General features: G+C 66.2%; 41 protein-coding genes, 1 tRNA gene and 3 pseudogenes. 21 read left to right on the top strand and 24 right to left on the bottom strand.

Going from position 1 to position 49,668, the window contains the following annotated elements:
• Positions 1–91: 91 nt before the first annotated feature.
• Positions 92–700 (bottom strand): annotated as a pseudogene (locus EV691_RS17565) (zinc-dependent alcohol dehydrogenase family protein); the annotation flags it as partial.
• 404 nt (positions 701–1,104) lie between these two features.
• Here EV691_RS17565 and EV691_RS23415 point away from each other — a divergent pair.
• The 3 genes from EV691_RS23415 to EV691_RS17560 all read left to right on the top strand — a co-directional run bounded on the left by EV691_RS23415 (position 1,105) and on the right by EV691_RS17560 (position 3,003).
• Positions 1,105–1,257: a hypothetical protein gene (locus EV691_RS23415; RefSeq protein ID WP_165494348.1), complete on the top strand. Its 153-nt coding sequence runs from the start codon at positions 1,105–1,107 to the stop codon at positions 1,255–1,257.
• A 151-nt stretch (positions 1,258–1,408) separates the two neighbouring features.
• Entirely contained in the window at positions 1,409–1,546 is a 138-nt protein-coding gene (locus EV691_RS23410) for a hypothetical protein (protein WP_165496554.1), read from the top strand.
• Between the two features lie 533 nt (positions 1,547–2,079).
• Positions 2,080–3,003 carry a substrate-binding periplasmic protein gene (locus tag EV691_RS17560; RefSeq protein WP_131298665.1) on the top strand — a complete coding sequence of 308 codons (924 nt, stop codon included), beginning with the start codon at positions 2,080–2,082 and terminating at the stop codon, positions 3,001–3,003.
• Here EV691_RS17560 and EV691_RS17555 read toward each other — a convergent pair.
• The 3 genes from EV691_RS17555 to EV691_RS17540 form a co-directional block, all read right to left on the bottom strand.
• The gene (locus EV691_RS17555; RefSeq protein ID WP_131298694.1) at positions 2,920–3,942 is read right to left on the bottom strand and encodes a patatin-like phospholipase family protein; all 1,023 of its coding nucleotides are present in this window, start codon (positions 3,940–3,942) and stop codon (positions 2,920–2,922) included. The genes EV691_RS17560 and EV691_RS17555 overlap by 84 nt on opposite strands.
• A gap of 353 nt (positions 3,943–4,295) precedes the next feature.
• Positions 4,296–5,045, bottom strand: a complete 750-nt coding sequence (locus EV691_RS17545) for a Mut7-C RNAse domain-containing protein (protein ID WP_131298695.1) — start codon at positions 5,043–5,045, stop codon at positions 4,296–4,298.
• Between the two features lie 107 nt (positions 5,046–5,152).
• Complete coding sequence (locus EV691_RS17540; RefSeq protein ID WP_131298666.1) at positions 5,153–6,220, bottom strand: RNA-guided endonuclease InsQ/TnpB family protein; 1,068 nt, start codon at positions 6,218–6,220, stop codon at positions 5,153–5,155.
• Between the two features lie 195 nt (positions 6,221–6,415).
• Here EV691_RS17540 and EV691_RS17535 point away from each other — a divergent pair, with 195 nt between their 5' ends.
• Entirely contained in the window at positions 6,416–7,180 is a 765-nt protein-coding gene (locus EV691_RS17535; RefSeq protein ID WP_131298667.1) for an SDR family NAD(P)-dependent oxidoreductase, read from the top strand.
• A 19-nt stretch (positions 7,181–7,199) separates the two neighbouring features.
• On the opposite strand, the gene EV691_RS17530 is transcribed toward EV691_RS17535, so the two are convergent.
• Positions 7,200–7,910, bottom strand: coding sequence for an rRNA pseudouridine synthase (locus tag EV691_RS17530; RefSeq protein ID WP_131298668.1), 711 nt, complete (start codon positions 7,908–7,910; stop codon positions 7,200–7,202).
• 169 nt (positions 7,911–8,079) lie between these two features.
• On the opposite strand from EV691_RS17530, the gene EV691_RS17525 reads away from it, so the two are divergent.
• From EV691_RS17525 to EV691_RS17495, 7 genes and pseudogenes are all read left to right on the top strand, one after another.
• On the top strand, positions 8,080–9,216 hold the full coding sequence (locus EV691_RS17525; RefSeq protein WP_131298669.1) for a PQQ-dependent sugar dehydrogenase: 1,137 nt from the start codon (positions 8,080–8,082) through the stop codon (positions 9,214–9,216).
• Positions 9,217–9,247: 31 nt separating this feature from the next.
• Positions 9,248–10,084 carry a CvfB family protein gene (locus tag EV691_RS17520; RefSeq protein WP_131298670.1) on the top strand — a complete coding sequence of 279 codons (837 nt, stop codon included), beginning with the start codon at positions 9,248–9,250 and terminating at the stop codon, positions 10,082–10,084.
• 107 nt (positions 10,085–10,191) lie between these two features.
• Positions 10,192–10,267 (top strand) — tRNA-Thr (locus EV691_RS17515).
• Between the two features lie 254 nt (positions 10,268–10,521).
• Positions 10,522–12,498 carry a type I restriction-modification system subunit M gene (locus tag EV691_RS17510; RefSeq protein ID WP_131298671.1) on the top strand — a complete coding sequence of 659 codons (1,977 nt, stop codon included), beginning with the start codon at positions 10,522–10,524 and terminating at the stop codon, positions 12,496–12,498.
• A pseudogene (locus tag EV691_RS17505) lies at positions 12,495–13,016 on the top strand (DUF1016 N-terminal domain-containing protein); the annotation flags it as partial. The gene EV691_RS17510 and the pseudogene EV691_RS17505, both read left to right, overlap by 4 nt.
• Before the next feature lie 95 nt (positions 13,017–13,111).
• The gene (locus tag EV691_RS17500; RefSeq protein ID WP_131298673.1) at positions 13,112–14,482 is read left to right on the top strand and encodes a restriction endonuclease subunit S; all 1,371 of its coding nucleotides are present in this window, start codon (positions 13,112–13,114) and stop codon (positions 14,480–14,482) included.
• Positions 14,482–17,661, top strand: coding sequence for a type I restriction endonuclease subunit R (locus tag EV691_RS17495; RefSeq protein ID WP_131298674.1), 3,180 nt, complete (start codon positions 14,482–14,484; stop codon positions 17,659–17,661). Before EV691_RS17500 ends, EV691_RS17495 begins: the two co-directional genes overlap by 1 nt.
• A gap of 518 nt (positions 17,662–18,179) precedes the next feature.
• Here EV691_RS17495 and EV691_RS17490 read toward each other — a convergent pair.
• The 3 genes from EV691_RS17490 to EV691_RS17480 all read right to left on the bottom strand — a co-directional run bounded on the left by EV691_RS17490 (position 18,180) and on the right by EV691_RS17480 (position 22,923).
• On the bottom strand, positions 18,180–20,342 hold the full coding sequence (locus EV691_RS17490) for an amylo-alpha-1,6-glucosidase (RefSeq protein ID WP_242672545.1): 2,163 nt from the start codon (positions 20,340–20,342) through the stop codon (positions 18,180–18,182).
• A complete protein-coding gene (locus tag EV691_RS17485) occupies positions 20,339–21,421 on the bottom strand; it encodes a glycosyltransferase family 4 protein (protein WP_131298697.1) in 1,083 nt (360 codons plus the stop codon). Before EV691_RS17485 ends, EV691_RS17490 begins: the two co-directional genes overlap by 4 nt.
• Positions 21,422–21,660: 239 nt before the next feature.
• Positions 21,661–22,923, bottom strand: a complete 1,263-nt coding sequence (locus EV691_RS17480; RefSeq protein ID WP_131298675.1) for a NupC/NupG family nucleoside CNT transporter — start codon at positions 22,921–22,923, stop codon at positions 21,661–21,663.
• A 213-nt stretch (positions 22,924–23,136) separates the two neighbouring features.
• On the opposite strand from EV691_RS17480, the gene EV691_RS17475 reads away from it, so the two are divergent.
• Positions 23,137–23,559 carry a hypothetical protein gene (locus EV691_RS17475; protein WP_131298698.1) on the top strand — a complete coding sequence of 141 codons (423 nt, stop codon included), beginning with the start codon at positions 23,137–23,139 and terminating at the stop codon, positions 23,557–23,559.
• Positions 23,560–23,596: 37 nt separating this feature from the next.
• Positions 23,597–23,812, top strand: a complete 216-nt coding sequence (locus tag EV691_RS17470; RefSeq protein WP_131298676.1) for a hypothetical protein — start codon at positions 23,597–23,599, stop codon at positions 23,810–23,812.
• Between the two features lie 82 nt (positions 23,813–23,894).
• Here the strand turns inward: EV691_RS17470 and EV691_RS17465 are convergent, their stop codons facing one another.
• From EV691_RS17465 to EV691_RS17435, 7 genes are all read right to left on the bottom strand, one after another.
• Positions 23,895–24,761 (bottom strand): MBL fold metallo-hydrolase, encoded by an 867-nt coding sequence (locus EV691_RS17465; RefSeq protein ID WP_131298677.1) that lies wholly within the window; start codon positions 24,759–24,761, stop codon positions 23,895–23,897.
• A gap of 184 nt (positions 24,762–24,945) precedes the next feature.
• A complete protein-coding gene (locus tag EV691_RS17460; protein WP_131298678.1) occupies positions 24,946–25,575 on the bottom strand; it encodes a CoA transferase subunit B in 630 nt (209 codons plus the stop codon).
• A gap of 1 nt (position 25,576) precedes the next feature.
• A complete protein-coding gene (locus EV691_RS17455) occupies positions 25,577–26,275 on the bottom strand; it encodes a CoA transferase subunit A (RefSeq protein WP_131298679.1) in 699 nt (232 codons plus the stop codon).
• A gap of 37 nt (positions 26,276–26,312) precedes the next feature.
• Entirely contained in the window at positions 26,313–27,656 is a 1,344-nt protein-coding gene (locus tag EV691_RS17450; protein WP_131298699.1) for a short-chain fatty acid transporter, read from the bottom strand.
• Positions 27,657–27,752: 96 nt separating this feature from the next.
• Complete coding sequence (locus EV691_RS17445) at positions 27,753–28,526, bottom strand: 3-hydroxybutyrate dehydrogenase (protein ID WP_131298680.1); 774 nt, start codon at positions 28,524–28,526, stop codon at positions 27,753–27,755.
• 19 nt (positions 28,527–28,545) lie between these two features.
• Positions 28,546–29,937, bottom strand: a complete 1,392-nt coding sequence (locus EV691_RS17440) for a GntP family permease (protein ID WP_131298681.1) — start codon at positions 29,935–29,937, stop codon at positions 28,546–28,548.
• A gap of 276 nt (positions 29,938–30,213) precedes the next feature.
• A complete protein-coding gene (locus tag EV691_RS17435; protein ID WP_131298682.1) occupies positions 30,214–31,620 on the bottom strand; it encodes a sigma-54 interaction domain-containing protein in 1,407 nt (468 codons plus the stop codon).
• Between the two features lie 161 nt (positions 31,621–31,781).
• Between EV691_RS17435 and EV691_RS17430 the strand changes: the two genes are divergently transcribed.
• Entirely contained in the window at positions 31,782–32,540 is a 759-nt protein-coding gene (locus EV691_RS17430) for an enoyl-CoA hydratase/isomerase family protein (protein ID WP_131298683.1), read from the top strand.
• Positions 32,541–32,714: 174 nt separating this feature from the next.
• On the opposite strand, the gene EV691_RS17425 is transcribed toward EV691_RS17430, so the two are convergent.
• Positions 32,715–33,536 carry a shikimate 5-dehydrogenase gene (locus EV691_RS17425; protein ID WP_131298684.1) on the bottom strand — a complete coding sequence of 274 codons (822 nt, stop codon included), beginning with the start codon at positions 33,534–33,536 and terminating at the stop codon, positions 32,715–32,717.
• A gap of 157 nt (positions 33,537–33,693) precedes the next feature.
• Between EV691_RS17425 and zwf the strand changes: the two genes are divergently transcribed.
• The 6 genes from zwf to EV691_RS17395 all read left to right on the top strand — a co-directional run bounded on the left by zwf (position 33,694) and on the right by EV691_RS17395 (position 41,422).
• Complete coding sequence (gene zwf, locus EV691_RS17420; protein ID WP_131298685.1) at positions 33,694–35,160, top strand: glucose-6-phosphate dehydrogenase; 1,467 nt, start codon at positions 33,694–33,696, stop codon at positions 35,158–35,160.
• Complete coding sequence (pgl, locus tag EV691_RS17415; protein WP_131298686.1) at positions 35,147–35,860, top strand: 6-phosphogluconolactonase; 714 nt, start codon at positions 35,147–35,149, stop codon at positions 35,858–35,860. Before zwf ends, pgl begins: the two co-directional genes overlap by 14 nt.
• Positions 35,861–35,983: 123 nt before the next feature.
• Positions 35,984–37,651, top strand: a complete 1,668-nt coding sequence (gene pgi / locus EV691_RS17410) for a glucose-6-phosphate isomerase (protein ID WP_131298687.1) — start codon at positions 35,984–35,986, stop codon at positions 37,649–37,651.
• A gap of 88 nt (positions 37,652–37,739) precedes the next feature.
• On the top strand, positions 37,740–39,029 hold the full coding sequence (locus EV691_RS17405; protein ID WP_131298688.1) for a sugar MFS transporter: 1,290 nt from the start codon (positions 37,740–37,742) through the stop codon (positions 39,027–39,029).
• 64 nt (positions 39,030–39,093) lie between these two features.
• Positions 39,094–40,065: a carbohydrate kinase family protein gene (locus EV691_RS17400; protein WP_131298689.1), complete on the top strand. Its 972-nt coding sequence runs from the start codon at positions 39,094–39,096 to the stop codon at positions 40,063–40,065.
• Between the two features lie 142 nt (positions 40,066–40,207).
• Positions 40,208–41,422 carry an aldose 1-epimerase family protein gene (locus tag EV691_RS17395; protein WP_039807929.1) on the top strand — a complete coding sequence of 405 codons (1,215 nt, stop codon included), beginning with the start codon at positions 40,208–40,210 and terminating at the stop codon, positions 41,420–41,422.
• A gap of 320 nt (positions 41,423–41,742) precedes the next feature.
• Here the strand turns inward: EV691_RS17395 and EV691_RS17390 are convergent, their stop codons facing one another.
• On the bottom strand, positions 41,743–42,486 hold the full coding sequence (locus EV691_RS17390) for a hypothetical protein (protein ID WP_131298690.1): 744 nt from the start codon (positions 42,484–42,486) through the stop codon (positions 41,743–41,745).
• A gap of 347 nt (positions 42,487–42,833) precedes the next feature.
• On the opposite strand from EV691_RS17390, the pseudogene EV691_RS17385 reads away from it, so the two are divergent.
• Positions 42,834–42,962: pseudogene (locus EV691_RS17385) on the top strand (transposase); the annotation flags it as partial.
• Between the two features lie 17 nt (positions 42,963–42,979).
• On the opposite strand, the gene EV691_RS23935 reads toward EV691_RS17385, so the two are convergent.
• The 7 genes from EV691_RS23935 to rloA3 form a co-directional block, all read right to left on the bottom strand.
• Positions 42,980–43,435, bottom strand: a complete 456-nt coding sequence (locus tag EV691_RS23935) for a DUF2790 domain-containing protein (RefSeq protein WP_242672546.1) — start codon at positions 43,433–43,435, stop codon at positions 42,980–42,982.
• 556 nt (positions 43,436–43,991) lie between these two features.
• A complete protein-coding gene (locus tag EV691_RS17375; protein ID WP_131298691.1) occupies positions 43,992–44,702 on the bottom strand; it encodes a lipopolysaccharide kinase InaA family protein in 711 nt (236 codons plus the stop codon).
• The gene (locus EV691_RS17370; RefSeq protein WP_089167690.1) at positions 44,699–45,394 is read right to left on the bottom strand and encodes a class I SAM-dependent methyltransferase; all 696 of its coding nucleotides are present in this window, start codon (positions 45,392–45,394) and stop codon (positions 44,699–44,701) included. The genes EV691_RS17375 and EV691_RS17370 overlap by 4 nt, the downstream gene beginning before the upstream one ends.
• A gap of 138 nt (positions 45,395–45,532) precedes the next feature.
• Complete coding sequence (locus EV691_RS17365) at positions 45,533–46,795, bottom strand: sensor histidine kinase (RefSeq protein WP_089167691.1); 1,263 nt, start codon at positions 46,793–46,795, stop codon at positions 45,533–45,535.
• Positions 46,785–47,468 (bottom strand): response regulator transcription factor, encoded by a 684-nt coding sequence (locus tag EV691_RS17360; RefSeq protein WP_131298692.1) that lies wholly within the window; start codon positions 47,466–47,468, stop codon positions 46,785–46,787. The genes EV691_RS17365 and EV691_RS17360 overlap by 11 nt, the downstream gene beginning before the upstream one ends.
• Positions 47,469–47,592: 124 nt before the next feature.
• The gene (locus EV691_RS17355) at positions 47,593–48,546 is read right to left on the bottom strand and encodes an SdiA-regulated domain-containing protein (RefSeq protein WP_131298693.1); all 954 of its coding nucleotides are present in this window, start codon (positions 48,544–48,546) and stop codon (positions 47,593–47,595) included.
• Between the two features lie 172 nt (positions 48,547–48,718).
• Complete coding sequence (rloA3, locus tag EV691_RS17350) at positions 48,719–49,243, bottom strand: retropepsin-like aspartic peptidase RloA3 (RefSeq protein WP_089167694.1); 525 nt, start codon at positions 49,241–49,243, stop codon at positions 48,719–48,721.
• Between the last annotated feature and the right edge of the window lie 425 nt (positions 49,244–49,668).

The following is a 49,668-nucleotide window of genomic DNA, read 5'->3' as shown; positions in this document are numbered from 1 at the left end:
GCAACCGCGCTCTTTCTTGAGGACTGAGGATGATTCTGTAATGTTCCATGCCGACATTATGCATGACGCAGATTTAGCTGTGTCATAACACTAGGGCCTCGAGGCGGGCGAGCTTGTCGTCGCTGGAGGAGGTGGCGATGACCGTCGCCCCGGCCAGCTTGGCGAACTGCAGGGCGAACACCGAAACCCCGCCGCTGCCCTGCACCAGCACGGTTTCGCCGGGCTTGAGGTTGCCGTCGGCCATCAGCGCGCGCCAGGCGGTCAGCCCGGCGGTGGTCAGGGTCGCCGCCTCGGCGTGGCTCCAGCCGCGCGGCGCATGGGTGAAGGCGCTCGCCGGCATGGTCACCTGCTCGCGGGCGAAGCCGTCGATGCCGTCGCCCGGCACCGTGGCGAAGCCCTCGACCTCGGGCTCGCCGTCCAGCCAGGTAGGGAAGAAGGTGCTGACCACCCGGTCGCCCGGCTTGAATTCGTCGACACCGCTGCCCACGGCGAGGACTTCACCGGCGCCGTCCGAGAGGGGGATGCGCGGCTCGACCGGACCCCAGGCGCCGCTGACCACCAGGTAGTCGTGATAGTTGAGCGAACTGGCGCGGACGCGCACGACGATCTCGCCGGCCTGCGGCTCGAGCGGCTCGCTGGTTTCCAGGACGACGCGCTCGAAGCCGCCGCCGGGCTGTACACGGAGGGTGCGGATGCTCATGTCTTTCCTCTCAGGCTGGGGGGGGGACGCTATAGCGCTCACGATGGGGCCGTGTTGTCGGAGAGCAGTCTAGGGCCTGTTGACGTTTTGGCGTGAGCCACGTTGCCGCGTCAAAGCCGCCAGGCAAGGCGCGGGCCTCCGTCGCGGCCTGCGCCAATAACGCCAACAAACCCTTGTGCAGGACCCATCCAGTCGGGTAGGTGGGCGCGAACCCGCGGCGCGGGTTGTTTTTGCGTGCCGACCTTGACCGTTGCGCGATGCCTCACCTTACTTGTCTGTGGGGTAGGGCAGGCCGATGGTCGTTCCTCTTTTGTCCAGTGCTTCGCAAGAAGGGCTGGAGAGGCCTTTGCAGCTCGGCAGGCCGCTGGCTGGGAAGCTGAAAGAAGAACGAGGGCCTTTTGCGCATGCAGCATGTCAACGAGGGCGATTCCTGCCTTGAGACCAGGGAAGAGAAAGAGACGGATAAACGCAGCCGTTGGGAGGCGGTTTTCACCCGCTGTCTCGAGGTGGGGATGGTTCTGGCGTACGGCGCGGCTTTTCTGGGACTGCTCTTCTGAGGTCCCGTCCCGGTCACCTGTTCGACCATGGCCGGATGGCCTGACTGCGCCGCGGGACGCTATATGAAAGCCCGGCTCCACCCGGGCTGGCCTGCAGCCTTGCGGCTGTTCGCCAGAGCTGTTCCATCACATCGCCACGGAGGGCGATCCTATGTCGATCGACAACATCTTTCTTCTCGCGCTGGCAGGTTGTGCGCTGTTCGCGGCCGGTCTCTATGTGGAGCGTCTGACGCGACCGCACACGGTCGAGGTCAAGGCAAAGCCCGAGTCGCGCCGGATGTCGGGTTGACGATACCCTGCTTCATGCCCTGTAGCGACCGACGCGCAACTTTCCGACCAGTGGTCTTTTTCATGCAGGACCAGCGGGATGCCCGTTTGCCGGACGGCTCCGCTTCAGGTGTCCATCGCCCATTCCCCTGCTGAAAAACGCTTCGATTGCGTTGCGCTGTGTAAGCCATTGCCTACAGGGCTTGTAGGTCGGGTGGTTGCCAAGCATGAAGGCAAAATGCTATCTAATTTGCAAATTATTGAAAAATAATAATTTTCAACCGTGTTCCTGGCTCGGCCTGCGATGCAGGGGCGGCACTTCGCTCTCTTGTCCAGCCCGGGCTGCGCGTTAATATCTCCCCCGTGTCGACGGACTGACGCAGGCTGCCACGGAGGACGGCTAGGGACTTCGCAGGATGGCGAACCATCAGGACGATGAGCCAGGAAAAAAGGGAAAGGGATTGGAAAGAGTAGGCGAGGTCATCCTCGCCTCTTTTTTTGCGCGCAGAAAAAGTAGACTCCCCCGTCTTCGGCCCGTGGTTGGGTAGTCAGTCGATGTCGATACGTGTATTCCTGATGGTCTGGACGCTGCTGCTGTCCTGGCCGGCCAAAGCCACGGAGCTGCGCTTCGTGACCGGTGAATTCCTGTCTTTCGACTTTTCCAGCAAGGAGGCCGACAGCGGGGCGAAGCCGCCGGTCGCCCGCGGTCCCTTCGTCGAGACGGTGCAGGCGGTCTGTGCCCGCATCCACTTCGACTGCCCGATCGGTCTGGTGCCCTGGCGCCGTTCCCTGGCGATGCTCGAGCAGGGGCAGACCGATGCCGTCTTCGCCGTCATTCCCACCCACGAGCGGGCGATCGATTTACGCTTCGGTCCGGTGCTGATCGACTCCAGCCTCAACCTCTATGCCCATCGCTCCAATTCTGCGCAGGGCTGGCGCCCGCAGCCCGGGGAACGCCGCGACCTCTACACGCTGGGGCCCTCCGGCACGGCCAATGTGGTACGCCAGCATATCCAGGGGGTTCCCTCGGCCCATGTCTACCTGGAGAGCGACAACCTGCGGCTGATGCGCAAGCTCGATGCGGGGCGTTTCGGCAATGGCATGGTGGTCATGAATCCCAGCATCGCCCGCCGCCTGATCGAGCAGCACCAGCTGCGCAACGTCCGCGAGGTCGGCCTGTTCAAGGAGGTGGGCTACGCCATCGCCTTCTCCCGGGAGCGGGTTTCGCCGGAAAAGTTCGAGGCCTTCGAGCGGGGCCTGGACGAGCTGATCGCCGACGGCACCATCGGCGCCATCTTCCAGCGCTACCAGCTGGAGCTGTCCGCCTCCGCGCGCAAGCGGGCCGTCCGCAAGGAAAGCGCCGTGCCGCACGCGGCGTGCCCGCACCATGGCCACTCAGAGGAACACGGCGGCGATGTCCACCGAGGAACGCCGTCCCACTGCTCGGTAATGGCTTTCCAGCCAGGCGATGGCCTGTAGGCGGCCCTGGTCGCGGAGCATTTCCAGAAAGGGCTGGCTGGTGGTCATCTTCGATTCCGCGGCGAGCCGGCCCATCAGCGCGTCGTCGGCGATCATGTGCAGGTGGGTCTGGTTCAGGCGCCGCTCCAGGCGGCCCAGGGGCAGCAGCGTGCGGGCGGCGTGTTCGCGGGCCTGGGCGAGGCTGTGCATCTCGCGCAGGAAGGTGGACTTGAACGCCAGCTCCTGCGCGCGGCGGCGGATCTCCTCGACGCTCTGCGGCGTCCGGCCGTGGGCCATGGGCGTGAGCAGGACGAGCAGGATGTCGCTCGCGCTGCACTCGTAGACCAGCGGAAACACCGCCGGATTCGCCGAGAAGGCGCCGTCCCAGTACGGCTCGCCGTCGATCTCCACGGTATGGTGGTAGGTCGGCAGGCAGGCCGAGGCCAGTACGCAGTCCTCGCTCAGCTCATGGCTGCGGAACAGCCGCAGGCGGCCGGTGTTGGCATTGGTCGCGGCGATGAACAGCTCGACCGGGCAGGCCGCGCGCAGGCGCTCGAAATCGACCAGCGAGACGAGGATGTCGCGCAGTGGATTGACGTTCAGCGGATTGAGCTGGCGCGGCGATAGCACCTGGGTCCAGTAAAGCATCATCTTCAGGCTGGTCGCTGGATAGCCGCTGCGGATGTTGGCGCCGGCGTTGAGCAGGGGCGCGCTGCCGGCCACCGCCTGCCAGAAGCTGGCCAGCGCCTCGCGCGCGCCGTCGCGCCCGCCCTGCAGCAGGCCGTGGGCCAGCACGGTCGCGTTCATCGCCCCGGCGCTGGTGCCGCTGACGCCCGCGAAGTCGAGTCTGCCGTCCTCCAGCAGCGCGTCCAGGACGCCCCAGGTGAAGGCGCCGTGGGCGCCGCCGCCCTGCAGGGCGAGGCCCACGGATGGGCGGTTGTTGCGCGAACGAAAGAACATGGTGCCTCCCTGCGCTTGAAAAAAGGTATCCGCTTCAGACAGGCAAAATCCGCTTCTTTCACCCGGCAGCAGACCAACAGCGTACCTTAGAGTCTGTTGACGCTTTGGCGTGAGCCGCGTTGCCGCGTCAAATGCCGCCAGGCAAGGCGCGGGGCGCCGGCAATGGTCACTCCCTTGCCAAGACCCGCAACGCCGCATGGCGGCATTTGACGCGCAACCCGAAGGGACGGGGCCCGTTTGGCGCAGCACGGCGTCACTCGTCGTTCATTTGGAATGACCAAACTTCTCTCCTCGTTCCTTGTTCTGCGCCAAACGGGCCGCCGTCGCAGCCTACGCCAAAACGCCAACAGACCCTAAGCCGGCGGGGCGTCCAGCAGGGGGGCCAGCAGCACGCGCATGCTGCGCCAGTGTGAACCCTCCCAGTAAAGACGCTGGCAGGCATCGCAGGCGAAAAAGCGCGAGTAGAGGGCGGCGATCCGCGGCGGCAAACGCGGCCTGGCCTGTTCCGCGGCGATCTCGTGCAGGAGCAGGTTGCAGTGCAGGCACAGGCTGAACGGCCGTGCGCTGCGCGCGAGGTCCAGCCGCTCGAACAGCTCGCGCAGCTGCAGGGCCGGCTTCAGGGCGTGCACGTAGCAGCCGTGGTCGACGATGCGCCGCTTGAGCAGTTCGCGGTCGCGGCTCAGCACGATGCGCCGCTGCTCGGCGGCGAGGGTGGCGATCTGGCTGTCCTCGTAATGGTTGTCGTAGAGGGTGTCGAAGCCGCACATGCGCAGCAGGTTGGCCAGCCCGCCGAGGTGGGCGTCGGCGATGAAGCGCAGCTCCCGCAGCGGATGGGGGCGCACCTTGAGCAGCGGGGTGATGTCCAGCGCCTCGAAGCGGGGGTAGACCGCCACCCGGTCGCCGTCGCGCAGCTGCCGGGTGAAGTCCACCGACTCGCCGTTGACCAGCACCAGCTCCACCTCGGTGTGTGGCACGCCGAGCGCCTCGATCATGTGCTTGACCGTCGCCGCCCGCGCACAGCCGCAGGTGAACGCCTGCCGCCGCCGCTCGGACGGCAGGAAATCGTTGAGCTCCTCGTAGAAGCGGAAAGTGGCGCTGACCATGCCGACAGTATGGCAGCCGGGGCGGCGATGGGCGCAGATCCGCTGGCAAGCAGACAGGATTGCCAAGAGTTGGCATCCTCCCCTCCCTCTCGCTAACGCTCGCCGCCCTAGGCGGAAAGGAAGGGGATTCCCACTACTGGACGGCCATGCCCGGCCGCGAGAATGTTCCTGGCCGCGTTCACATCGCGGTCGTGAGTGACACCACACTCACTGCAAGTCCACTCCCTTACTCCAAGTCCTGCGATACCTTTCGGCCTCGAATCGGGCAGACAGCCACAATTCGAACAGGCTTGGGAGGTGTAGCGCTCGTCGACCACCCTGAAGACGATGCCTGCGTGAGCGCACTTGTATTCCAGCAGCGTCTTCAACTGGCCCCAGCCGGCATCGAGCACCGACTTGGCCATTGGGGTCTTCACAAGTTTCGTGGGCGATACATCCCCCACGTGGATTTCGCCGTAGCGGTTCACCAGTTGCCGGCTGAATTGGTGCAAGGCGTCCTGGCGGCGGTTGGCGATCCTGGCGTGGATCGCTCGGGTACGGGCCTTCTTGCCGGCGCGCTGGGCAATTGCCAGCTTCGCCTCCAGATCGCGGTAGAAGCGGCCATTCTCCAGTTTCGTGCCATCGCTGCAGGTGGCCACGTCCTTGAGCCCCAGGTCGATGCCGACCGCCCCCTGCCCGAGCGACGGGCGAACATCGACCTCGACGACGACATTGCAGTACCAGCGGCCCCGCGCATCCTCGCTGAAGCTGCCCGAGCGAAAACGGTATTGGCCCAGGCCGTAGCTGTCCCAGACCTTGAAGCAGTGGCCGTTGTGACAGACCTGCCCGCTCTTCCATTGAACGGCGCCCGACTTGAAGGGAATCCAGCCCAGCGAGCAACGGACACCCCCTGACTTGCGCCAGTTGAGGCGAGCCTTCCGGAACTGCTTGCGGCGCGTGGCGTACTCCCGCGACACCTCTTGCAGCGTCTGGGAATGGAGCCCCAGCGCTTTGCCGGAGCCCTGGGTGTAGCGGTCCATGTCGTAGGCAGACAGAAACAGACCGCGCTCTCGAAGGGCTCGGCAGCTGAGTTCGTTCAGATAGTTCCAGATGAAGTTCACGCTGCGGGCCATCTGGCGCAGCAGCGGCGCGTGCTTGTCTCGAACACGAACCTTCAGGGTCTTGGTCTGCTTCATACTGTTTATATATACAAGACATGCTTGGAGGGCAAGCCACGGAGGGAGCGCTGCGCGCTCCGCGCTATTCATCCCCGCACTAGAAGTACGGGGCTTTCCGCGCATGCCCGGTAATATGACTGCGCGAGCGGCCCGCCCGGGGCCTTCCGTTACCGGCTGCGCCGGTGTTTCCCACGAGAACGAAGAGGTTCAGGAATGAGCGACATTGTCTTCATCACAGGGGCGACCTCCGGCTTCGGCCGCGCCGCCGCCCGCCGTTTCGCCCAGGCCGGCTGGTCGCTGGTGCTGGCGGGCCGGCGCCTGGAGCGTCTGCAGGCCCTGCAGGAAGAGCTGATGGATCAGGTTCCGGTGCACATCGCCGTCCTCGACGTGCGCGATGCCGAGGCCGTCCGCCAGGTGGTCGCGGCGCTGCCCGAGGGTTTCCGCCAGGTCAAGGCGCTGCTCAATAACGCCGGCCTGGCCCTGGCCCCGGAGGCGGCGCAGAAGGTGGCGCTGGAAGACTGGCACACCATGATCGACACCAACATCACCGGCCTGGTGAACGTCACCCATGCACTGCTGCCGACCCTGATCGCCACCGGCCAGGGCGCCAGCATCGTCAACATCGGCTCGGTCGCCGGCCATTGGCCCTATCCGGGGGGCCACGTCTACGGCGCGACCAAGGCCTTCGTCCAGCAGTTCTCCTACAACCTGCGCTGCGACCTGCTCGGCACCGGCGTGCGGGTCACCGACATCGCTCCGGGGCTGGCGGAAACCGAGTTCACCCTGGTGCGCACCAAGGGCGACCAGGCGGCCTCCGACCGGCTGTACCGCGGCACCACGCCGCTGGTCGCCGAGGACATCGCCGAGCAGATCTTCCACGTCGCCACCCTGCCGGCGCACATCAACATCAACCGCCTGGAAATCATGCCGGTGCGCCAGGCCTGGTCGGCCTTCGCCGTCGACCGCGACCCGCAGTGAGAGGTCGCGCCGCCATGACTCAGAAGCGCTCGCGCTCGCCCAGGTAGCGCCACTGTCCCGCCGGCAGCCTGGCCATCGCCAGGCGGCCGATGCGGATGCGCCTGAGGGCCAGCAGCTCGAGCCCGACGCTCCGGCACATGTGCGCGATCTGCCCGGCCTGCGGCGCCTTGAGGGCGAAGCGCAGGTGCCGTTCGCTCTGCCAGCTGACCTTGCACGGCGGCAGCGCCCGGCCCCGGTAGTCGAGGCCGTGGCTGAGCCGCTCCAGGCCGCCGGCGGCCAGCTCGCCGGCGACCTCGACGACGAACTCCTGCTCCAGCGTGTCGGCCTCCTCGCCCAGCTTGCGCAGCACGCCGCGCTGCTGGCTGAACACCTGCAGGCCGCTGGCGGCGGGTTCCAGCGGCAGCAGCGCGGTGATCTTGCGGAAGTGTCGGGAAAGTGGACGCTGCGCGCCGTGATCGCTTTCCGCCCAGGTCGCCGGGCCGAGGCGCTGCAGCGCCTGCTCGAGCGTCTCGCCGGCCGGCTTGTGCAGCAGCAGGGTCACCGGCTCGACCGGCGCGGCCACGGCGTCCGGATGCAGGACGATCGCCTCGTCGCCGACCTTGAACTGCGGCTCATCGACGACCCGCCCGTCGACGCTGACCCAGCCGCCCTCGATATACAGCTCGGCTTCCCGGCGCGAGCAGTGGCTCAGCTCGACCAGGCGTTTGGACAGGCGGATGGGATCGGTCATGGCGAAGGCACTCGGAATCGGGCAGGCATTGTACTCGCCTGCGTGGCCGCAGAGCCCGCCCCATAGGCGCCAGCGTGCTGGCGATTCGTCGCCGCGAAAAGGCATCGCCCGCAAGCGGGCTCCTACAGTAATAGTGGCTGCGCCCCTCTTTCACGAAAGGAACTCGACCATGCCTCGTCTTTGCCTGCTCGCCCTGCTCTGCACGCTCCTGCTGACCCCGGCCGTCCAGGCGGCCCAATATTCCAGCGAGAAGGGCCCGCTGCAGGTCGACCAGATGGCCGGCGGCCTGGAGCATCCCTGGGCCCTGGCCTTTCTGCCGGACGGGCAGGGGATGCTGATCACCGAGCGCCCCGGCCGCCTGCGGCTGCTCGCCGACGGCCAATTGTCCGGGCCGCTGGGCGGGCTGCCGAAGGTCTTTGCCCGCGGACAGGGCGGGCTGCTCGACGTGGCGCTGTCGCCGCAGTTCGCCGCGGACCGGCTGGTCTACCTCTCCTATGCCGAAGCGGGGGACGACGGCCAGGCCGGCACCGCCGTGGGCCGCGGCCGGCTGTCCGCGGACCTGCGCCGGCTGGAGGATTTCCGGGTGATCTTCCGCCAGCAGCCGAAGCTCTCCACCGGCATCCACTTCGGCTCGCGGCTGGTGTTCGACCGCGACGGCCACCTGTTCATCGCCCTCGGCGAGAACAACCAGCGGCCGACCGCCCAGGATCTCGACAAGCTGCAGGGCAAGCTGGTGCGCCTGTATCCGGACGGCCGCGTGCCCGAGGACAACCCCTTCGTCGGCCGCCAGGGCGCACGCCCGGAAATCTGGTCATACGGCCACCGCAACCAGCAGGGCGCCGCGCTCAATCCTTGGACCGGCCGGCTCTGGACCCACGAGCACGGCCCGCGCGGCGGCGACGAGATCAACATCCCCGAGCCCGGCAGGAACTACGGCTGGCCGCTGGCCACCCACGGCATCAACTATTCCTTCCTGCCGATCCCCGAGGCCCGCGGCAAGACCGTCGAGGGCACCGAGCCGCCGCACTACGTCTGGGAGAAGTCGCCGGCGATCAGCGGCATGGCCTTCTACGATGCCGGGCGCTTCCCGGCCTGGCAGCACAGCCTGTTCATCGGCGCCCTGGTCGACCGCTGCCTGATCCGCCTGGAGCTGGACGGCGACCGCATCGTCCACGAGGAACGCCTGCTCGAAGACCTCGACACCCGCATCCGCGACGTCCGCCAGGGCCCGGACGGCTACCTCTACCTGCTGACCGACGAGACCGACGGTAAATTGTTGCGCCTCGGCCTGGCGCCTCGTGAGTAGAATGCCACCCCCGGCAAGCAAGGTATTCAAGATGGCACTCATTGGGCGGTTCAATTCCCTGCAGGTGGTCAAGCACACCGACTTCGGCCTCTATCTCGACGGCGGTGCGGACGGCGAGATCCTCCTGCCCCGGCGCTACGTGCCCAAGGATTCGCCGAGCGAGGTCGGCGATTGGCTGAACGTCTTCGTCTACCTGGACAGCGACGACCGGCTCATCGCCACCACTCTGCGGCCGAAGATCCAGGTCGGCGGCTTCGCCAGCCTCAAGGTGGTGCAGATCAACCGCGTCGGCCTGTTCCTCGACTGGGGCCTGCCCAAGGACCTGCTGCTGCCCCATTCCGAAGAGAAGCGCCCGCTGCAGGTCGGCGACTACTGCGTGGTCCACGTCTACCTCGACCCGCGCACCCGGCGCATCGTCGCCACCGCGCGGCTCGACCGCTACCTGGACAAGACCCCGGCCCACTACCTGCCCGGCCAGGCGGTGGACCTGCTGGTGGTCGAGCCCACCCCGCTGGGCTTCAAGGCAATCATCGACGGCCAGCACTGGGGGCTGATCCACAAGAACGAGGTATTCAAGTTCCTGCGCGGCGGCATGCGCGAGCAGGGCTATATCAAGGAAGTGCGTGACGACGGCAAGATCAGCCTGACCTTGCAACCGGTCGGCCAGGCTGCCCGCGACGAGCTGGCCGACAGTATCCTCGCCTGCCTGGACGAGGAGGGCGGCGTGCTGCCGCTCGGCGACAAGAGCCCGCCGGAACTGATCGCCCGGCTGTTCGGCGTCAGCAAGGGCAGCTTCAAGAAGGCCATCGGCGGCCTCTACAAGCAGGGCCTGATCGCCATCCACGACGAGCGCATCGAACGGCTCTGACGCCGCCGGATGCCGCAACTGCCTGAAACGCGGAAAAAAGTTTCCGGATTCGGCGCTGCGGGGCTTGAGCTCAAGCGGCCGAATTTGAATAATGTGCGCCGTCTTACGCCGGTGTAGCTCAGTCGGTAGAGCAGCTCATTCGTAATGAGAAGGTCGAGGGTTCGATTCCTTTCACCGGCACCAATCAGATCAAGGCTCGCAGCGATGCGGGCCTTTTTCGTTTTCGGGGTGGGGTTACACCAGGGTTGCGTTTTCCAAAGAAAACGGCGCCAGATCGGCTCACCGCTTCGCCTGTCGTGTTTTTCCGCCCCAGGCTCATGTTTTGTGCCCGCCCAAGCTTGCGTATTTGATAGCGACCTGCCAGAGCAAGGCTGTTCGGGGCCCAGTCCCGGCGGGTAGGCTTGCGCCTTTGTTTTTTCCCGCCAAGGAACTGTTTCGTGAACACGGAGAACCATTCCCAGACCGCTGCCTTCCTCTGGTCGATTGCCGACCTGCTGCGCGGTGACTTCAAGCAGTCGCAGTACGGCCGCATCATCCTGCCATTCACCCTGCTGCGGCGCATGGAATGCGTGTTGGCGCCGACCAGGGAGGCGGTGATCAGTGAGTCCTGTGCCCAGGAAGGGCGGCCCGATCTGGTGCGCGAGAGGTTGTTGCTGCGCGCCGCCGGGCAGCAGTTCTTCAACGCCTCGAAGCTGTCATTGGCAACGCTGTCCGACCAGCAGACCGCCGCCGACCTGATGAGCTATGTGCAGTCGTTCAGCAGGGACGCCCGCGAGATCTTCGAGCATTTCCACTTCGAGGACTTCGTGCAGCAGCTGGCTTCCGCCGACCTGCTCTACCAGGTGGTGCAGCGCTTTGCCGCCACCGACCTGAGCCCGGAGCGGATCAGCAACTTCGGCATGGGGATCATCTTCGAGGAGCTGATCCGCAAGTTCGCGGAAAGCTCCAACGAAACCGCCGGGGAGCACTTCACCCCGCGCGACATCGTGCACCTGACCACCTCGCTGGTGATCACCGGCCAGGACGCCAAGCTCAAGCCCAACAGCATCGTCACCATCTACGACCCGACCGCCGGAACGGGCGGCTTCCTGTCCGAGGGCGACGAGTACATCCAGTCGATCAGCGAGAAGGTCACCGTCTCCCTGCACGGCCAGGAGCTCAACCCCGAGTCCTTCGCCATCTGCAAGGCCGACATGCTGATCAAGGGCCAGGAGGTCGGCAACATCAAGCTCGGCAACACCCTGTCCGACGACCAGCTGGCCGACAGCAAATTCGACTTCATGCTCAGCAATCCGCCGTTCGGCGTGGAGTGGAAGAAGGTCCAGAAGCAGATCACCGACGAGCACGCCAGGAAGGGCTTCGACGGCCGCTTCGGCCCCGGACTGCCGCGGGTGTCCGATGGTTCGCTGCTGTTCCTGCTGCACCTGGTCAGCAAGATGCGCGACCCGCGCGACGGCGGCTCGCGGATCGGCATCATCCTCAACGGCTCGCCGCTGTTCACCGGCGGCGCCGGCAGCGGCGAGTCGGAGATCCGCCGCTATCTGCTGCAGAACGATCTGGTCGAGGCCATCGTCGCGCTGCCCACCGACATGTTCTACAACACCGGCATCGCCACCTACGTCTGGCTGCTGTCCAACCACAAGCCCGCCGAGCGCAAGGGCAAGGTCCAGCTGATCGACGGCACCCGGCACTTCAGCAAGATGCGCAAGTCGCTGGGCAGCAAGCGCCAGTTCATCACCGACGAGCAGATCGAGGAGCTGGTGCGCCTGTATGGCCGCTTCGAGTCAAGCGCACAGAGCAAGATCTTCCCGGTCGAGGCCTTCGGCTACCGGCGCATCACCGTCGAGCGTCCGCTGCGCCTGGCCTTCCAGACCACCCCCGAACGCATCGAGCGGGTGCTGGAGGAAAAGGCCATCCAGAAGCTCGACAGCGCCGCCCGCCAGAACCTCGCCGCCGCGCTGCAGGCGATGGATGCCGGCACTGTCCAGCGCAATCGCGAACAATTCGCCAGGCTGCTGAAGAAATCCCTGACCGCACACGGCATCAGCCTCAGCGCGGTGGAGCAGAGGGCCGTACTCAACGCCCTCGGCGAGCGCGACCCCGAGGCCGATATCTGCATGACCAAGGGCGAGCCGGAGCCGGACAGCGGCCTGCGCGATTACGAGAACGTGCCGCTCGGCGAGTCGGTGTACGCCTACTTCGAGCGCGAGGTGAAACCCCACGTGCCGGACGCCTGGATCGACGAGAGCAAGCGCGACGAACAGGACGGCGAGGTCGGCATCGTCGGCTTCGAGATTCCCTTCAACCGCCACTTCTACGTGTTCCAGCCGCCGCGCCCGCTGGAAGAGATCGACCGCGATCTCAAGGCCTGCACCGAGCGTATCAAGCGGATGATCGAGGAGCTGTCGGCATGAGCGAGCCAAGCGCACCCCGCAGCGTCACCGACGAGCACTTCGGCGAAGTGCTCGCGCTGATCCACAGCGCCCGCCAGCAGGCCGTGCAGGCGGTGAATACCCGGCTGATCGAGCTGTACTGGCAGGTCGGCGCCTACATCAGCCGCAAGCTGGAGCAGGCCGAGTGGGGCGATGCGGTGGTCAGCCAGCTGGCCGGGTACCTGGCCCGCACCCAGCCGGGGCTGCGCGGCTTCACCCGGCCGAATCTGTTCCGCATGCGCCAGTTCTACGAGACCTACCGGCACGACGAAAAAGTCTCACCACTGGTGAGACAATTGCCCTGGACCCACAACCTGATCATCCTCAGCCAGAGCAAGAAGCGCCCGGAAGAGCGCGAGTTCTACCTGCACATGGCGATCCAGGAAAAGTGGTCGAAGCGCGAGCTGGAGCGCCAGTTCAAGGCCGCGCTGTTCGAGCGCAGCGTTACCCAGCCGGCAAAAGTCTCGGCAGTGCCGAGACAAACGCTGTCGCCGGCGCTGATCGCCGAATACCAGACCCGCCTGCCGGACAAGGCGCTGCTGCAGGCCAAGCTGCACGAGTTCTATGCCCTGAATACGGCGCAAGGAGAGGAGCCATGAGCCAGTTCAAGCCGTACCCGGCGTACAAGGATTCCGGGGTGGAGTGGTTGGGGGAGGTGCCGGAGCATTGGGTATTGGCGCCGATCAAACATCTCGCACTGCTCAACCCGAGAAAGTCGGAGTTTTATGGCGACCCTGAGCAGCTGTGCAGCTTTGTCCCCATGGAGAAACTGAAGACAGGGTGCGTGCTACTGGATGAGGAACGCCCCATCAATGTAGTTATTGGCGGGTACACCTACTTTGAGGACGGAGATGTTCTGCAAGCCAAGGTTACGCCGTGCTTTGAAAACAAGAATGTCGCCATCGCCAAAGGACTAACCAATGGCATTGGTTTCGGGTCTACTGAAATAAGTGTACTCAGGCCCTACGACAGCATTATCTCGGGATTCCTGTATTACCGCGTACAGGAAGATAGCTACATGAGCGTCTGCACTTCCAGCATGATCGGCGCTGGAGGTCTCAAGCGGGTGCCGGCCGATGTGATCAATAACTTCAAAGTGGCAGCTCCTGCGCTGCCTGAGCAAACCCAGATCGCCCGCTTCCTCGACCACGAAACCGCCCGCATCGACGCGCTGATTGAAGAGCAGCAGCGCCTGATCGAGCTGCTCAAGGAAAAGCGCCAGGCGGTGATCTCCCATGCGGTGACCAAGGGCCTCGACCCGAGCGTGCCGATGAAGGATTCCGGGGTGGAGTGGCTGGGGGAGGTGCCGGCGCATTGGGATGTTGTGCGACTCAAGAATATCTCTCGCATCGTGGACTGTAAAAACCGAACTCCAGAATATGTTGATGATGGCGATTACTTGGTGGTGAGAACCTCTAATATCAAAAAGCAGCAGTTAAGTTTAGAGAGCGCTCTTTATACGGATCGTAATAACTTCGAGATATGGACGGAGAGAGGCGTGCCTCCGCCAGGGTCAATTTTCTTTACGCGGGAGGCACCTTCTGGAGAGGTTTGCATTGTTCCTGATGATGTTCCTCTTTGTATGGGGCAGCGAATGATGAATATCATTCCGAGCGACTCGAGCATGACTCCGTTCATCTTTGATTTCCTCACTTCTGATTGCCTTACTAAATATATTGAAAGTGAGGCGTCTGGTAGTACTGTGGTTCACCTCAGAGTCGAGCAAGTCTATAACATCCCTCTTGTTGTTCCGCCAGAAAGTGAGAGGGATAGCATCGACAAGTTGGTGGGTGAGTTAAAGCGCCAATACGAGACTCTAATAAAACAGTCGGAAGTAAGTACTGCGCTACTTTATGAGCGCCGCTCCGCCCTGATCTCCGCCGCCGTCACCGGCAAGATCGACCTGCGCGGCTGGCAGCCGCCGGCCAATACACCTGCCCCCCTCCGCGAACAAGAGACCGCGTAATGGCCGACAGCAAGGAAGCCCAGTTCCAGCAGGACATCATCAAGTCCATGACCGCCCAGGGCTGGCTCACAGGCCCGGCCAGCGGCTACGACCGGCGCACGGCGCTGTATACCGAAGACCTGCTGGCGTACTTCAAGGAAGCCTGGCCGGAGCGCTGGGACAAGTTCGCCAAGGCCAATCCCAACGACCCGGAAACCGTGCTGGTGCAGAAGGTGGTGCGCGCGCTGGAGCAGGACGGCACCCTGGATGCGCTGCGCCACGGCTTCAAGCTGCCGGGGGTGAAGGTCGAGCTGTGCAGCTTCCAGCCCGACCACGGCATGAACCCGGACACCCTGCGCCGTTACCAGTGCAACCGCCTGCGGGTGGTGCCGGAGGTGTCCTATTCGGCGCATTTGCGCGAAGGCGGCAGCGCTTCGCAAAGCTATAACCCGCGCCTCGATCTGGTGCTGTTCGTCAACGGCATTCCCACCGCGACGCTGGAGCTGAAAAGCGAGTTCAAGCAGTCGGTCGAGAACGCCAAGCGCCAGTACCGCCACGACCGCCCGGTCAAGGACCCGCTGACCCGCAAGCCCGAGCCGCTGCTGACCTTCAAGCGCGGCGCGCTGGTGCATTTCGCCGTCAGCCAGCAGGAAGTGGCGATGACCACGAAGCTGGCCGGCAAGGACACCTTCTTCCTGCCGTTCAACATGGGCAGCGAGGAGGGCGGCGCCGGCAACCCGCTGCCGGAGGACGACAGCCAGTACGCCACCGGCTACCTGTGGCAGCGGCTGTTCCAGCCGGATGCCTGGCTCAGGGTGCTGGGCCGCTTCCTGCACCTGGAGAGGAAAACCTCTGAAGGTTTCGACGGCAGGCTGACCACCCGGGAAAGCATGATCTTCCCGCGCTTTCACCAGTGGGAAGTGGTCAACAAGCTGATCGAGGCCACCAGGCAGGAGGGCGCCGGCCGGCGCTACCTGATCCAGCACAGCGCCGGCTCCGGCAAGTCCAACTCGATTGCCTGGACCGCCCACCAGCTCGCCTCGCTGTACGACGGCGAGGGCCGGAAGCTGTTCAGCTCGGTGATCGTGGTCACCGACCGCACCGTGCTGGACAGCCAGTTGCAGAACACCATCTACCAGTTCGAGCACGCCCAGGGCGTGGTGCGGCCGATCACCCGCGACATCGGCAACCAGAGCAAGTCCGAGCAGCTCGCCGAGGCGCTGGCCGAGCAGACGCGGATCATCATCGTCACCATCCAGACCTTCCCGGCGCTGTTCGAGGCGCTGGACAAGTACCCCAGGCTGGCCGCCGGGCGCTATGCGGTGATCGCCGACGAGGCGCATTCCTCGCAGACCGGCTCGTCGGCCGGCAAGCTCAAGGCGATTCTCGGCAGCGACCTGCCGGAAGGAGAGGAAGTCAGCGCCGAAGAGCTGCTGGATGCCGCCGTGGCGGCGCGCCGGCCGAATGAGCGGATCAGCTACTACGCCTTCACCGCCACGCCCAAGGCCAAGACCCTGGAGCTGTTCGGCCGCCCCGCCAACCCGGCGCTGTCGCCGGGCAAGGACAACAAGCCCGAAGCCTTCCATCTGTACTCGATGCGCCAGGCCATCGAGGAGGGTTTCATCCTCGATGTGCTGCAGAACTACACCACCTATGGCGCCGCCTGGAAGATCGCCCACCCTGACGGCGGCGACGAGGAAGTCGACTCAAAGAAGGCGCGCAGCAAGCTGGCCCGCTGGGTGCGCCTGCATCCCTACAACATCGGCCAGAAGGTCGAGGTGATCGTCGAGCACTTCCGCGAGCACATCCGCCACCTGCTGGACGGCCAGGCCAAGGCCATGGTGGTGACCGGCAGCCGCCAGGAAGCGGTGCGCTACCAACTGGCGGTCAAGGCGTACGTCAGGCAGCAGGGCTATGCCGACGTGCACCCGCTGGTGGCCTTCTCCGGCAGCGTGCTACCCGATGAGGTGATCCCCGAGGAAGTGACCGAAAGCAGCAGCCTGCTGAATGCCGGCGTCAATGGCCGCGACCTGGCGGAGGCGCTGGACAGCCCGGACTTCAACGTGATGATCGCCGCCAACAAGTACCAGACCGGCTTCGATCAGCCCAAGCTGTGCGCCATGTACGTGGACAAGAAGCTGCAGGGTGTGGACTGCGTGCAGACCCTGTCGCGCCTGAACCGCACCTTCCCCGGCAAGCAGACCTTCATCCTTGATTTCTTCAACGAGCCGCAGGACATCCTCGACGCCTTCCTGCCGTACTACACCAGGGCCGAGCTGACCGACGTGACCGATCCGCAGATCATCTACGACCTGCAGAAGAGGCTGGATGCCGAGGGCATCTACCACTGGCAGGAAGTCGAGGCGTTCGCCCTGGCCTTCTTCGATCCCAAGGCCGCGGCCAGCAAGCTCAGCTACTGCTGCCAGCCGGCCAGGGAGCGCTTCGCCAGGCGCTACCAGCTCGCCGGGGAAGCTCGCCGGCAGGCCAGGGACTTCAAGCGCAGCGCCGAAGCCAATGGCGACGGCGCCGGTCTGAAAAAGGCCGAGCACGCGCTCAAGGAGGCCGGCGAGCAGGTCGACCAGCTCGACCTGTTCAGGAAGAACCTGCAGAGCTTCGTGCGTCTGTACGAGTTCCTCTCGCAGATCGTGCCCTACGAGGACCGCGAGCTGGAGCAGCTGTGCGTCTACGCCAGGCATCTGCACCCGCTGCTGCGCATCGACCGCCTGCAGGAGGACGACATCGACGTTTCCGAGCTGCAACTGACCCACTACCGCCTGACCAAGCGCGCCGAGCATCAACTGCGCCTGAGCGAGGAGGAGGGTGAGTATGGCCTGGAGCCTGCCAGCGCGGTCGGCACCGGCAAGGCCCACGATCCGCAGAAGAAGCGCCTGTCGGAAATCATCGAGGCGCTGAACGGCATCTTCGGCGCGGAAACCAGCGACGAGGACCAGTTGCACTTCCTCACCGGCATCGCCCAGCGCATCCGCCGCCAGGAGGACGTGATGGCCCAGGTCAACAGCCAGCCGGCCGATCAGGTGATGCACGGCCTGTTGCCCAGGCGGGTACTCGATACCGTGCTGGACGCCATGACCGACCACGAGAAACTGTCGCTGGAGGTGCTGGACAACGAGGCGAAGAGCCGGGCGTTTGCGATGGTGATCTACAAGATGCTGACGACCGTGGGGGAGCAGGCGGTTTGATGTCTTGACCGGCTATCGCGGCCGGGCGGAGCACCCGATCAAGCAGCGTATTTCCTCAAAACTCGCACCGGCATTCGTCGGCTCGGCCATTATGGCCGAGCCCGGATCCCCGGCCCGAGCAGCCTTGTCTATCAGTATTGCTGAATCGATTTACCAATCTCAATTCCGTTACTTGAATCTTCGGCGTAGAAGCTAATGGTGATCGCTCAGTAGCGTTGCTGGAGGTCTGCGATGGATGTAGAGCTTGAGTTTTGGGCCCTGTTGTCGGTGGTAGCCATTGCTGGTGTGTTCTGGGAGGTCAGGGCGGGGTAATGTCGGCTTTAAGGGGCAGCCCTTTCAAGGTCTTCGGCTGAAGGCCAATCGGCTGCTTGCCAGCAGGGCTGTAGGAGCAGATTTATCTGCGATCATTGGCAAAACCAGAAGCATCGCGAATAAATTCACTCCTACCGAAGCGCTATCGACCTCACTTCCCGGGCTACCCCCACTGGGAAAGTGCAAGACCCTGAAAGGCCTGCTCCTCAAAACTGCACCGACAGCCGCACCGGCTGCGGGCCGTGCTGCTGTTCGATGAAGGCCACCACGCGCTGGCCCAGCCGCTGGAAGTTCAGGTCGACGCGCTGTTTACCGACGTGCAGGTGGCGGACCTGCAGGCAGTCGATTTCGGTCGGCAGGCGCGGTTGTTCCACGAGGATGGTCAGGCGGCGGGCGTCGATGCGCAGGCCGAGGCAGGCCTGCAGCAGCATGAACACCGAGCCGGCGGCCCAGGCCTGGGGCAGGCAGGCGACCGGGTAGGCGATCGGCGCCTCGCCGGAGGCGCGCTCGAAGCCGCAGAACAGTTCCGGCAGGCGCATGCCGAACTGCGTGGCGGCCTCGAACAGGCCGCTCATCAGATGCACGATGCCCTCGCGCTCTCCGTAGCGCGCCATTCCGGCGGCGCACAGGACGACATCGTGCGGCCAGACCGAGCCGTTGTGATAGGACATGGGATTGAAGCGCACGGCCTCGGGCGGCAGGGTGCGGATACCCCAGCCGGAATTGAACGCGCTCGACAGCAGCTGGCGCACCAGCGCCTGTCCGCGCTCCGGACAGGGCAGGCCCACGTACAGCAGATGGCCGGCATTCGAGGCGCGCACGCGGCACGGCCGACCGGTCCCGTCCAGGGCGAGCGCGTAGAAGCGCAGGTCGTCCTGCCAGAAGTGCCGCTCGACCGCTGTGCGCAGTTCCTGCGCGCACTGCCGCCAGTGCGAGGCCGCGTCGGCGGCGCCGCGCCATTCGGCGAGTTTGGCCATGCTCAGGTAGGCCCGGTAGGCATAGCCCTGGACCTCGATGAGCGCGATCGGCCCTTCCGGCGTGCTGCCGTTCTGGTGGAACACCGAGTCGTGGCTGTCTTTCCAGCCTTGGTTGGCCAAGCCGCTGGCTTCGCCGCGCGCATAGCTGAGGAAGCCGGAATCGTTGGCGGAGCTGTGCTCTATCCAGCGGACGGCGGCCTCCAGGGCCGGCCAGAAGGGATCGAGCGTCTGCACGTCGCCCATTCGGTCGGCGTAGGCTCCGGCCAGCACGATGAACAGGGGCGTGGTGTCGACGCCGCCGTAGTACTGGGCGAAGGGCAGCTCGTTGACCGCGGCCATCTCGCCCTTGCGCATCTCGTGCATGATCTTGCCAGGCTCGGAGTCGCGGAAGGTCGAAGTCTGCTCGGCCTGGTGCCGGGCCAGAAAAGCCAGCACGCCGTACGCCAGGGACGGATCGAGCCACAGGGTCTGCAGGGCGGTGACGATGGCGTCGCGGCCGAAGGGGGTCGAGAACCAGGGAATGCCGGCATAGGGATAGGGGCCGGTCGGCAGGTCGGTGGTCAGCAGCGCCAGGTCGGCCCGCGACTTGTCCAGCCACGCCTGGAACAGGCGTGCCGAGGACTGCAGCCGCGCGCCCCGGCGCTGGCGGCCGCGCATGCTGCGCCGCGCCGCGGCCGCCGCCGTCCGGTAGCGGACGCTGCCGGGCTCCGCTGCCACGCCGGTGCCGATTTCCACATGCAGCGTCCACGACGAGCGCTCCCGGATGTCGACCAGGAATTCGGCATGCTTTTCGTCCAACTGCCCGGGGACTTCCGAGAACTCGATGCAGACGGTGCGCAGCAGCTGGTCCAGCCCGGTGTAGCTCAATTGCACGACCCGCTCGCTGACCTGCGACGGATGCTGCTGGCCGCGCTGCAGGCGCTTCTCGCCGCGCACCTCGAACATGTCGTGGAAATCGGCGGCGAACTGCAGCGTCAGCGGCGCCTGCAGTGGCTGATCGCCGTAGTTGAAGAGGCTGATGCGCTCGAAGATCCGGCCCGCCCAGAGAAAGCGCTTGCGCTCCAGGTGAATGACACCCTTGGGCGTGGCAGCGCTTTCCATCGGCGACAGCGGATGATTGGTCATGTGGGCGGTGAAGAACACATTGTCCTGGCTCACCATGCCCGACAGCAGCGACGGCTTCTGGCCACCGAAGCGCAAGCGGAACGTCGAGAGGATGCGGGTATCGTTGTGGAACAGTCCGTCGGCCTCGCCGGTCACGTCGCCGTAGGTGTCGGCCACCAGGAAGGTATCGCCCTCCTTGAGCACGAGCAGGCGCTGCGGGGTGCGCTCCAGTACTTCCTCGATATCGAGCTCGGCGAGTGCCGGTTCCCGGGTCATCCCCTGAGTCATGGATTCGGGCCTCCTGGCGGGAGAGCGTCGGGCGCCGGGCCGCGGCTGCCGAAGGCGGGCAACCGCTGGTAGAGCTCGAGGTAGGTGCTCGCCATGATCTTCGAAGAAAAGCGCCGTTCGAAGGCGGCGCGCACGCGTCCTCTGTCGAGCGTCAGCGCTTCGTGGATCGCCGCCACGGCCTGCTCGTCGCTGTCGACGATGAGCCCGGTCACGCCCTGTTCGACCACTTCCGGCACGGACCCGCAGCGCCAGGCGACGACCGGCGTGCCGCAGGCCATCGCCTCGATCATCACCAGCCCGAAGGGCTCCGGCCAGTCGATGGGGAACAGCAGCACGCTCGCATTGCCGAGGAATTCCGCCTTGTCGTCGTCCCCGATCTCGCCGAGGAACTCGATCAGCGGATGGTCGAGCAACGGGCGGATGCGCTGCTCGAAATACTCGCGGTCCGCCGCATCGACCTTGGCGGCGATCCTGAGCGGCATGCCGGCGCGGATCGCGATGGCGATGGCGCGGTCGGGCCGTTTTTCCGGCGAGATGCGTCCGAGAAAGGCCAGGTAGCCGTTGTCGGAGGCCTCGTGGTAGCGGAAGTGCTCGCCGTCGGTGCCGTGATGCACCGTCCCGTGCCAGTGGGCGAACGGCAGGGGGCGGCGCTGATCCTCGGAGATCGAGACGAGCGGGAAGGCGCTCCAGCGCCGGTAGGCCTCGGGCAGGTCCTTCATGTCGAGCCGTCCATGCACGGTGGTCAGCGTCCGCCCGGCCATGTCCTCGAAGAACGGGAAGTGCAGAAGGTCGGTGTGGAAGTGCAGGACATCGAACTCGTCGGCATGGCGCCGGACTTCATGCAGCAGGACGAGGTGGCTCGCCAGGTCCGACTTCAGCGATGCGGGGTCCAGCCGCAGCGCCTGCTTGCGCATCGCCACCAGCCGGGCGCTGGTGCACGAGTCGGCCGAGGCGAACAGGGTCACCTCGTGACCCTGTTCGACCAGCGCCTGGGTCAGGTGCGCGACCACCCGTTCGGTGCCGCCGTACAGCCGTGGCGGTACGGATTCGTAGAGCGGAACGACCTGGGCAATCTTCAATCGCGTCATCTCCTGGAACTCGCCTGGACCTGGCCGCTCCATGCCGAGTGAAGAGAATCGCTCTTCTGAACAGACTCCGCGTTCCGGCGGAATTTCAGGACAAGTATGGCCATTTTGTGACGCCCGTCCTGTCTCCCGACGTGTGGCGCAGCATGGCGGCCGGGTGTGCCGCTGGTCTGGCGAGAGGGCAGGGCGCGCCGGTATCCCCGTGATCGTGCCACGCTCCTGCGTGGGAGCCATCAGATAATCAGCCCGACCACCGCGCCCGTCATCAGGGTCGCCAGGGTGCCGGCGTAGAGCGCGCGCAGCCCGAGCGCCACGATTTCGCCGCGACGCTCTGGCGCCAGCGCGCCGAGGCCGCCGATCAGGATGCCCAGGCTGCCGATGTTGGCGAATCCGCACAGCGAATAGGTCATGATCAGCCGGCTGCGCTCGCTCAGCGCGCCTTCCGGCAGGCCGGCGAGCTGCAGGTAGGCGATGAACTCGTTCAGGACCGTCTTGACGCCCATCAGCGCCCCGGCGGTCATGGACTCGGCCCAGGGAATGCCGGTCAGCCAGACGATGGGGGCCATCGCCCAGCCCAGCAGGCGCTCCAGGGTCAGCGGCGCGCCATCGACCGCCGGCAGCCAGGCCAGTCCCAGATTGACCAGATGCACCAGCGCGACCAGCACCAGCAGCATGGCGATGATGTTGAGCCAGAGTTGCAGGCCATCCAGGGTGCCCCGGGTCACGGCATCCATGGCGCTGTGGTAACGGAGCTGCTCCGGCGCTGGCAGGGGGGCGGCTTGCGGTTCTGCCGGGTCCTGCCCGGGAGGAATCATCACATGGGCGATCAGCAGGGCCGCCGGCGCGCTTATCAGCGAGGCGATCAGCAGATGGCGGACCGGATCGGGAATGCTGCCTTCGAGAAAGGTGGCGTAAAGCGCCATCACGGTGCCGGCGATGGTGGCCATGCCGGTGACCATCACGGCGAACAGTTCGCTGCGCGACATGCCCGACAGGTAGGGGCGAATCAGCAGGGGCGCCTCGGTCATGCCGACGAAGACATTGGCGGCACTGGCGAATCCCACGGCTCCGCCGATGCCGAAGGTTTTCTGCAGCAGCCAGGAAAATCCCCTGACGATCAGCGGCAGGATGCGCCAGTGAAACAGCAGCGCCGACAGGGCGCTGATCACCAGCACCAGCGGCAGGGCCTGGAAGGCCAGAACGAAACCGTTGGCCGGGCTGGTGACGGCATAGGGCGCCGCACCGCCGCCGATGAAGCCGAAGACGAAGGCGCTGCCGGCCGCGCTGGCCTGTTGCAGGGCCTGCACCAGCGCGGTCAGGGGCTCGAACAGCCGGCTGGCGCCGGGAAACTTCAGGAGTACGGCCGCCAGTCCGAACTGGCACAACAGTCCGGCGACGATCACCCGGGCCCGCACCCGCGAGCGCCGTTCACTGATCATCCAGGCCAGCAGAACCATCACGGCCAGCCCCAAAAGTCCCTGAAATAGGGTGAACATGCGCTCGCACTCCCGGTGATCGATCTCCCCGTCGTCTGTGGGGGCCGCCAGTGTATCCGTGGTGCGGGCCTGGTTGCTCGCACCGCTTCGGTCGCGGAGCGATGCCGGGGCTGATCCGCTCCTTCCGAATGCGGGACAATACGGCGCAGCAGCCCCACGACAACGGAGATTTCCATGAAACAGAACGATCAGGCGGACGCGGTATGGACGCAGATGTGCCGGGCCGCCGGGCTGGACCCCGAGCGGCGGCTGGCGGCGCGGCAGGCGATCCTGCAAGGCGAGGCGGCGCAGGACTGCACGGTCTACCGGCCGGACGAGCGCGACCCGGACGCCGAGGAGGAGGATCTGGGCGATGCCAGAGTCCTCTTCACCGGGCCATTCCACGCGCCGGAGGAATGGGACGAGCAGATGCGCGCCGACTATTTCGACGAGAACGATCCGGCGCTGTTCGTCACCGCCCTCGTCGAGTGCGAGGCGGCATCGGCGTCGCGCGGCTTCTTCACGGTCGAGCCCGGCGATTACCTGGCGGCCACGCTGGAGTCGGGCGAGGTGGTGATGTTCTACGTGTACGACTGCAGCGAGGACGAGCAGGGCCGGCGCTGCGTGCTGATCCGCGACGACGAGGTGCTGCTCTGAGCGCCGTCGTGCGCTGTCGATCCTTTCGGGAGAATCCATGCACGACCACGACCATGAAAAAACCTCCCGTGCCGACTACCACCGCACCCACCGGGCGCGCGCCGTGGCCGAGGCCGAGCGGCTTCTGGCCGAGCGCGAGCGACTCGGCGGGCGCTGGTTGGGCTGGGTGGCGGGGGAGCTGTATGCGCTGAGCCCGCCGCAGTACGCCAGCATGGTGCGGCGGGAGCTGCAGCGTCTGCAGGAGGGCGGCTGATGGTGCCCACGCGGGAGCGTGGGCACCATCGAAACCGGAAGCGTCGCGAATGAATTCGCTCCTACAGCGGTATCAACCTGGCTCACTCGGCCAGTTGCACCACCTCGCCGCGGCTTTCGCCGAGGCCGAAGCGGCCCTTGGCGTCGCGGCTCAGGCGACCCATGGCGACCCTGGGATCGTGGGTGAAGACCAGGCGGCCGCCGCGGGCCAGCAGGTCTTCGAGCAGGGCGGTCTTTTCCTCGATCAGGCCTTCGGGGAAGCGGTCGTAGCCCATGGTGATCGGCAGGTGCACCCAGGGCGCGCCGGGGACCAGGTCGCCGGCGAACAGCACCGGGCCGCCAGGCATCGCCACCTCGGGCAGCAGCTGGCCGGGGGTGTGGCCGTCGCTGACGTGGAAGCGCCAGTCCGGGCCGAGCGCTTCGGAGGTCTGGCCGTCGTCGAGCAGTTCCAGGCGGCCGCTGGCTTCGAGCAGCTCCAGCAGCTCGGGAATGTAGGAGGCGCGGTCGCGGGCGTGCGGCTGGCAGGCGCGCAGCCACTGGCGGCGGCCGCTGACGAAGCGCGCGTTGGGGAACAGCAGGCGCGGCGGCTGGCCTTCCTCCCAGGCGGCGAGCAGGCCGCCGGCGTGGTCGAAGTGCAGGTGGGTGAGCACCACCACGTCGATGTCGGCGTCGGACAGGCCCTGCGCGGCGAGGTTGTCGAGCAGCACGTGGCGGCTTTCCTGCACGCCGTAGCGCTCCTTCAGCTCGGGGCTGAAGAAGGCACCGATGCCGGTTTCCACCAGGACGTTGCGGCCGTCCTCGCGTACCAGCAGGGCGCGGCAGCCGAGGTCGATGCGGTGCAGTTCGTCGGCCGGCATCCAGCGCTCCCACATGGCGCGCGGGGCGTTGCCGAACATGGCGCCGCCGTCGAGTTTCTGGCTGTTGCCGGGCAGGGTGGTCAGGGTACGCATGGGATGGATCCTTCCTTGTTGTTGTGATCGCCTGGCCAAGGCTAACCCCTGGGCCGTGTCGCTGCACAGGGGCGCCTGTTCGGAATAAAAAAGCGCGGCGCCCGAAGGCAGCCGCGCAAGAGGCATGGGGCATGGGTCGGGTCACCACACAGCCACACCTGAAGGGAACGGGACAGGCAGGCCGTCAGCGCCGGATCGGGCAGCCGGTGGCTTCCTGCAGTTGCTCGAAGCTCACGCCCTCGGCCAGCTCGACCAGCTTCAGACCCTGGTCGGTGACGTCGAGCACCGCAAGGTCGGTGATGATCCGGTCGACCACGCCGACGCCGGTCAAGGGCAGGTCGCAGCGCGCGAGGATCTTGTGCGCGCCGCCCTTGGCGCAGTGCTCCATCAGCACCACCACGCGCCTGACCCCGGCGACCAGGTCCATGGCGCCACCCATGCCCTTGACCATCTTGCCGGGGATCATCCAGTTGGCCAGGTCGCCGTGCTCGGAAACCTGCATGGCGCCGAGGATCGACAGGTTGATGTGCCCGCCGCGGATCATGGCGAAGGAGGCGGCGCTGTCGAAGAAGCTGCTGCCGGGCAGGGTGGTGACGGTCTGCTTGCCGGCGTTGATCAGGTCCGGGTCGACCTCGGCCTCGGTGGGGAAGGGGCCGATGCCGAGCAGGCCGTTCTCGCTCTGCAGCCAGACCTCCATGCCCTCGGGGATGTAGTTGGCGACCAGGGTCGGCAGGCCGATGCCGAGGTTGACATAGAAGCCGTCCTGCAGCTCCCGGGCGGCGCGCTGCGCCATCTGTTCACGAGTCCAGGCCATGTCAGGCACTCCGCAGGGTACGTTGTTCGATGCGTTTTTCCGGGTTGGGGTTGAGCACCAGGCGCTGCACGTAGATGCCCGGCAGGTGGATCTGGTCGGGGTCCAGCTCGCCGGTCTCGACGAGTTCCTCGACCTCGGCCACGCAGACCTTGCCGGCCATCGCCGCCAGCGGGTTGAAGTTGCGCGCGGTCTTGTTGAACAGCAGGTTGCCGGCCTTGTCGGCCTTCCAGGCCTTGACCAGCGCCACGTCGGCGGTCAGCGACTTCTCCAGCACGTACCACTCGCCGTCGAACTGGCGGGTTTCCTTGCCTTCGGCGACCAGGGTGCCGTAGCCGGTCTTCGTGTAGAAGGCGGGGATGCCGGCGCCGCCGGCGCGCAGCTTCTCGGCCAGGGTGCCCTGCGGGGTGAACTCCAGCTCGAGTTCGCCGGCCAGGTACTGGCGCTCGAATTCCTTGTTCTCGCCGACGTAGGAGGAAATCATCTTGCGGATCTGCCGGGTCTCCAGCAGCAGGCCGAGGCCGAAACCGTCGACGCCGGCGTTGTTGCTGATCGCGGTGAGGTGCTTCTTGCCGGACTCGCGCAGGGCGGCGATCAGTGCCTCGGGAATGCCGCACAGGCCGAAGCCGCCGACGGCGAGGGTCATGCCGTCCTCGACCAGCCCGTCGAGGGCGGCGTGGGCGCTGGGGTAGAGCTTGTTCATGGAATACCTCTCTGGTTGCGTCCGGGGCGGGCGCGGATCAGGTCAGGAAATAGAAGGCCGCGCAGATCACCGCTCCGGAATAGAGCAGCATGATCAAGCAATAGCCCATGATGTCGCGGGCGCCCAGACCGACGATGCCGAGCAGCGGCAGGGCCCAGAACGGCTGGATCATGTTGGTCCAGGCGTCGCCCCAGGCGATGGCCATGGCGGTGACTTCCGGGGCGACGCCGAGGGCCTGGCCGGCCGGCAGCATGATCGGTCCCTGCACCGCCCACTGGCCGCCGCCGGAGGGCACGAAGATGTTGACCACCCCGGCGCTGAGGAAGGTCAGCAGCGGGAAGGTCTCGGCGCTGGACCAGGCGACGAAGACCTCGCTGATCTGCCGGCCGAGGGACATGCCCTCGGCGTTGGCGCCCATCATCATGCCCATGATCCCGGCGTAGAACGGGAACAGCAGGACGATGCCGCCGATGCCGCGCACGCTCTCGTCCATGGCACGCATGTAGCGTTCCGGGGTGCCGTGCAGCAGCAGGCCGGCGAACAGGAACAGGGCGATCACCACGTTCAGGCCGAGGGCGAAGCCCTGGCTGGCGAAGTGGCCGATGAGATACACCAGCGCCATGCCGACCAGGGCGAGGGCGAGCAGGCGGCTGTCGTCCAGGCGTTGCGCCGGGGTGTCGCGGCGCGGCGGTTCGGGACGCACCTGGGCGAGCAGGGAGGGATCGGCGACCCGGGCGCCCTCCTGCGGGTGCATGGCGCGGTTGAGCAGCGGCAGGCCGATCGCCAGGCCGGCGACGATGGCGAGGTTGAGCGGGGTGAACAGGCTGTGCTGGATGCCGATGGCCTCGCTGAGCACGCCGCCGGAGACGCGCGCAAGATCGGCGCCGCCGCTGGCCAGGGCCAGCGGGATGGAGCCGGACAGCCCGCCGTGCCAGACCAGGAAGCCCGAGTAGGCGGCCGCCACCAGCAGCGGATAGTCGACCCCTGCGACCCGGCGCGCCAGTGCCTGGGCGAACACCGCGCCGACCACCAGGCCGAAGCCCCAGTTGAGCCAGCAGCCGGCCAGCGCCACCAGGGTGACCAGCACCACCGCCTGGCCGGGGCTGTGCGCCAGGCCGGCCAGGCGGTCGAGCTGGCGGCTGACCGCCGGCGCGTTGGCCAGGGCATGGCCGGTGACGAAGATCAGCGCCATCTGCATGGCGAAGGCCAGCAGGGTCCAGAAGCCGCCGTTCCAGTGCCCGACCATGGCCGGCAGGCTCTGCCCGGTGAAGAGCATGCCGGCGGCCAGCACCAGCAGGGTGAGCAGGGCGGAGAACACGAAGGGCGAGGGCAGGTAGCGTTGCACCAGCAGCACGCAGAGGTGGGTGATCCTGGCGAACAGCGAGTTCCTTGTTCTTGTTATTGCCGTTGTCGTGGCCATTGTCGTTGCACCGTTCTTGTCGTTCGGGTCGTCATTGCACGTCGACGGTGAGGCGCGTCACTGCGCCGCCCAGCCGCCGTCCATGTTCCAGGCCGCGCCGCGCACCTGGCTGGCCGCGTCGCCGCAGAGGAACAGCACCAGCGCGCCGAGCTGCTCGGGGGTGACGAATTCCAGCGACGGCTGCTTCTCGGCCAGGAGGTCGTGGCGGGCGCCGACAGAGTCGCCGCTGGCCTGGGCGCGGGCGTCGATCTGCTGCTGCACCAGGGGGGTCAGCACCCAGCCGGGGCAGATCGCGTTGCAGGTGATGGGAGTCTGCGCGGTTTCCAGGGCGACCACCTTGGTCAGGCCGAGCAGGCCGTGCTTGGCGGCGACGTAGGCGGACTTCTGCGCCGAGCCGACCAGGCCGTGCACCGAGGCGATGTTGACGATCCGTCCCCAGTTGCGTTGGCGCATGCCCGGCAGGGCCAGGCGGATGGTGTGGAAGGCCGAGGACAGGTTGATGGCGAGGATGCTGTCCCAGCGCTCCGGCGGGAACTCCTCGACCGGCGCCACGTGCTGGATGCCGGCGTTGTTGACGAGGATGTCGACGCCGCCGAACTCGCTCTCGGCGAAGGCCATCAATGCGGCGATTTCTTCCGGCTTGCTCATGTCCGCCGGGTGGTGGCGCACCTGGCCGCCGTGCTGGCGCACCGCCTCCAGCGCCTGCTGCGCGTCGCCAAAGCCGTTGAGCACGAGATTGGCGCCGGCGGCGGCCAGGCAGTGGGCGACGCCGAGGCCGATGCCGCTGGTGGAGCCGGTGACCAGGGCGGTCTTGCCGCTGAGGATCGTCATGGGATTGTCTCCGTTGTTGTCAGACCAGGCCGGTGGCGTAGAACACGCCGATCACCACGAACACGGCCAGGGTCTTGATCAGTGTGATGCCGAAGATGTCCTTGTAGGCTTCCCGGTGGGTCAGGCCGGTGACTGCCAGCAGGGTGATCACCGCGCCGTTGTGCGGCAGGGTGTCCATCCCGCCGCTGGCCATGGCGGCGACCCGGTGCAGCACCTCCAGGGGAATCTGTGCGGCGTTGGCGGCGGCGATGAAGGTGTCGGACATGGCCGCCAGGGCGATGCTCATGCCGCCCGAGGCGGAGCCGGTGATGCCGGCCAGCAGGGTGACGGTGATCGCCTCGTTGATCAGTGGATTGGGGATGCTCTTCAGCGTGTCGGCCAGCACCAGGAAGCCCGGCAGCGCGGCGATTACCGCGCCGAAGCCGTATTCCGAGGCGGTGTTCATCGCCGCCAGCAGCGAGCCGCCGACGGCGGTCCGGGTGCCTTCGGCGAGCCGGCTGCGCACCACGCGGAAACTGCTGACCAGCACCAGCAGGATGCCTAGCAGCAGCGCTGCCTCCACCGCCCAGATGGCGGTGATCTTGCCCACCTCGGTCTGCACCGGCGCAGCCATGCCGGCCAGCTGCAGGCTGTGGGTCTTGCCGTACAGCCCGGGAATCCAGCGGGTGAACACCAGGTTGGCGGCGCCCACCAGCAACAGCGGGGAGAGCGCCAGCCAGGGATTGGGCAGAACGATGTCCTCGGCGGTTTCCGGCTCGTTGCGCAGGTTGCTGCCGTAGCCTTCGCCGGCGGCGTGGGCCCTGCGCCGCTGGCGCTGCAGGTAGAGCAGGCCGACGGCGATGACGAACAGTGCGCCGATCAGCCCCAGCCAGGGGGCGGCCCAGGCGTTGGTGCCGAAGAAGGCGCTGGGGATGATGTTCTGGATCTGCGGCGTGCCGGGCAGCGCGTCCATGGTGAAGCTGAAGGCGCCGAGGGCGATGGTCGCCGGGATCAGCCGCTTGGGGATGTCGCTCTGGCGGAACATCTCGGCGGCGAACGGATAGACCGCGAACACCACCACGAACAGCGACACCCCGCCGTAGGTGAGCAGGGCGCAGACCAGCACGATCACCAGCATCGCCTGGCGGGTGCCGAGCAGACGGATCGCCGCGCTGACGATGGAGCGCGAGAAGCCCGACAGCTCGATCAGCTTGCCGAACACCGCGCCGAGCAGGAACACCGGGAAGTACAGCTTGATGAAGCCGACCATCTTTTCCATGAACACCCCGCTGAAGGCCGGGGCTACCGCGCCGGGGTCGGTCAGCAGCACAGCGCCGAGGGCGGCGACGGGGGCGAAGAGGATCACGCTGTAGCCGCGGTAGGCGGCCAGCATGAGCAGGGCCAGGGCCGCGAGGGCGACGATGACGCTCATTGAACATCTCCTTGAGCCTGCCGGTGGCGAGCGGCGAGCCGTCAATGGCTTGCGCTGAGGATGGTCACGGCAGGGGTATTGTTTTTATGGGTTGCGGCGAGCCGCGCAGTTCTTGTGGCGAATTCCGTGCCATCAGCGCTTGACGTTGATTTGCAAGGATTTTTTCGTGGCGTTCGGGCGTGTTTTCCCAGATTTGGGAAGGATTGGCGCGCGGGGCGGGCTGAATGGCCGATTGGTAGCGAAGTCAGGCTATTCCCATTTATGGGATTTTTCCTGTTATCGGGACGAAATACCCAGTGCGGCCAGCCGGCGGTACAGGGTGGAGCGGCTCAGGCCCAGACGCCGCGCGGCCTCCAGGGCATTGCCGGCGCTCGCCAGGGCGTTCTCCAGCAGCTCGCGCTCGAAGCGCTGCATGGCCTGCCGGTAGCTTTCGCCGCTGGCGGACGGGGACGGCGGGGTGGCCATGGCGAGAGGCGGCTGCGGCCCCAGGGCGGCGGCGAGCATGGCTGCATCCAGCAGCGGGCCGTCGTTGAGCAGGGTGGCGCGCTCCAGCAGGTTGCGCAGCTCGCGGATGTTGCCCGGCCAGCTGTGGCGGGCGAGCAGGGCGAGGGCGTCGGGAGCCAGCCGATAGCCGCCGCCAAGCTGGGCGAGGAGGGCCTCGCACAGCGCCGGCAGGTCGTCCGGGCGCTCGCGCAGCGGCGGCAGGCGGATCGGCAGCACGTTCAGGCGGTAGTAGAGGTCGGCGCGGAAGCTGCCCTGGCGCACCGCCGCCTCCAGGTCGCAGGAGGTGGCGGCGATCAGCCGCACGTCGCTGAACAGGATCTGGTTGGAGCCGACCGGCTCGAATTCCTTCTCCTGCAGCACGCGCAGCAGCTTGCCCTGCAGGTGCAGGGGCATGTCGCCGATCTCGTCGAGGAACAGGGTGCCGCCCTGGGCGATCTGGAACTTGCCGGGCCGCGCCTTGCGGCTGGCGCCGGTGAAGGCGCCCGGCGCGGTGCCGAAGAATTCCGCTTCCAGCAGGCTTTCCGGGATGGCCGCCATGTTCAGGCTGACGAAGGGCTTGTGGGCTCGCGGCGAGGCGGCGTGGATGGCGTGGGCCAGCAGCTCCTTGCCGGTGCCGGTCTCGCCGAGCAGCAGGATCGGCGCCTCGCTGGCTGCGCCGCGGCGGGCGCGGTGCTTGACCTCCAGGGCCGGGGCGCTGGTGCCGATGAACTGCGCGAAGCCGTAGCGGGCCTGGCGCGCCTGCAGCAGCGAGCGAGTCGAGGCCAGCTCCTCCTGCATGCTCAGGTAGTGGCTGACCAGCGGCGAGAGGTTCTTCAGCTCGTCGAACAGGGCGAAGCCGATGGCGCCGATCAGCTGGCCGTGCTCGTCGCGGATCGGCAGGCGCATGACCACCAGCGGCTCCTTCGACGTGTCGAGCATGTCCAGCAGGATCGGCTGGCCGCTGTGCGCCACCTCGCGCAGCAGGCTGCCGGGGATGACGTTCTCCACCGGCTGGCCGAGGGCCTCGGCCGGATCGGCGAGGCCGAAGCGCCGGGCGTAGCGCTCGTTGATCCAGACGATGCGCGCCTCGCGGTCGACGATCACCGTGCCCTCGCTGGACTGCTCGACGATCTCGAACAGCGAGCGCATCGCCTGCAGACGGGTGACCTGGTAGTCCTTGAGGCGGTCGGCGGAATTCATGGGCGCTCCTGTACGTGCGGTGGTCCTGCTGCGGACGTTCGCTCAAGAGCGGCTCCGCGGCAAGCCGGACGGTCGGCGCGGGGGCGACCATCGGCGGCTTGAGGCCGAGCCGGCGCGGTTCGAGAATGGCCGGATCGATCGGTTCGGTCAGGAGTGATTTCATGAGTGGCAGCATCCCTTCCCTGGAGATTTCCGGCGTCCTGGCGACCCTGCGCCTGCAGCGGCCGGACAAGGCCAACCGCCTGGAGGAGGCGGACCTGACGGCACTGCTGGAGTGCCTGGCGCGCATCGAGGCGGCGCCGCAGGTGCGGGTGGTGCTGCTGCGCGCCTCGGGCAGGCATTTCTGCGCCGGCTACAGCTTCGACGACCTGGCCGCGGCCGGCGACGGCGGGCACTTCGAGGCGGTGGCCGACGCCCTGGAGAACCTGCGCCCCCTGACCATCGCCGAGGTGCAGGGCGGGGTGTTCGGCGGCGCCACCGACCTCCTCCTGGCCTGCGACTTCCGCATCGGCGGCCCGGCGGCGCAGATGCTGATGCCGGCGGCGCGCTTCGGCCTGCACCTCTATGCCGGGCTGTTCGAGCGCTACGTGTCGCGCCTCGGGCTGAACGCCGCCAAGCGGCTGATCCTCGCCTGCGAGAGGCTCGACGCGCAGGGCATGCTGGAGGCCGGCCTGCTCACCCACCTGTACGACAGCCCCGAACGCCTGGCCGAGGCGAGCGAGGCGCTGGCCGCGAACCTGGCGGAGCTGGCGCCGCTGGCAGTGGCCGGCATGAAGCGCCACCTGAACGCGGTCGCCCGTGGTGCGCTGGACCCTGCGGCGGTGGAGGAGGACGTGCGGCGCTGCTCGGCCTCGGCGGATTTCCAGGAAGGGTTGCGCGCGCTCAGGGAAAAGCGCCCGCCGAGGTTCGAGGGGCGCTGAGGGCCGGTTGCCGGTGGGAAAGGCCTGCGGCCGTTCCTACTTGATGGCTCCCACGCTTGGGCGTGGGGGCCCGGCGCCCCGGGGGTGCCGAAGCGTCCACTGCAACGTGCCCACGCAGGAGCGTGGGCACGATCAAGGCCTGCGGCCGTTTCCCGCTCTACAGTCCGAGTGCGTTCAGCCCTGGCGCGAATAGGCCGCGGCCTGGCCGACCTGCTCCGGCGTCGGGCGCCGGCCGGTGTAGAGCACGAACTGTTCGAGCGCCTGCAGGGTGGCCACTTCCGCCCCGCTGATGATCGTCTTGCCCTGCGCGCGGGCATGGCGGATCAGCGGCGTTTCCGCTGGCAGCGCCACCACGTCGAAGACCACTTCCGCCTGCGCGATGGCGTCCTCCGGGAAGGCCAGGTCCTGCGCCTCGGGGCCGCCGGCCATGCCGATCGGGGTCACGTTGATCAGCAACTGCGGGCGCAGCGCACCCAGCTCCGCTGCCCAGCCAAAGCCGATGGAGCGGGCCAGCGCCTGCCCGCTGGCCGGGTTGCGGGCGATGATGTGTCCCTGGCGGAAGCCGGCCTGGCGCAGGGCGAAGGCCACCGCCTTGGCCATGCCGCCGCTGCCGCGCAGGGCGAAGCTCAGCTCGGGCGAGATCCGGTGGCTGTCGAGCAGCTGGGCGATGGCCAGGAAGTCGGTGTTGTAGCCGGTGAGCCAGCCCTGATCGTTGACGATGGTGTTCACCGAGTCGATGGCTGTCGCCGACGGATCGAGCGCGTCGAGCAGCGGGATGCAGGCTTCCTTGAATGGCATCGAGATGGCGCAGCCGCGGATGCCGAGGGCTCGGATGCCGCCGATGGCGGCGCGCAGGTCCTGGGTGGTGAAGGCCTTGTAGGCGTAGTTCAGGCCGAGGGCCTCGTAGAGGTAGTTGTGGAAGCGCGTGCCGGTGTTGCCGGGGCGTCCGGCGAGGGACATGCAGATCTGGGTGTCCTTGTCGATGGCGTGGGGCATCCGGAAGTCCTCCGAGAGTGGGCGCTGGCAGCCGGCAGGCCCGATCCGATAGGGTGTCTTTCTACTATAAAATTTGTTTTTATAACAACATTTACTGTTGATGAATCGATTCAATGGTGGTTTTATTGCGCCTTCTTTTACAAAAAGAACAAGCGCCATGGCTACTACCAATACTATCGAGCCTTGCACCTTCGCCCTCTTCGGAGCCTTGGGTGACCTGGCCTTGCGCAAGTTGTTCCCCGCCCTCTACCAACTGGACCGTGCCGGCCTGCTGTGTCCCGACACGCGGCTGCTGGCCCTGGCCCTCGACGCCGGCGAGCAGACCCGGGCCACCGTCGCCGAGCACCTGCGCCGCCATGTGCCGGGCGTGGAGCTGGAGGAGGGCGTCCTGCAGCGCTTCCTCGGCCGCCTGGACTACCTGTCGATGGACTTCCTCAACGCGGGCGACTACGCCGCGTTGGCCGACCGGGTCGGCGACGCCGAGCGGCTGGTCGCCTACTTCGCCACCCCGGCGGCGCTCTACGAGTCGATCTGCGCCGGGCTGGCCGAGGTGGGGCTGGCCGAGCGCACCCGGGTGGTGCTGGAGAAGCCGATCGGCCACGACCTGGCGTCCTCGCGCAAGGTCAACGACGCGGTGGCGCGGCACTTCCCGGAAGACCGCACCTACCGGATCGACCACTACCTGGGCAAGGAGACGGTGCAGAACCTGATCGCCCTGCGCTTCGCCAACAGCCTGTTCGAGACCCAGTGGAACCAGAACCACATCTCCCACGTGGAAATCACCGTGGCCGAGCAGGTGGGCATCGAGGGCCGCTGGGGCTACTTCGACAAGGCCGGCCAGCTGCGCGACATGATCCAGAACCACCTGCTGCAGCTGCTCTGCCTGATCGCCATGGACCCGCCGAGCGACCTGTCGGCCGACAGCATCCGCGACGAGAAGGTCAAGGTGCTCAAGGCGCTGGCGCCGATCGACGCCGCCCAGCTCAGCCAGCAGGTGGTGCGCGGCCAGTACGTGGCCGGCAACGTGCTGGGCAAGGCGGTGCCGGGCTACCTGGAGGAGGACAACGCCAACGCGCAGAGCGACACCGAGACCTTCGTCGCCCTGCGTGCGGAGATCCGCAACTGGCGCTGGGCGGGGGTGCCGTTCTACCTGCGCACCGGCAAGCGCATGCCGCAGAAGCTGTCGCAGATCGTCATCCACTTCAAGGAAGCGCCGCACTACATCTTCGCCGCGGAGCAGCGCCCCTTGATCGGCAACAAGCTGATCATCCGCCTGCAGCCGAACGAGAGCATCGCCCTGCAGGTGATGACCAAGGAGCAGGGGCTGGACAAGGGCATGCAGCTGCGCAGCGGTCCGCTGCAGCTGAATTTCTCCGACACCTACCGCAGCGCGCGGATCCCCGACGCCTACGAGCGTCTGCTGCTGGAAGTGATGAAGGGCAACCAGAACCTGTTCGTGCGCAAGGACGAGATCGAGCATGCCTGGCTGTGGTGCGACCGGCTGATCGCCGGCTGGCGCCTGCAGGGCGAGGCGCCCAGGCCCTACGCGGCGGGCAGCTGGGGGCCGCTGTCTTCGATTGCACTGATCACCCGTGACGGGAGGAGCTGGTATGGCGATTTCTGAACTCGATCTGCCCGCCGGGGTGCTGGCCCGGACCCTGGCCGACGGCACGGCCCTGGCCGAGGGACTGGCCGACCGCGTGGCCGAGGTGCTGCGCCAGGCCATCGAGGCCGACAGCCAGGCCAGCCTGCTGGTGTCGGGCGGGCGCAGCCCGATTCCCTTCTTCGAGGCGCTGTCCGCGCGTGAGCTGGACTGGCAGCGGGTGCAGGTCGGTCTGGTCGACGAGCGCTGGGTGGCGCCGGACCAGGACGGCAGCAACGAGGCGCTGGTGCGCCACCATCTGCTGCAGGGCCCGGCCGCCGCGGCGAGCTTCCTCGGCCTCTACCAGCCGGCGGCCAGCCTGGAGGAGGCAGCCCGCCTGGCCGGCCGGGCGCTGGCGGCGCTCAAGCGGCCGATCGATGCGGTGGTGCTGGGCATGGGCGAGGACGGCCACACGGCTTCGCTGTTCCCCGGCAGCCCGAACCTCGCCCTGGCGCTGGCCGGCACCTGCGCCGAGCCGTGCATGGCGATGCTCGCGCCGGTCGCCCCGCACCCGCGGATCAGCCTGACCTGGCCGCTGCTGGCCCGGGCGCGCCTGCGCTGCCTGGCCATCCAGGGCCCGGCCAAGCTGGAGACCTTGCGCCAGGCCCTGCGTGCCGATCCGCTGCGGATGCCGATCCGCGCCTTCCTCGGCGACGGGCTGGAAATCCACTGGAGCCCCTGAAGGGGCTCGCGAGCAAGACAGACTGACACGAAGGAACGCCCCGCTCCGGACGCGGACTGCCAATCGGGATGGCCCAATTAGCCGCATTACAAGATCAAGACAGACTAAGGAGGCCATAACTCCATGAGCTACTACCAGCAAGCGTTCGACGTCACCAGCCTGCCTGCCTGGAAGGCGCTGCAGGAGCATCGCCTGGCCATGCAGGACTTCCACATGCGCGAGGCATTCCTGGCCAACCCGGGGCGTTTCGACGATTTCTCCACCGCCAGCTGCGGCCTCTTCCTCGACTACTCGAAGAACCTCGTCACCCAGGAAACCCGCGACCTGTTGGTCAACCTGGCCCGCGAGGCAGGCCTCGCCGAGGCCACCCGGGCGATGTTCGCCGGCGAGCGGATCAACGCCTCGGAGGGCCGCCCGGTCCTGCACACCGCGCTGCGCCGCCCGATGGGCGACAGCCTGGTCATCGACGGCCACAACATCATGCGCGACGTGCACGCCGCCTTGGCGCAGATGACCGACATCGTCGGGCGCATCCACAACAAGCTGTGGCGCGGCTACAACGACAAGGCCATCACCGACGTGGTCAACATCGGCATCGGCGGCTCCTACCTCGGCCCCGAGCTGGTCTCCGAGGCGCTGTTGCCCTATACCCAGCAGTCCGGCGTGCGCTGCCACTACCTGGCGAACATCGACGGCAGCGAGTTCCGCGAGCTGACCGCCCGGCTGAACGCCGAGACCACCCTGTTCATCATCTCCAGCAAGACCTTCGGCACCCTGGAGACCCTGAAGAACGCCCAGGCCGCGCGCACCTGGTACCTGGCCAAGGGGGGCACCGAGGAAAAGCTCTATCGCCACTTCATCGCGGTGAGCAGCAACAAGCAGGCGGCGATCGAGTTCGGCATCCGCGAGAAGAACATCTTCCCGATGTGGGACTGGGTCGGCGGGCGCTATTCGCTGTGGTCGGCCATCGGCCTGCCGATCGCCCTGGCCATCGGCATGGCCAACTTCAAGGACCTGCTGTCCGGCGCCTATGCCATGGACTGCCATTTCCGCAACGAGCCGTTCGAGAACAACATGCCGGTGCTGCTGGCCATGCTCGGCATCTGGTACCACAACTTCTGGGGCGCGCAGACCCACGCCTTCCTGCCCTACGACCACTACCTGCGCAACTTCGTCAAGCACCTGCAGCAGATGGACATGGAGTCCAACGGCAAGAGCGTGCGCCAGGATGGCAGCCCGGTGTCCTGCGGCACCGGCCCGGTGATCTGGGGCGGCGTCGGCTGCAACGGCCAGCACGCCTACCACCAGCTGCTGCACCAGGGCACCCCGCTGATCCCGGCGGACTTCATCGTGCCGGTGGTCAGCCACAACCCGGTGGCCGACCACCACCAGTGGCTGTACGCCAACTGCCTGTCGCAGAGCCAGGCGCTGATGTGTGGCAAGAGCCGCGAGGAGGCCGAGGCCGAGCTGCGCGGCAAGGGCCTGCCGGAAGCGGAAGTGAAGCGCCTGGCGCTGCACAAGGTGATCCCCGGCAACCGGCCGAGCAACACCCTGGTGGTGGAAACCCTCAACCCCAGCCGCCTCGGCGCGCTGATCGCCCTGTACGAGCACAAGGTGTTCGTCCAGGGAGTGGTCTGGGGTATCAACTCCTTCGACCAGTGGGGCGTCGAGCTGGGCAAGGAGCTCGGCAAGAACGTCTACGGCCGCCTGACCAGCTACGAGGCACCGCCGGCCGAGGACTCCTCGACCCAGGGCCTGATCGACTACTTCCGCGGCCGTCACCGCGGCTGATCCCTGCGGGGTGTTGCACCCGGCAGGCCTGCGCCGCAGGGCGCGGGCCTGTCCGTACCTGAACAATAACTCCAAGAGGAAAGGTTAGATGAACATCGAAGTCAGTCTGCAGGAGCGCTCGCAAGCCACGGCCGGAAAGACCGCTCCCATTTCCACGACCTTCGCCTTTGCCCTGGTGACGGCGCTGTTCTTCATGTGGGGGCTGTCCCATGGCCTGCTGGACGTCCTGAACCACCACTTCCAGGAAACCCTGAACATCTCCCGGGCCAAGTCCGGCCTGATCCAGACCGCCTACTTCGGCGCCTACTTCATCATGGCGCTGCCGGTCGGCCTGTTCATGGAGCGCTGCGGCTACAAGGCCGGCATCCTGCTCGGCCTGGCCCTGTTCGCGATCGGCGCGCTGCTGTTCGTGCCGGCGTCCATGGCCGCGACCTTCAACGCCTTCCTGATCGCGCTGTTCGTGCTCGCCTGCGGCCTGGCCTGCCTGGAAGTGTCGGCCAACCTCTACGCCGCCGCGCTGGGCAATCCGGACAAGACCGTGCAGCGCCTGAATTTCGCCCAGTCCTTCAACGGCCTAGGGGTGTTCCTCGGGCCGATGATCGGCGGTGCGGTGCTCTACGCGCCGCCGTTCGAGCTCGCCGGCAGCACCATCGCGCCGACCTCGCTGATCTACGTGTCGCTCGCCGTGCTGGTGGTGGGGCTGATGGTGGTCTTCGCCCGCACCGCCTTCCCCGAGGTCGGCAGCGAGGTCGAGGGCGACGAGGCTGCCGAGGCGCCGGCCGGGGAGAGTGTCTCGCTGTGGCGCCAGAAGAACTTCACCTTCGCCCTGCTGGCGCAGTTCTGCAACATCGGTGCCTATGTCGGCGTCGGCGCCTATTTCATCAACTTCGCCCTGGAGCACTGGCAGGGCAGCACGCCCCAGTTCTGTTCCTTCCTGCTCTCGGTGGCGATGATCGGCTACATGATCGGCCGCTTCTCCGGCACCTGGCTGATGCGCCGCATCCCGGCGCGCAACCTGCTGGTGTTCAACGCCATCGCCTGCGCCTTCCTGAGCGTGGTCGCCATGCTGGCGGTGGAGAAGGTTTCGGTCATCGCGGTGATCGGCATGTACTTCTTCATGTCGATCATGTACCCGACCATCTTCGGCATGGGCGTGCAGGGCCTGGGCCGGCAGACCAACCGGGGCGGCTCGATCCTGGTGATGACCCTGGTCGGCGCCGCGGTCCTGCCGCTGGTCATGGGCGCGATCGCCGATGCCTCCGGCATGGCGACGTCCTTCATCGTGCCGTTCGCCTGCTGTGTGGTGGTGGCGCTGTACGGGCTTTCCCAGAAGCCGGCCGAATCTTCCGCGTCCAGTCTGGCCGCCGAGGCCGAATAAGCCGGCAGGCGCCGGGAAAACGGGTTTTCCGGCGCCGTCGAAATCCGAGAACAAGAGGTGCGCAATGTTTCTAGTATGCGGCGAAGCGCTGTTCGACCTGTTCGTCGAGCCAGCGCACAGTGAATTGCCCCGCCAGGTAGGCTTCAAGGCGATTGCCGGCGGCTCCCCCTTCAACGTGGCGGTAGGGCTCAGCCGGCTGGGGGTGGACTCCGCCCTGCTGACCGGGATCTCCACCGATTTTCTCGGCCTGCAGTTGCGTCAGGTGCTGGAGGACGAGGGCGTGTCGACCCGCTACCTCGTCCCGCTCGATGCGGCCACCACGACCCTGAGTCTGGTCGCCGTGGATGCGCAGGGCGTGCCCCACTACAGCTTCTACGGGCATTCCGGGGCGGATCGCCAGCTGCGTCCGGAGCAGGTGCCGGCGCTGGATGGCGAGGTGCGCGGCATCCATGTCGGCTCCTACTCGCTGGTCGTGCAGCCGACCGCGGACACCCTCTACGGGGTGGTGGAGAAGGCTTCGCAGGAACTGCTGATCACCCTCGATCCGAATGTGCGCCTCAACGTCGAGCCCGACCTCGACGTCTGGCGCGAGCGGATCGGCGCCTTCGCCCGGCATGCCCACCTGGTCAAGGTCAGCGAGGAGGACCTGGAGCTGCTCTATCCGGGCGAGGACCCGGCGGCGATGGCCGAGCGTTTCCTGCAGCACCAGTGCCGTCTGGTGTTCCTCACCCGCGGCGAGAACGGCGTGACCGTGTTCAGCCGCGCCCACGGCAGCTGGTCGCGCCCGGCCAACGCGATCACCATGGTGGATACCGTGGGCGCCGGCGACACCTTCCAGGCGGCCTTGATCACCTACCTGGCCGAGCAGGGCTTCGACCGCCCGGCCGCGCTCGACGGCCTGGAGAAGTCCCACCTCGAGCAGATGCTCGCCTTCGCCCAGGCGGCGGCGGCGCTGACCTGCCAGCGTCGCGGTCCGGACCTGCCGCGCCGCCACGAGCTGGCGGCTCCGGCCGGCCAGCCGGAGCCGGTCGTCTAACCTGTATTCAGCGTGGTCCGGATCGGCGCGCGCTGATTCCGGAGGAGCGGGGAGAGGGGGCGCCGCCTGCGCGTCCCCGTCTCCCTCGCTCCCCTTTCGGCCCGTGCGGCCGACAACCCGATCAAATGCACAGGGATTCATCATGAAGAAGCATTCCGGCCTCGCCGGCCCGGGCGCCATTGCCAGCGCCACGCCCGCGCCGGTCCATGAGTTTGTCCTGCTCGACAGCGACAAGGCCCCGCAGAACTGGAGCATCGACAGCCGGCAGCTGGGCATCGAGACCGACAGGCCGTTCTCGGTCAGCCTGCGCACCCTGCACGGCGGCCGCCAGGAAGGCGTCTGCCTGGTCGACATCGACACCGGCGCGATGACCATCACCGTGGTGCCGACCCGCGGCATGAACGTGCTGCGCGCGGTCGCCGGCGACGTCCGCCTGGGCTGGGATTCGCCGGTCGGCGAGGTGGTCAACCCGGCCTTCATCGAACTCGGCGGCCGTGGCGGCCTCGGCTGGCTGGAGGGCTTCAACGAGCTGGTCACCCGCTGCGGCTACGAGTGGGTCGGCCATCCCGGCGTGGACAATGGCGAGCTGCTCAGCCTGCACGGGCGGCTGTCGAACATCCCGGCGTCGCGGGTGGTGTTGAGCATCGACGCGAAGCCGCCGTACGGCATCCGTCTGCGCGGCGAGCTGAAGGAGCAGGCGTTCAAGAAGATCGACTTCGCCATCGTCAGCGAGCTGAGCACCGAGCCGGGCGCGCAGAGCTTCACCCTCGACGACAGCCTGACCAACCGCGGTGACTATCCCAGGGAATACCAGGCGCTCTACCACAACAACTTCGGCACGCCGCTGCTGGAGCAGGGCGCGCGCTTCGCCGCCCCGGTCAAGCAGGTGTCGCCGTTCAACGAGCGGGCCCGCGGCGAGCTCGACGAGTGGCAGAGCTACCGCGGTCCGACCGAGGGCTACGACGAGACCGTCTACAACCTGATTCCCTACGGCGACGCGCTGGGCGACAGCCTGGCCGTGCTGCACAATCGCGCCGGCGACCGCGGCGTGGCGGTCGGCTTCAATATCGGCCAACTGCCGGTGTTCTCCCTGTGGAAGAATACCGATACCGAGCGCCAGGGCTACGTCACCGGCCTGGAACCTGGCACCAGCTTCTCCTACAACCGCCGCTACCAGCGCCCGCTGGGCCTGGTGCCGACCATAGGTCCCAGGGAGCAGCGCCACTTCCAGCTCAGCTTCACGCTGCTCGCCGGCAAGGCGGACGTGGAGCAGGCCCTGCAGCGGATCGACGAGATCCAGGACGGGCGTCCGACCGAGGTGCGCGAGACGCCGCTGGTCGATCTGAGCGGGGCATGATTCCGCGGCGCATTTTCGTGCGATGTGACCGCCGGCTACTGGGTTCCGGGCCAGGGAGGGCCTGAGCCGGGTAGCCTGTCCGGAATCGGCAAGGGATGTATTTCACCTGATTGGAGGCGCCCTTTTCAGGCTGCGCCGAGTTTCGGGCGATGCTCCAGCGTCTGTTTGAAAAGAATCGCTTTTAGCCTCGTAACTACGAAAGTGTGCAGTGCAAGTGGGCCCGGAAGGGGGCGAGGGCTGGCATTTATCCACGGAGCGATAACTCCGTGGATAAATGCCACAGGTTGTTCAACCGGTGGGCTGTCGCTCCGTACTACGGTTCAGGCCGGTCTTTGCTGAATTTGCTCCATCTGTTCCTGAATCGCTTTCAGTGCCGGATGGTTCTGAAAGTGCTCCATCTCCTCCTGAATCGTTTTCAGCGCCGGATTGTTCTGAAGGTGCTCTATCTGGTCCTGGAACGTTTTCAGCGCCGGGTTGTTCTGAAAGTGCTCCATCTCCTCCTGGATCGCTTTCAGTGCCGCAGTATTCTGAAATTGCTCTATTTCCTCCTGGATCGCTTTCAGCGCCGGATTGTTCTGCAAGTGTTCCATCTCCTCCTGGAACGCTTTCATTACTGGATTGTTTTGAAGTTTCTCCATTTCTTCCTGGATCGTTTTCAGCTCCCTATTGTTCTGAAAGTACTCCATCTGCTCCTGATATCCCTTCAGCACCGGATTGTTTCGAAGTTGCTCCATCTGCTCCTGGAGCGCTTTCAGCTCCGGGTCGTTCTGAAATTGCTCCATCTGCTCCTGAAACTCCTTCAGCGCCGGATTGTTCTGGAATTTTTCCATCTGCTCCTGAAATCCCTTCAGCACCGGATTGTTCTGAAGGTGCTCTAGCTGCTCCTGGAGCGTTTTCAGCATCGAATTTTTCTGTAGATGCTCCATCTGCTGCTGGATCGCCCTCAGTGCTCCATTCGTCTGAAAGTTCTCCATCTGCTCCTGGAGCGCTTTCAGCGCCGCATTGTTCTGAAGGTGCTCCAGCTGCTCCTGGAATCCTTTCAGGCATTGGTTGATGTTTTCCATGATTGTCTCCTCAGTGCCGTCTCGATAGTTGTGTGGAGCCCTTGCTAAACTACCCCTCGCTCTTCAACTGACATGCATTTGCTACCACGATATTTTTATCTGCACACATCAACGAAAGCACAAAGTGGCGCATGAGCAACGAAATTCTACGAACGGCGAAGTTATGGCCTGTTGACGTTTTGGCGTAGGCCGCGACAGAGGCGCCGTTTGGCGCAGAACAAGGAACGAGGAGAGAAGTCTGGTCATTCCAAATGAGCGACGAGAGACGCCGTGCTGCGCCAAACGGGCCCCGTCCCTGAGGGTTGCGCGGCAAATGCCGCCATGCTTCGACCCCCGAAGTACCGGCACGCAGCATCATCGAGCGGATATTCGGCTGGCTGAAGGAGAGCCGCAGGATTGGCACTCGCTACGACAGGCTGGCAAGAGGTTTTGCTGCGATGGTCTCGCTGGCTTGCGCGCTGCGATGTCTACGCTAGTACTTTTCGTGCAAAACCTAATCCGTACAGCCAGTCGTATCCGGATACAAATATTCAATGACCCCGATAGCACCGCTCGAGTCCTTGTAAGTCATCCTGGCCGGAATGACGCCGCAATGGGCGGGCGCGGAGCGGAGATATTCGACCTTTATCAGTTCGGCAATGTCCAGATTCATGGAGTATCTATAGGGTTTGACTTCGGGGGGGTCGGCGTTATTGGTTTCGGCCATGGCGGTAGCGGCGCTCGCGAATACAGTCATGGCAAGGATCAGCTTCATGGTTTTCATGTTCACGTTCATATCGAATGATTTTCGCAGGCAATAAGTGTCCGAAGATGCAGAGTTTTTGAACTCGGCAACGATCTCTGCAAGGTTGATGGAAACCCTTCCGGGCTGATCGGCGCCCTGTGTCAGATAGGACTTATATGTTGGCGGGCCACGCCATGGACGGGCGCTTCCGATGGGCAGGGGCATTCGCCTCGCGCATATAAGTCTCGGCTTTTGCGCGCGGCACGCACTGTTCTGGAGTGCGGGTTGTTCATGTAGTCCTCCTGAGCAATCAAGCGTCTGGCAAGGGTTGATCTTCCAGGGGCTGTTTGCTCAATGCATGGTCAAGTGTGATGTACGACTACAAGGTAATGAAGTTGAAATGTTGAGTCCATTGGGTAAATGAAACTGAATGCAACCGACGTGTTACTTCTTTCCAGTCAGTTGCTGCGGGTTCTTTTCGATTGGATAAGTTTCGGCACTAAAATATTTATTTACACTTGGCGCATTGTTCGAGAGGCCGAGTGTGCCGGTTGCCGGCAAGGGGTGGCAGGGCGGGAGGAGAGACGGGAGGCGCATCCGTTACAGGTGCCGACGTAGCCTTTCAGGCCGACAGGGGGCGACGGCAGCGAAGGATACGGCCAGGTGGGGCCAGGTATTCGTATCAGGGATCATGGAGGGGGGCAGCGGGCGCCTTGGAGCAGAGGTGGGGGTGCCGCCTTCAGAGGAAGAGAGGAGAGGGCTGGCGCCCTCTCCCGCATGCTCAGGCGCCTGCGGTCGGGGCGGCCAGGGCCTTGTCGTAGACGCTCTTGAAGAACTCCCACTCGGCCGGCGACATCGCCGGGCAGTGGCGGTGCAGCTGGTCCAGGTCGCGGCGCGAGGCGCTGGCAACGCGCAGGCGCTGGCGGCTCTTCTCCAAGTCGATCAGGGCGATCTCCACCTGCGGGCGGCCAGCGGTTTCCTCGACCTTGACGAAGATGTGCTTGGGATAGCAGCAACCGTGCTGCCAGTGGCCCTGGTGCAGGCGGCTGAGGGTCAGGGCCAGCTCTTCGAGCATCTGCCGCTGGACCGCTTCGCCCCAGCGCTGGCGCGCCTCGCCGCGATACCAGTCGTCCAGGCTGACGAAGCCTTCCAGCGACTCGGTGACCAGCAGGGCCTGCCACTTGCCGTCGGTCTTGCGCGCCGAGCAGAAGACGATCTTCGGCACCCGCACGCCGAGGCGTTCGACGGCCTCGAGGGCATCCTGCTCGCGCAATACGGTGGGCCGGCCGAGGGGATAGCGCAGCGAGTGATAGAGGTGCCCGGTCTGGCGCTTGCTGTAGAGCGGCACGCTGGTCGCGCTCAGACGCTGCACGCCGCTTTCCCCGGCCCGGCGGACGTTGGGCTCCTCGACCCATTCCCCCTGGCGGTTCCACCAGCACTGGAAGGTTTCGGCGAAGGAGTCCAACGGCTGCAAGGCAATCGATTCGTTCACGCGGAGGTCCTCTTGTGCAACACGTAGATGCGACGCATGGCATAGCCGGGCAGGGCGTCGTGATGGCCGGCGATGTCGAAGCCGACTTCGCGGAATTCGGCCTCGATGGTGGCCCGCTCGATGACGAAGCGGTTGCGCTTCTCCTCGCGGCCTTCCTGCGCCGCGCGCAGCCGCGCCAGATAGCGGCGCCGCCAGGCCTTGAAGTTGCCGTCCACCCACAGGGAGACGATCAGACTGTCGCGGCTGACCCGGTGGAACTCGCGGAGCACGGCCAGGCGGCTCTCGCGGTCGGCGACGTGATGCAGCAGGCGCATGCAGAAGATGCTGTCGACCGCGTTGTCGGGCAGGTCGATGGCGACGGGAGAGGTCTGGAAGGTCCGCACCCGGGCCAGCACCTCGTCGGAGTGGTTGGCCTTGACCATCGACAGGATTTCTTCCGAGCTGTCGGCGGCGAGCACCACCCGGTTGGGCTGTTCGGTCAGCAGGGGCCAGAAGCGGCCGGCACCGCACGGCAGGTCCAGGACCAGGTTGGGATTGCCGGCCTGCTGCAGGGCTCGCCGGGCCAGCTGTCCGTCGCGCCAGTGGGAAAGCTGCCGGACAAGACGATCGCAATGCCTGGCCAGGCATTGGGCGGCCTGGGATTGGCCGAATTGGCGCGGCAGTTCCAGTCCGCTGATGCGTGTTCTTGACATGGCAAGGATTTCGTTGGGGCTGGGAATGATGGCGATAGTATCGCGAAATGTAACGACTAGTTGTCAAAAACATGTTGATAAAAAGTCAAGGGTGCCGCAGGTGGCGTCCCGTTCGTCGGAACGGCACGCCACCACCGGTTACTTGAGGCGGACCCGGAAGCAGCTGCCGCCTGATTCCAGATTGCTCACCCGGACCTGCCAGCCCTGGTGAGCGCAGATCCGCTTGACCAGCGAAAGTCCGAGGCCGAGGCCCTCGCCGCGAGCCTGCTCGCCGCGCACGAAGGGCTGGAAGATACGCTCGCGCTGGTCGGCGGGGATGCCCGCGCCGCTGTCCTCGACACGGAAGCCGCCGTTCTCCAGGATCAGCCGTACCGTGCCGTTCTCGGTGTAGTGCAGGGCGTTGCGCAGCAGGTTGGAGAGGACCGTGCGCAGGAAGGTGAGGTTGTAGGAGGCGCTGTCGGTGTCCTCCACGACCAGCTCGAAGTCCAGGCCCTTGGCGCGGATCGGCGCTCCCCAGCGCTGGCTCTGCTCCTCCGCCACGCTGGCCAGGCTGGCGCTGCCGCCGATGGCGGCTTCCTCCCGCCGGGCACGGGCGAGGATCAGGAAAGTCTGCACCAGCTCGTGCATCTCCTGGGCGGCCCGGCCGATCCGTGCCACCTGCCGGTGAGCCTGGGGCGGCAGGTCGGCCTCGTCGAGCAGCTCGCAGGCGCCCTGGATGACCATCAGCGGGGTGCGCAGCTCGTGGCTCACGTCGCTGGTGAACAGGCGCTCGCGCTCCAGGCTCTGGCGCAGCTGGCCGAGGGTGCTGTCGAAGGCCGCCGCCAGGTGGCCGACCTCGTCGTCGGGGTATTCCGGCGCCAGCGGCGGCGCCAGCGGCAGCAGCTGGTCGCGGTGGCGGACCTGGCGGGCCAGGCGGGTCACCGGCGCGATCACCTTGCGCGCCAGCAGCAGGCCGAGCAGCCAGGCGCCCATCACGCTCAGCAGGAAGCAGAACAGGATCACGTTGAAGAGCAGCTGCTCGCGCTCCTCGAATTCACTCTGGTCCTCCACCAGCATGTAGGTCTGGCCGTCGCTCCTGATCGCGTAGACGTAGTAGGCGCGGTCGTCCTCGCGCAGCTCGCTGAAGCCTTTCTCGACCTGCTGCAGCGACTCGGGAATGGCGTATTGCGGCAGGTCTGAGGCGAAGAAGCGGGTGGTGGCATCCAGCCGCGGGGCAAGGCCCTGGCGGATGTCCTTGTTCACCACGATGTCCAGTTCGCTCTTGAGCTCCTGGGAAACCAGGTGTTTCTCGACGAAGTGGACGATGGCGACGATGCTCAGGGAGAAGAACCCGCTGACCACTAGGGTCATCAGCGTGAAGGCGATGACGATGCGGCGGGCGAAGGGTTGCTTAAGCAGCATCCGGCTGCTCCGTCAGGCGGTAGCCGACGCCATGGATGGTGTGCAGGAGGGGTTTGTCGAAGGGTTTGTCGAGTGCCTGGCGCAGCTGGTGGATGTGGCTGCGCAGGCTGTCGCTCTCCGGCAGGTCGTCGCCCCACAGGGCGTTTTCCAGGAATTCGCGGCGCACCACGGCCGGGCTCTTCTGCATCAGGATGGCCAGCAGCTTGTAGCCGATCGGGTTCAGCCGCAGCGGCTTGCCGGCCCGGCTGACGCCCAGGGTATCGAGGTCGTAGACCAGGTCGCCGACCTGCAGCTGACGCTTGCGGCTGCCCTGGGTGCGGCGCAGCACCGCCTCGATGCGCGCCACCAGCTCGGACAGGGCGAAGGGCTTGAGCAGGTAGTCGTCGGCGCCGCTGTTGAGGCCCTGCAGGCGGTCGTCCAGCGAGTCGCGGGCGGTCAGCATGATGATCGGCGTCTCGCTGCCGGCACCGCGGCGCAGGCGCTCGCAGACCTGGTAGCCGTCGATCCCCGGCAGCATGATGTCTAGCACGATCAGGTCGTACTGCCCGCTGGCCGCCAGGTGCAGCCCGCTCAGCCCGTCCTGGGCGCAGTCGACCGTATAGCCCTTGAGCTCTAGGTAGTCGAGCACGTTGGCGAGGATGTCGCGGTTGTCTTCGATGACCAGAATGCGCATGGTCGGGGGCTCTCGGCGAAGGGGGGCCGTTACTGTAGCAAGTCGTCGGGCGGGGGGCATGCGAGAGTGGGCGTTCCGCCGGCGCTGGTGCGCGCCCAGCGTGGCGGGTCCGGGGCTGGCGCTGTTACCGGGAAGCGCCGTCGCGCTGAAAGACGTAGAACAGATTCGGCTCGCTCACCACGTAGAGGTTGTCTTCGGCATCCATCGTCACGCCTTCGGGCTGCGGCGCGCTTTCCCCGAGATCCGAGATCGGGCCGCGCAGCGAGCGGAAACTCACGAAGTTGCCCTCGCCATCCAGTTCGACGAGCAATTTCGATTCGTCGCTGAGCAGCACCAGGTGGCCGGTTTGCGGGTCGTAGTGGACGTCGGACAGGTCGCGGGCCGACACGCTGCGCTCGAGCCAGGCGCTCAGGTCGCGCACGTGCAGCTGCAGCCTGCCCTCGAGGGCGGCGCCTGCGCCGCGGATCTCGTAGAGCCGGAGCGGGTCGCGCTCCTTGACCACGAACAGGCGATCGCCGTCCGCAGCGTAGGCGATGCCCTCGAACCCCTTGTTCTGCCGGCTCGGATCGATCTCCAGGGTCAGGGTCCGGGCCTGTGCGGCCTTGATGGTTTCCCCCGCGGCCGGCAGGTCGATGAAGCTCAGCCGCTGGTCGATTTCCTCGGCCAGCACCAGCCGCCCATTGCCCAGGTAGGCCAGGCCTTCGATGTCGACGAAACCTTCGAGCCGGTAGCGCTCGAGCACCTCGCCGTTCCTGTCGAGCGCCAGAATTTCCGCTGCCCCTCCGTTGCTGACGGTCAGCAGGCGATTGCGGTCGTGGTCGTAGGTGATTCCCGACAGATTTTCGATCCCGGCAATGGGCTTGGCATCGATCCGTACCCGGTAGTTCGGTAGCCAGAGGCTGTCGTCGGTCGCCGGTTTCCCGGACCAATGAGCGAAGAGGTGCAGGTGAAGCAGTTCGTAGCCGGGGAGCCTGGCGCCGGTCAGGCCCGTCACGGCCAGCACGGCGATCGCCAGCAGCGGGTACAGGCGGTGATGGCGAGGCATGAGCCGCCGGGGGGAGGTCGTCTGGACAGGCATTCCGGTGTTTTCCTTGGGTGCTGGAAGGCAAGGGTTGGCGCCCACCGGCAGGGGGAGGCCAGGACGTCGCGACCGCGATCTGCCCTGGCAGGATAGGGGTGTGGCGTTACCGCCGCGAGTCAGCGGACGTTTGGCCGGGGTAGGACTGGACGCGGCGGTGTCGGCCGGACCTTCAGCGGGCCGCGTTGCTCCGGGCGCACTTGGGGTCGACGGTGAAGGTCCGGGAAACGTCCACCAGGCCGAGACGCCCCAGGGTCCGCCGGCCGATCAGCACGGGGTAGTTCATCTTGCTGCGGTTCTTCAGCGAGAACTCCTCGTCATAGATCCGCTTGCCGATGCAGATCTGCATCATCACCACCGGCCGGCGTTCCGCGCCGCCGGCGCCGCGGAGCTTCACGTTGCGCACCACCCGGCGTTCGAACGGCGAGTCGACCAGCTTGCCGGTGTCACCGTCGGTCAGCTCGACCTTGAAGCGCACCCACTCGTCGCCGTCGCGCTCGAAGCGCTGCAGATCCTTGGCATCCAGGGAGGAGGTCAGGGCACCGGTATCCAGCTTCATCTTCACCGGAATGTTTTCCGGCTGGATCAACCCCTTCTCGATCCAGCCGAAGACCGGTTCGGACGTCTCGGCAACGGCGGCGGGGAGGGCGGTAGCGCTCAGCAGCAGCGCCAGGGGGAGGGACTTGAGCAAATGCATTGGGGAACAGGCTCCTGGGAAAGATCGGTCAACCATAGTAGGCCGCCGTTGAAAAAAATATCGGTCGCTCTTCACGACGGGCCGGGCAAGCGCCCCTTGCTGGCCGGTCCGCGCGGGCGCCACGCCCGAGGAGGCGCCGCTCCGAAAGCTTGTTTTTACCGTACTTCATCGAAGGGCCTTGGCAAAGATTCTCCGGCCTGTCTTTTTGATTGGCCATGAGCCATGACAGTGCTGGGCATGTGCGTCCCCGGAGGGTGGCGTTTTGATATTGATTCCGCTCTTTATGGTGGTTGTCGAAAGTGATTGGCTGAATGGACTAGGTTCTGTTGAGTATCAGCGTAGCCATAGCAGAGCAGCCGCAAAGGCCAGCATTCCCTTGAAATGGCTGGCCTTCTTCTCATAACGTGTGGCGATCCGCCGGTAAT

The organism is Azotobacter chroococcum (assembly GCF_004339665.1).
Classification (GTDB): domain Bacteria; phylum Pseudomonadota; class Gammaproteobacteria; order Pseudomonadales; family Pseudomonadaceae; genus Azotobacter; species Azotobacter chroococcum.
This window is presented reverse-complemented; position numbering and strand designations above follow the sequence as displayed.

Excerpts from the sequence above, each read along its gene's own strand:
- EV691_RS17480 (WP_131298675.1), bottom strand. The coding sequence starts at position 22,923 with ATGTTCACCCTATTTCAGGGACTTTTGGGGCTGGCCGTGATGGTTCTG.
- EV691_RS23935 (WP_242672546.1), bottom strand. The coding sequence starts at position 43,435 with ATGCCCCTGCCCATCGGAAGCGCCCGTCCATGGCGTGGCCCGCCAACA.
- EV691_RS17370 (WP_089167690.1), bottom strand. The coding sequence starts at position 45,394 with ATGTCAAGAACACGCATCAGCGGACTGGAACTGCCGCGCCAATTCGGC.
- EV691_RS17475 (WP_131298698.1), top strand. The coding sequence starts at position 23,137 with ATGTGCCGGGCCGCCGGGCTGGACCCCGAGCGGCGGCTGGCGGCGCGG.
- EV691_RS17545 (WP_131298695.1), bottom strand. The coding sequence starts at position 5,045 with ATGGTCAGCGCCACTTTCCGCTTCTACGAGGAGCTCAACGATTTCCTG.
- EV691_RS17555 (WP_131298694.1), bottom strand. The coding sequence starts at position 3,942 with ATGTTCTTTCGTTCGCGCAACAACCGCCCATCCGTGGGCCTCGCCCTG.
- EV691_RS17365 (WP_089167691.1), bottom strand. The coding sequence starts at position 46,795 with ATGCTGCTTAAGCAACCCTTCGCCCGCCGCATCGTCATCGCCTTCACG.
- EV691_RS17540 (WP_131298666.1), bottom strand. The coding sequence starts at position 6,220 with ATGAAGCAGACCAAGACCCTGAAGGTTCGTGTTCGAGACAAGCACGCG.
- EV691_RS17355 (WP_131298693.1), bottom strand. The coding sequence starts at position 48,546 with ATGCCTGTCCAGACGACCTCCCCCCGGCGGCTCATGCCTCGCCATCAC.
- EV691_RS17490 (WP_242672545.1), bottom strand. The coding sequence starts at position 20,342 with ATGACTCAGGGGATGACCCGGGAACCGGCACTCGCCGAGCTCGATATC.
- EV691_RS23410 (WP_165496554.1), top strand. The coding sequence starts at position 1,409 with ATGTCGATCGACAACATCTTTCTTCTCGCGCTGGCAGGTTGTGCGCTG.
- EV691_RS17405 (WP_131298688.1), top strand. The coding sequence starts at position 37,740 with ATGAACATCGAAGTCAGTCTGCAGGAGCGCTCGCAAGCCACGGCCGGA.
- EV691_RS17440 (WP_131298681.1), bottom strand. The coding sequence starts at position 29,937 with ATGAGCGTCATCGTCGCCCTCGCGGCCCTGGCCCTGCTCATGCTGGCC.
- EV691_RS17435 (WP_131298682.1), bottom strand. The coding sequence starts at position 31,620 with ATGAATTCCGCCGACCGCCTCAAGGACTACCAGGTCACCCGTCTGCAG.
- EV691_RS17455 (WP_131298679.1), bottom strand. The coding sequence starts at position 26,275 with ATGAACAAGCTCTACCCCAGCGCCCACGCCGCCCTCGACGGGCTGGTC.
- EV691_RS17430 (WP_131298683.1), top strand. The coding sequence starts at position 31,782 with ATGAGTGGCAGCATCCCTTCCCTGGAGATTTCCGGCGTCCTGGCGACC.
- EV691_RS17530 (WP_131298668.1), bottom strand. The coding sequence starts at position 7,910 with ATGACCGATCCCATCCGCCTGTCCAAACGCCTGGTCGAGCTGAGCCAC.
- pgl (WP_131298686.1), top strand. The coding sequence starts at position 35,147 with ATGGCGATTTCTGAACTCGATCTGCCCGCCGGGGTGCTGGCCCGGACC.
- EV691_RS17460 (WP_131298678.1), bottom strand. The coding sequence starts at position 25,575 with ATGGCCTGGACTCGTGAACAGATGGCGCAGCGCGCCGCCCGGGAGCTG.
- EV691_RS17395 (WP_039807929.1), top strand. The coding sequence starts at position 40,208 with ATGAAGAAGCATTCCGGCCTCGCCGGCCCGGGCGCCATTGCCAGCGCC.
- EV691_RS17425 (WP_131298684.1), bottom strand. The coding sequence starts at position 33,536 with ATGCCCCACGCCATCGACAAGGACACCCAGATCTGCATGTCCCTCGCC.
- EV691_RS17360 (WP_131298692.1), bottom strand. The coding sequence starts at position 47,468 with ATGCGCATTCTGGTCATCGAAGACAACCGCGACATCCTCGCCAACGTG.
- EV691_RS17495 (WP_131298674.1), top strand. The coding sequence starts at position 14,482 with ATGGCCGACAGCAAGGAAGCCCAGTTCCAGCAGGACATCATCAAGTCC.
- EV691_RS23415 (WP_165494348.1), top strand. The coding sequence starts at position 1,105 with ATGCAGCATGTCAACGAGGGCGATTCCTGCCTTGAGACCAGGGAAGAG.
- rloA3 (WP_089167694.1), bottom strand. The coding sequence starts at position 49,243 with ATGCATTTGCTCAAGTCCCTCCCCCTGGCGCTGCTGCTGAGCGCTACC.
- EV691_RS17500 (WP_131298673.1), top strand. The coding sequence starts at position 13,112 with ATGAGCCAGTTCAAGCCGTACCCGGCGTACAAGGATTCCGGGGTGGAG.
- EV691_RS17470 (WP_131298676.1), top strand. The coding sequence starts at position 23,597 with ATGCACGACCACGACCATGAAAAAACCTCCCGTGCCGACTACCACCGC.
- EV691_RS17525 (WP_131298669.1), top strand. The coding sequence starts at position 8,080 with ATGCCTCGTCTTTGCCTGCTCGCCCTGCTCTGCACGCTCCTGCTGACC.
- EV691_RS17390 (WP_131298690.1), bottom strand. The coding sequence starts at position 42,486 with ATGGAAAACATCAACCAATGCCTGAAAGGATTCCAGGAGCAGCTGGAG.
- EV691_RS17560 (WP_131298665.1), top strand. The coding sequence starts at position 2,080 with ATGTCGATACGTGTATTCCTGATGGTCTGGACGCTGCTGCTGTCCTGG.
- EV691_RS17400 (WP_131298689.1), top strand. The coding sequence starts at position 39,094 with ATGTTTCTAGTATGCGGCGAAGCGCTGTTCGACCTGTTCGTCGAGCCA.
- EV691_RS17465 (WP_131298677.1), bottom strand. The coding sequence starts at position 24,761 with ATGCGTACCCTGACCACCCTGCCCGGCAACAGCCAGAAACTCGACGGC.
- EV691_RS17445 (WP_131298680.1), bottom strand. The coding sequence starts at position 28,526 with ATGACGATCCTCAGCGGCAAGACCGCCCTGGTCACCGGCTCCACCAGC.
- pgi (WP_131298687.1), top strand. The coding sequence starts at position 35,984 with ATGAGCTACTACCAGCAAGCGTTCGACGTCACCAGCCTGCCTGCCTGG.
- EV691_RS17520 (WP_131298670.1), top strand. The coding sequence starts at position 9,248 with ATGGCACTCATTGGGCGGTTCAATTCCCTGCAGGTGGTCAAGCACACC.
- EV691_RS17535 (WP_131298667.1), top strand. The coding sequence starts at position 6,416 with ATGAGCGACATTGTCTTCATCACAGGGGCGACCTCCGGCTTCGGCCGC.
- zwf (WP_131298685.1), top strand. The coding sequence starts at position 33,694 with ATGGCTACTACCAATACTATCGAGCCTTGCACCTTCGCCCTCTTCGGA.